We start from the raw sequence: 54,486 nt of genomic DNA, 5'->3' as shown, positions 1-54,486 counted from the left end.
GGCATCGAGCGCGTCGTCTCCGTCGACCTCACCCGCTCCTTCCCGCTCGGCAAGCGCCTGGCGCTGCGGCTCCCCCTGCCGTCGGTGCGCCGGTCACGCGAGAAGCTCACCGCGACCCCCCGCAGCCGCTCCCTGGTGCCCTTCGCGTCGCTGCTGAAGAACCGCCGCATCGCGCGCTCGCACCCCCGCCCGGTCCTCGGCGACACGGCCCTGCTGCAGTACACGAGCGGCACCACCGGGACGCCCAAGGGCGCGATCCTCTCGCACGCGAACCTCCGTGCGAACGCCCTGCAGGGCCGCGCCTGGGTGCCGGGCCTGCGCGAGGGCGACGAGACGTTCTACGCGGTGCTCCCCCTGTTCCACGCCTACGGGCTGACGCTGTGCCTGACCTTCGCGATCAGCATCGGCGCGAAGGTCGTGCTGTTCCCGGCCTTCGACGTCGGCCTCGTGAAGGCGGCCGCGAAGTCGTCGCCGCCCACCTTCCTCCCCGCGGTGCCGCCCGTGTACGACGCGCTGGCCCGCGCCTCCGAGCGCCACGAGCTCGACCTGCGCGGCATCCGCTTCGCGATCTCGGGAGCGATGAGCCTGCCGGTCGCGACGGTGGACCGGTGGGAGCGCGCGAGCCGGGGACTCCTGGTCGAGGGCTACGGCATGACCGAGAGCTCGCCTGTCGCCCTCGGGAACCCGGTCGGCCCGACCCGCCGGCCCGGCACGGTGGGCGTGCCGTTCCCCAGCACGACGATCCGCCTCGTCGACCCCGCCGATCCGTCGGTCGACCGCGGCCCGGGCGAGTCCGGCGAACTCCTGCTCCGGGGGCCGCAGGTGTTCCAGGGGTACTGGAAGCGGCCGGAGGAGACGGCCGAGGCCCTCCTCCCCGGCGGCTGGCTGCGCACGGGTGACATCGCGACCGTCTCGGCCGACGGCTTCGTGACGATCGTCGACCGGGCCAAGGAGCTCATCATCACCGGCGGCTTCAACGTCTCCCCCTCCGAGGTCGAGGGAGTGCTGGAGTCGCACCCGGACGTGACGCGCGCGGCCGTCGTCGGGCTCCCCCGCGAGGACGGCGGCGAGAGCGTCGCGGCGGCCGTGGTCCTGCGGGCCGGGACGGCCGTGGATCCGGAGGCGCTGCGCGACTTCTGCCGGCTGCACCTGACGCCCTACAAGGTGCCCAGGCGGATCGTCCCGGTGGACGAGCTGCCGACCTCGCTGATCGGCAAGGTGCTGCGCCGCCAGGTGCGCGAGAGTCTGCTGGACTGAGGCGACCGGAGCGGGCGGTGGCCCGCGAGGAGGAGGACGACATGGCGAGGATCGTGCAGTACGAGCGGATCGGCGGGCCCGAGGTGCTCGAGACCGTCGAGGCGCCGGAGCCCGAGGCGGGGCCCGGAATCGTGGTGGTCGCCGTCCGCGCGGCCGGTGTGAACCCGATCGAGTGGAAGGTGCGCTCCGGCCTGCGCCCGAGCCCGCCGTTCGACGGTCCGCGGAGGCTCGGGTCGGACGGCTCCGGCGTGGTCTCCGCCGTCGGTCCGGGAGTGACCGGTTGGAGCGTCGGCGACCGGGTCATCGTCAGCGGCGCCACCGGCACCTACGCGACCGCCGTCGCGGTCTCCCCCGACTCCCTCGATCCGCTCCCCGACGGACTCGGCTTCGAGGAGGCGGCCGCGCTCGGCATCCCGGTCTCCACGGCCTACCAGGCGGTGGTCTCGCTCGGCGTCGCGGAGGGATCGACGTTCGTCGTCCACGCGGGCGCCGGAGCGGTCGGCCGGGCGGCGATCCAGTTCGCCGTCGACCGCGGAGCCCGGGTGATCGCCACGGCGAGCCCGGCGAATCACGAGGCGCTGCGCGCGCTCGGAGCGGTGCCGGTCGCCTACGGGCCCGGACTGCTCGAGCGGCTGCGTGCCACGGCGCCCGAGGGCGTCGACCGCGTGCTCGACGCGGCCGGGACGGACGAGGCGCTCGCCGCCTCGCTCGCGCTGGTGGAGGATCCGCAGCACGTCGGAACGGTGGTCGCCGGTCCTCGGGCGGCCGAGCTGGGCATCCGGGCCTGGAGCGGCGGCAGTCCCGTGCCGCTGACCGAGGAGGAGCAGCGCCTCCGCCGCGAGGGGGTGCCGCTGGCCGCCCGGCTGGCGAGCGAGGGGCGCTTCGCGGTCGCGACAGGTCCGCGCCTCCAGCTCGAGCAGGCCGCAGAGGCGCACCGGCTCAGCGAGGACGGCCACGTCCGCGGGAAGATCCTTCTCGTTCCCTGAGCCGGGCCGGCTCCCGGCATCCGTCTCCCCACCGCTTCCCCCGCTCTCACCGTCGAGAAGGAGTCCCCGTGTCCACTGACGACACCACCCCCGTGATCCTGGGGGGCGCCCGCACCCCGTTCGCCCGCTTCTCCGGAGCCTTCGCGCCGCTCTCGGGCGTCGAGCTCGGCGCCGCTGCCATCCGAGGGGCTCTCGAGCGCTCGGGCGCCTCCGCGGCCGACGTCGACGCGGTCGTGCTCGGCCAGGTGATCCAGGCCGGAGCCGGTCAGGGCCCCGCCCGGCAGGCCGCGGTCCTCGCGGGCCTGGGCTGGGACGTCCCGGCGGTCACGATCAACAAGCTCTGCCTGTCGGGTCTCACCGCGGTGATCGACGCGGCGCGGATGATCCGGCTCGGCGAGGCGCAGGTGGTCGTCGCCGGAGGGCAGGAGTCGATGACCAACGCGCCGCACCTCCTGCTCGGATCCCGCTCGGGCCTGGGTGTCGGTCCGCGTCCGCTCGAGGACGCACTCCTCCACGACGGCCTGCTCGATCCGTTCGACCGCCGCCTGATGGGGAGGGTGACCGACGACGGCAACGCCGCACGGGGCATCCGCCGCGAGCGCCAGGACGCCTTCGCCGCGCTCTCGCACCAGCGGGCCGCCGCGGCACGGTCCACCGGCGTGCTCGCCGAGGAGATCGTGCCGGTCGCGGTGCCGCAGCGGCGCGGACCGGACCTCGTCGTGTCCGCCGACGACGGGATCCGGGAGGACAGCACGGTCGAGACGCTCGCCCGGCTGGCCCCCGCGTTCTCGCCCGAGGGCACGATCACGGCGGGCAGCTCGTCCCCGATCACGGACGGCGCCGCCGCGCTGGTCGTCGTGTCCCGCGGCTGGGCCCGCGAGCGCGGACTGCCCTGGCTCGCGACCGTCGCCGAGCACGGGCAGGTCGCCGGACCGGACAACTCCCTGCATTCACAGCCGTCGGCGGCGATCCTCCGGGCGCTCGGCCGCCGCGGTGCAGCGGTGTCCGACCTGGACCTGATCGAGATCAACGAGGCGTTCGCCTCCGTCGTCCTCCAGTCGGCGGACGATCTCGGCGTCGAGCCCGAGGCGGTCAACCCCGACGGCGGGGCGATCGCGCTCGGCCACCCTGTGGGCGCCTCCGGAGCACGGCTGGCCCTGCACCTGGCGCTGGCCCTCCGGCGCCGGGGCGGCGGGCTCGGCGTCGCCGCGCTCTGCGGCGGAGGCGGCCAGGGCGAGGCGCTGATCCTCGAGGGCTGACCGGCGGTCCGCCCCCAGGAGCGCGTCGGCGCCTCCGGCTACGCTCGCGGGATGAGCATCCTGAGCGCCGACGGCCTCGCCTTCGTCACCGAGCGCCACCTGGCCACCCTCTCCACCCCCGGCCGCCAGGGCCGCCTGCATGTGGTCGCCGTGGGCTTCACCTACGAGGACGGCGTCGTCCGCGTCATCACCTCCCGCGAGAGCCAGAAGGTGCTCAACGTCCGGCGGGGCGGCACCGCGACGGTCGGGCAGGTCGACGGCATCCGGTGGCTGAGCCTGGGCGGTCCGGCGACGATCGAGGAGGAGCCGGACGCCGTGCAGCACGCCGTCGAGCTCTACTCCCAGCGCTACCGCACCCCGCGCCCGAACCCCCTCCGCGTCGCCATCCGCATCGACGTCGACTTCGCCCTCGCCTCCTCCGGCCTGCGCGCGGAGTAGCCGGGTGGCCCGCGGCGACGCGCTGGGCGGGGGCGGCGCCGTCTCCTCCCTCCGCACCTACCGCTACGTCCGCCTCTCCCTGGTGGCGGCCGTGGTGCTCCTCACGGCCGGCCTCGTTCACCAGCTCGTCGTCGGAGGCCCGCTGCGCTCGATCAGCGCCTCGTACTACACCCCGGTCCGCTCCCTCTTCACCGGGGCGCTCTTCGCGGTCGGCGTCGCGCTGGTCGTCCTCGCCGGGAGGAGCGTGCGGCGCTTCCTCCTGCTGCTGGCGGGCATGACGGCGCCGGTCATCGCGATCGTGCCGGTGCCCCTCGCCTCGGAGGAGCTGCAGCGCCTCCAGGGAGCGGTGTGCCCGGCGGGAGGGGCGTCGTGCCTTCCCGCGACGGCCGCGGGTGAGGTCGCCGCCTCCCTGCCCGCCTACCTGGTCACGGCCGCGGCCGTCCTCGTCGCCTCCGTGATCCTGCTCGCCCTCGACCGGGTCCTCGACCGCTGGGCACTGGTCCGCACCGCGATCGCCGCCGCCCTCCTGATCTTCCTGGCGGCCTGGAGCACGCTCCCGTCGTTCCTGCGGCTCGGCCACTACGCCGCCGCCGGCGTCTTCTTCCTCCTCATCGCCGTCACCGCCGGTCTGCACGCCGTCGCGGTGCGCGAGGAGGGAGCGAGCGGGCCGGGGACGCCGCGCTTCTACTCCCGCTGCTACGCCGTTCTCGCGGTGCTGATCGCCGCGGTCGATGCGGCGCTGGTGCTCCTGCTGCTCACGGGGCGGGGAGCGGAGCTACTCGGCGAGCAGTGGCTCCTGCTCGGCGAGGCCGTCGCGCTCGCCCTCTTCGGGGTCTTCTGGGTGCTGCAGACCGTCGAGAACTGGGATCGTCCCGACGTGCTGCTCGTCGCGCGGGGCTGAGGGGGCCGGTGGCGGCCCCCTCAGCCGCTCAGCGCTTGAGGGTGATCGACGCGCTCCGCCCGAGGTTTCCTGCGGCGTCGTAGGCGTGCGCGACGATCGCGTACCGCCCGGCCGGGTAGGAGGAGGCCGAGACGGTCAGGCGCCACGTGCCGTCCGACGCCCTCGTCGCGTCGCCCAGCCGCGTGGCTCCGCTCCAGAAGCTCAGCTTCGTCGTGCCGACGTCGTCCTTGGCGGTGGCGACCAGGGTGACAGAGCCGCGCACCGTCGATCCGCTCGTCGGCGCGGTGATGACGGTCTTCGGAGCCGTCGTATCGCGCGACGGCGCGGGCGAGCCCGTGGGTGCCGGAGCAGGAGCCGCGGTGGGCGCCGACGTGGGAGTCGGGGTCGGTTCGTCGCCGAGGCCCCAGGCCGTCCACAGCTCCTCCGCGATCATCGCCTGGCCGGCGACGTTCGGGTGGAAGTAGTCGACGTCCGTCGAGAGCTGATCGAGCGAGATCGGAGCCGCCGTGAGGGCGCCGCCGTCCCACACGCAGTCGTTCGCGGCGGACGCGCAGGCCGATTCCAGTGCCTCGTTGAAGGCGGCCTCCCGGTCCTCCGCCGCCGCGAGCGAGGCGGTGTAGGCCGAGCCGGTCAGCGGGGCTCCGGTCGTGGCGTCGACTCCGCGCTGGGTCCGGCAGACCCCGCCCCAGGCCCAGATCGCGGCGCCCGGCGTCGGCTTCACGGCCTCCCACTCCGACTCGATGTCCGGGACCGAGCCGACGAGCACCGTCGCCTCCGGCCACTCCTCGCCGATCGAGCGCAGGATCCGGGTCGCCGACGCGGCGAAGGAGGCCGCGGGCGTCATCGCGTAGCCGTCGCGGGAGTCGGGCGAGAGGCTCAGCGAGCAGAGGTCGTTGCCGCCGATCAGCAGCGTAACCACGTCCGGCTCCTCCCCGGCCGCGACCGCGGCGTCGATCCGCGACTCGACTCCGCTGATGACCGCGCCCGACTTCGCGTAGTTCACCGCGCGGACCGCCGTCCGCGGATCCGCCGCCGCCATCCGGTTCGCGATCGAGTCGACCGCGGGCGCCGATCCCGTCGCCCAGGAGTTCTCGACGCAGTCGCGGTTCACCCCGCAGGTCGTGGCCGCGCGCGTGATCGAGTCGCCGAGCGCGAGCAGCGTCTGCGTCCCGGACGCCTGCGCCGGCGGTGCCGCCAGGAGCCCCGCCAGGAGCGCGATCGCCCCCGCGCCGACCCCTGCTGCTCTCCGCCGTGCCCTGTGTGCTGTGGTCCCCATGTCGTCCCGTCCCCTGGTCGTCCATCGTTCGAGTGCCTCGCGTGCTGCGAGAGCACGAGGGGCGAGCGTACGTCGCCGCGGCTCCCCCGACGGACCGGAGGAGGGCGGCTCCCGTCAGGCGCGGCCCGGATGGGGGACACGGAGGACGCACGGAGGCGAGCGGCCCACAGCTTCGGGCGCCCGATCGTCAGGACCTGCACGACCGGCCCGCGCGCTCTCCCGCCCGGAGAGCACGTGGACCGACGGCTCCTCCTCGATACTCTGAAGCGATGATCGGCCGTCGCCGTGGAGGGAAGAGGGATCAGCATGGACTACTCGAACGAGGACGATCTCAAGCAGAGGATCGGTATCGACTCTTGGAGGAATCTGTCGAAAGAGAAGTTCATAGCGTTCGCATCCGAGCTGCCGAACATGAGCGAGGAGCTCGCCCTGAAGGTCGTCGAGCAGTTCCCGGATTTCAAGAATCTCGTCCTCGACTCGTTCAGTGAAGTGCGAGATCAGGCGAGTTCAGCCGTTCGAGCCAACTGGAAGAGTCAGAAGAAGGTTCACAGGGCCTTCGCCGAGTACCGCGCCGTCCTGAACCGCGAACTGGATCGTGACACCCTGAGCGCGGCGGACCGCTACTCGGTCCTTCGGCTGTTCAAAGAAGCGATCGACGACGAAGCACTCAAGGATTCGGAGCACAAGGTGTTCGTGCTCCGGGCACTGGGCATCGTCGCGATGGTCGCAGTCGCCGGAGTCTCGACGGGAGTCGCCGTCCTCGGCGGTCGAGCCAGGATCGGCGGAGACGCCTAGTACCGAAGCCGATCCAACGGACCACTCCTCCGCCGACGAGCGCGTCGAGGCCGCGAGGCGGTCGACCCGCCGAACAGGCGAGGTTCCCGATCCGGCCGCCGGGAGAACACAGAAGGCCCGCTCTCTCGAGCGGGCCTTCCGTGGTGGTGGATCCGAGGGGATTCGAACCCCTGACCTCTTCATTGCGAACGAAGCGCGCTACCAACTGCGCCACGGACCCGTGCCTTCCGAGCCGTCACCGGCCCGAACAACTCGTCCACACTAGCACGGACGAGCAGGCGCCTCGCACTCGGGTCAGGCCCCGCGGCGGCGCTGCAGCGCCTGGTCGAGGTCGATCGCGTCGACGCCGTCCACGACGCCCATCGCGGCGAAGCGGGAGGAGGGACGCGGCGCCTCGGGAGCGGGAGCGGCAGCACGCGGGACGCGCAGCGGCGCCACCTCGGGAGCGGTCGCGGCGGCGCGCTGGGCGAGCTCCGCTTCCGCCGCGGCGGTGCGCAGGCGCTCCACGGCGTCGATCGACGCCATCGCGGAGGCGGCGACCGTGCCCCGGGAGAGGTAGAGCGGCTTGGGGAGCGGCTGCGGCGTCCAGCTCGCACGGTCCTCGGCGAGCTCCTCGGAGGCGTCGTCCGCCGCCTCCTCGGCGAGCTCGGCCTCGAAGACCTCGGCGCGCCGGCGCTCGGTCGCGGCGGCCGTCGTCGCTGTTGCGGCCGGAGCGGCCGCGCGCCGGCGACCCGGAGCCAGCAGGATCAGCGTGCCGAGCCCCGCGACGGCGAGGAGCAGGCCGACGAGCGGCACCGCACCCGTGCCGCCGAAGGGCAGCATCATGAGCCCGACCAGCGCGGCGACCGCCCCGACCAGCACGGCCAGCGCGGCGCCCTGGCGCCAGCGCAGGACCGAGGGCCCTGACCGCGTGCTCCGCCGTGCGCTCGCGGTCGCCCGTCGCAGCGCGTCGCGCGCCGCCTTCTCCGCCTGTGCCAGCTCCATCGCCTGTGCCTTCTCTTCGGCTCGTCGTCGTGTCTCGGTCACCCGGAGCCGGCGCTGCTGCAGCGCCACCTCGCGGGCTGTCGCCTCCGCACGCACGTGCTCGGGCACTTCCGCGGTCTCGGCGAGGATCCGCAGCGTCTGCTGCAGCCTCACCGCGTTGCGCTCGGTCGCGTTGTACGACCGCCTGCGCATCCACGTGGGGATCAGGTAGGCGACCCACAGAACGGCGGCGAGCGCCCAGACGACGCCCCCGCCCAGCCAGTCGCTACTCATGCGGACAACGCTAGGAGCACCGGGCACTCCCGTCCGTCATTACGGGTAGGTGTGTCCGTGCGGATCGCGGATCAGTCGGGGCCCCGTCGGAGGGACACCGGCGCCGTCGGAGGGTCCGGAGAGACCCGAGCGGCGCGAGGCGCGGAGATCCGCGTCGGTCGGCACGCCGACCTCCGACGGGACCTGCCCGTCGAGGTAGCGGCGGAGCACGCCGCGGGGCACCTCCTCCGCCACGAGGGCGAAGCAGAAGTGGTCGCGCCAGTCGCCGTTGATGTGGATGAAGCGTCGCCGCAGGCCCTCGTAGCGGAAGCCGAGCTTCTCGACCACGCGCAGGCTCGGCCGGTTCTCCGGGCGGATGCAGATCTCGATCCGGTGCAGCCCCAGGTCGAGGAAGGCGTGGTCGGCCGCGAGGGCCACGGCGATCGGAGTGATCCCCCGCCCGGCGTAGCGCTCGGACACCCAGTAGCCGATCGACCCGGAGGAGAGCGAGCCGTACCCGATGTTCGAGATGTTGAGCTGCCCGGCGAGCTCGCCGTCCCAGTCGATGAGGAACGGCACTCCCCCGCCGGCCCGCGCGTTCTGCTGCAGCGAGCGGATGCTGGCGCGCACGTCGAATGCGGCGCCTCCCCGGGGGTCGGACGCCTCCCACTGGCGCAGCCACGACCGGTTCGCGATCAGCTCCCGCTCGAGAGGGCGGGCGTCGCGCACGCGGATGGGGCGGACGGTGACACGACCCTCGGTGAGCGTCGGGATCGGGAGCGGCATGATGCGACCCTACTGCTCCGCCGCACTGCGGGAGGGGGACTGGACTCCGCGGCGTTCCGTGCTCTCGGGGAACGGACGAACGGACGGGATCCCGTGCCGCAGCAGGGGGTCCCGTCCGTTCCGGAGGAGCGCTCGCCGGGGCTCAGAGGCCGGCGACGAAGTCCTTCAGCCAGGGCTTGAGGTCCTTGCCGAGGTCGTCGCGGTCGGAGGCGAGCTGCACGATGGCCTTGATGTAGTCGAGCTTGTCGCCGGTGTCGTAGCGGCGGCCGCGGAACACGACGCCGTAGACGCCGCCGAACTCGGCCGGGTCCTGCGCCATGCGCTCCAGCGCGTCGGTCAGCTGGATCTCGCCGCCCTTGCCCGGAGCGGTGTGCTCGAGCACGCCGAACACGTCGGGCTTCAGCACGTAGCGGCCGATGATCGCGAGGTTCGAGGGGGCGTCCTCCTTGGAGGGCTTCTCGACCAGCCCGGTGATCCGCACCACGTCGTCCTCGTCGGTCGCCTCGACCGCCGCGCAGCCGTAGAGGTGGATCTGGTCGGGGTCGACCTCGAGCAGCGCGACCACCGTGGTGTCGCGCTGCTCGGCGACGTCGATCATGCGGGAGAGCAGCGGGTCGCGGGCGTCGATCAGGTCGTCGCCGAGGAGCACGGCGAAGGGCTCGTCGCCGACGTGGCGTTGCGCGCGGGAGACCGCGTGGCCGAGGCCCTTCGGCTCGCCCTGACGGACGAAGTGCACGTCGGCGAGGTCGCTGGCGTACTTGACGTGCTCGAGCTTCTTGTCGTCCTTCTTCTGGGACAGGTTCTGCTCGAGCTCGGGCACCGAGTCGAAGTGGTTGGCGAGCGCGTTCTTGTTGCGCCCGATGATCACGAGCACGTCCTGGAGGCCGGCGTCCGCCGCCTCCTCGACCACGTACTGGATCGCCGGCTTGTCGACGACCGGCAGCATCTCCTTGGGGATGGCCTTCGTCGCCGGCAGGAAGCGGGTGCCGAGACCTGCGGCGGGGATGACTGCTTTGCGGATTCGAGTGCCCATGGGGCGCCATCCTAGCGGCGGGGGAAGTCGCGGGAGTTTCGCGCCAGGACCGGCGACGGAAGGCGCCGGACCCCGTTCCGGGGCGGTCCGGGACGAGCGTCCCTCAGGGTCGTCCGCGCGGAGGCCGGCGCGGGGCCCGGTTCTAGACTGAGCGCATGCCAGCCGACATCACGCACGAGAAGCGGGCGCTGCGCGCCGAGCTGCGCGAGCGCCGCCGCACGCAGACCTCGACCGCTCGCGACCAGGCCGCGGAGCAGATCACCGCCCACCTGATCGAGCTCGCCACCCGCGTGGGGGCCCGCTCCCTCGCGTGCTACCTCTCCGCTCCGGACGAGCCGAGCACCCGGCCGTTCCTGGGCTGGGCCGAGAGCCACGGCATCCGCGTCCTCTTCCCCGTCTCGCGCCAGGACGGCCTGCTCGACTGGGCGGTCGGCGACGGCCACACCGAGACCCAGGGCCTGTTCGGCATGCCCGAGCCCGTCGGGCAGCTGCTCGGCCCCATCGCGATCAACGACGTCGACCTCATCGTCGTCCCGGCCGCCACCGTCGACCGGCAGGGGATGCGGATGGGCTGGGGGCGCGGCTACTTCGACAAGACCCTCGGCTCGATGGAGAAGTGCCCGCCGGTCTACGCCGTCGTCTTCGACAGCGAGCTCGTCGAACGGGTGCCCAGCGAGGTCCACGACCAGGCCGTCGACGGAGTCGTCACTCCCTCCGGCATCGTCGACCTGCGCCACTGACCCCGTCCTCCTTCTCCCCCACCCGCCTCCGAGGAGCCCCCTGTGCCCACCTACTCCTACCGCTGCACGCAGTGCGGCAACGCCTTCGACATCCAGCAGAAGTTCACCGACGACACGCTCACCGAGTGCCCGAGCTGCCAGGGGGCGCTGCGCAAGGTGTTCAGCGCGGTCGGCGTGACCTTCAACGGCTCGGGCTTCTACCGCACCGACTCCCGCTCCGGCGGGAAGTCGAGCGAGGGCGGCTCCTCCTCCTCCTCGGGTTCCGGCTCGTCCGGCTCGGGCGCATCCGGCTCCGGCTCATCCGACTCGTCGTCGGGCTCCTCGGGATCGGGCGGCTCCTCCTCCGGATCCTCGGGCTCATCGGGCTCGGGCGGCTCCTCGTCCGGCTCGGGGTCCTCGGGCTCCGGATCGTCCTCCTCCTCGTCGTCCTCGGGCTCCTCCGGGTCCTCCTCCTCGGGTTCCTCCTCAGGGAGCTGACCCGCCACCCACCGCTCACTGCAGAAACGGAACGATCATGATCAACGGCTTCAAGGAGTTCATCCTCCGCGGCAACGTCATCGACCTGGCTGTCGCCGTGGTCATCGGCGCCGCCTTCACGACCATCGTCAACGCGATCGTGACGGGGATCTTCAACCCGCTCATCGGCGTGATCTTCGACGCCTCCTCCCTCGAGGCCCTGGTCTGGCCCATCCGACCGGGAGAGAACGGCGAGGACCCGACCGTCATCGCCTACGGCTCGGTCGTCTCGGCCCTGATCCAGTTCGTGATCGTCGCCTTCGTCCTCTACTTCGCGTTCGTCCTGCCGATCAACCACCTCAAGAACGCTGCCTTCGCCAAGAAGGCCGCCGACGCCCCCGCCGCGGAGGACAAGGCCCCCACCGAGCTCGAGCTCCTCGCCGACATCCGCGACCTGCTCGCCAACAACGGCACCGCAACCACCGCGAACTCCGGCAAGCACGTCGACTGAGTTGCTCTGTCTCCTTCCGCCGGAGGCGGAAGAGGACCGCGGTCGGCTTCCCGATCGGGGAACGCTTCGCAGAGCGTTGTGCGAACGGTGCGTCCGAAACGTCGGCACGCGTTTCGGACGGCACCTGCACCTTCGGGAGGTCGCCGAACGGGACCTTCGGCGTCTCCGACGGGGACTGATCGGCCCTGTCTCCACGCGCTCCTCGGATACCGCCGGGCACCGGGCGGGAAGCGATCGGTCAGCAGGCATTGGACGGAAGCAGTCGGTCACCGGGCGCTGGGCGCACGCGGTCGCCAGCGGGCGCCGGGCCGAAGCAGTCGGTCAGCGAGCACCGGAAGGAAGCGGTCGTCTGCGGGCGCCGGACAGAAGCGGTCGGCCACCGTCGACGGGCCCGACGTGAGCGGTCGGCAGGCGTCGGCGTGACGTGGTCGCTCGTCGAGCAGGGGTGTGCCGGGGTGAGGTCCGAGGTCGCCGACGGGACATGTCTCGACTCGCGGATAACCGACCGGTCCGGCTGACGTCAGTAGTGCGGGGGGACGTCCTGGCGCAGGCGCGCGTCGTTCGGGCCGGTGTCGGGGCGCGCGGGCGGCGCGGAGGGGTCGGCGACCGGAGCATCGTGCGGCGACGGATCGGTGCCGGGCTTCGCGGGGAGCGTCGCCCGCCGGCCGCCGCGGGTGCGCCGCAACGGGCGGTCGGCACCCGCGGGGGCGTCGGGATCCGGCGCCACGATCAGTCGTGCGGCAGCGGCTCGTCGGGCTGCGTCTCCCCCGACGCCGGAGCGGCGGCGGCAGCAGGAGCGGCGGGAGCAGCGGCGGCGGCGGCAGGAGCAGCAGGAGCAGCAGGAGCCTCGCCGGCGGCGGGAGCAGCGGTCTGCTCCTCCCCCGCGGTCGCACCGATCAGCCCGGCCACCCGCGCGGCCACGGCCTCGGGGTCGGCGAACAGCTCGAAGTTGTGCACCCGCAGGTAGTGCCAGCCCAGCCGGCGCAGCAGCTCCGGACGCAGGCGCAGCGACACGCGCAGGCTCTGCGTGCTCACGTCGCGGTCGGTCTCGACCACCACGGCACGGGTCCCGTGCGCGGCGACGAGGGCCAGCTTGCCCTTGTGCCCGATGTTGACCCGGAGTCCGCGGCGCTCGAGGCGCGCGGCGAGATCCACCAGCATCGGCTCCGAGTAGTCGTCGCGGTCGCTCGGCTGGACGCGGTCCTCCGCCTCCTGCAGCACCTGCGCGAGCGCGACCATGCCGTAGCGCATGCGCGACTCGTCGATGTCGCCCGGGCGGAAGCACGAGACGATGTCCATCGAGCGGCGGGCACGGGTCATCCCGACCGCCAGCAGGCGCTCTCCGCCCGGCTCCGCGAGAGCGCCGAAGTTCGACAGCAGGCGGCCGTGGGGCGTCCGGCCGTAGCCGATCGAGAAGATGACGCGGTCGCGGCTCTGCGCGACCGACTGCTCCAGCGTCACGACGGCGAAGGGCTCGGGTCGGTCGCCGAGGATGAAGTCGCTCAGATCGGTGCGCTTGGCGAAGGCCGTCAGCACCGCCTGCTGCACCCGCACGGCGTGGCGAGGACTCGCGGTGATGACCATCAGCGACTCGCGCGGACGGATCACCGCGTGCTCGAGCACCAGCTCGACCACCTTCGCGACCTCGGCGTCGACGGACTCGACGGCTCCGGAGTCGTTCTCGGGCATGCCGTGCCCGCTCGCGATGTAGTGGAAGCGGAGCGAGTCGTGTCCGAGGAACGAGCCGGCCCAGGGCAGCGAGTCGATGCGGCCGCCGTAGAAGCGGCGGTTGACCAGCTCGGCCAGGTCCTCGCCGCCCGCGCGGTAGCTGCGGGTGAGCGTGACGGTGTTGAGCAGCTCGCCGAGTCGGGCGAGCGCCGACTGGGCGTGCAGCGCCTCCACGTCGGTCCGCGAGGCGGTGGAGCCGAACTCCGGCGTCTCGTCGACGCGCAGGCCGAAGGGAGTGGGGGTCTGCGTGACCGGGTCGCCGAACGCGACGACCTGCTTCGCCCGGCGGATCGCTCCGACGTTCTCGGCCAGCGTGGTCGCCCCGGCGTCGACGAGGAACACCGCGTCGAAGGTCGTCTCGGTGCCGATGCGGTGCACCTCGTACGGCGAGGCGAGCCAGGCCGGAGCCAGCACGCGCGAGAGGTGAGGAGCGGCCTTCTGCAGCTCCTGAGGGGTCGTCGCCGCCTCGGTGCGCAGCAGCGCGCGCAGCGCGTCGCGCTCCTGCGGCCAGTCGACGAGCCCGATCTTCCAGGTCTCGGAGAGCTTCCAGGCCAGCAGCTCGGCGCTCGAGGCGGCGTGCGCCTCGTCGACGAGCTTGAAGTCGGCCTCGAGCCGGTCGAGCACGCTCGTGTTGCCGCCGAGCAGCGCACGCTCGTCGGTCAGCATGATCTCGAGCGCCGAGCGCCACCAGGCCAGGTCCAGCTCGCCCGCGACCAGCTCGGCCGGCACGTGGCGGCGCGAGAGATCGGTGAGCAGCGGGTCCAGGCCCCAGTCGCGCAGGGTGGCGAGGAGGGTCGTCCGCTCCTGGAGGTTGGCGAGCACCTCGCTGTCCTCGGCGAGGCCGGACACCATCGAGGCCAGCTCGGCGAGAGGGAGCGAGGCGAGCTGCAGGTTCGTCCCGCGTCGGCCGAGCGGCTCGTCGAGACGGCTCAGCTGGTCGGTCACCTGCTGGTAGGCCACCTGCACGTCGGCGACGCCGACCGGGACCTCGGGGATCGTGCCGGCGACCGCGTAGCGCTGCCACAGCGTCCGCTGCTGCTGCACCCGGCGGAGCGCCGCGTTCAGGTCGGTGACGTGCGCGCCGGGACGCAGGTACTCGCGGGCGAGCTTCTTCAGGCGCCGACGGTTGGTGGACGACATCTCGGCGGCCTCGCGGCGCGGCGAGGTGGCGACGATGAGGTCCTGGATCGAGCGGTCGAAGACGGCCGGCTGGAACTTGTCCAGCGTCTCGCGGACGTCCTGAAGCAGACGCAGGTAGATGCCGAGCTCTGCGACCGACTCGAACGGGCGCATCCGCGTCTGGCCGATGACGTCCTGGGCGCGGTCGAGCAGGCGCGGCAGGTCGCGCAGGTGCAGTCGCTTGGCCAGCTCGTGGGCGATCTCGGCGTCGGCGGTGGAGTCGAACTGGGCCCCGTACCAGGGCGAGTCGCCCGGGCCGTAGCGGAACTCGCCCAGGCGCGCCGACTCGATCAGCATCCGGGTCGCCTCGGGGCGGCTGTGCGCGAGAGCGGTGACGGAGCGGCGGTCGAGGCGGGCGGCGGTCGACGGGGGCGTCCGCAGCTGCGAGAGGCGGGCGAGCTCCTCGAGGGCCTGCAGCGCCGAGACGCCGAAGCTCTCGTCGCGCCGGGAGAGCGCGCCGCGGTAGTCGAGCAGCACCTTCCGCAGCCGGAGCAGGGCGTCGTCGATCTCGCTGACGGAGGGGCGCGCGGCCTTCTCGTTGCGGCCGATCGACTGGATGAGGTCGCGGCGGAGCGTGCGGGGTCCGACCGCGATGCCGCCCAGGCCCGCCGAGAGCAGGCGCTGGTGGATGCTGTCGAGGCTCGACCGGCGGGCGCTGACGACCAGCACGCGCTTGTGCTGGGCGGCCAGGGCGCCGATCGCGTTGACGATGGTCTGGGTGCCGCCCGTGCCGGGAAGGGTCTTCACGACGAGCGAGTTGCCGGCCGCGATGTTCGCGATCACCTGCTCCTGCTCGGCGTCCGCGTCGAGGAGGAGGTTGTCGGTCGCCGGAGGACGCTCGTCCTGCGGGATGATCGACGCCACCTTCTGCGACTGCTGCAGCGCCCGCTTGGCGGCCGGGTTCCCGGCGACGGCGTCGAGGACCGGGTGCTCGAGCATCCGGGCGTCGCGGAGCATGTCGCCCGCCACGTCGGCGAAGCTCGAGACCACGAGGCGCGGGTGCACGGCGAACCACGGCAGGTGCGAGGTCAGGCCGCGCAACTGGTCGATGACCGGCTGCGGCTTGAAGACGCCGTTCTGCACGGCCAGCTCGACGAACTGCTCGGGGTCGATCGTGATGCCGAACTGCTGCTTGAGGGCGCGCGCGAGCTGCGGATTGAAGTAGGGCTGGCCCTTGAGCTTGAGCTCGAAGTCGCGGCCGTAGCGGCGGATGGCGAGCGGGCGCAGGAGCACGGGTGCGGTGAACTCCGTGTCGCCGGCGCGCCACTGGGCGAGGCCGATGGCGAGGTGGACGCCCTCGATGCCGCGGACCGAGCGCAGCTCGATCCCCTTGTCGGTGATCGCACCCGCGGCGTTCTTCGCGGTGCGCAGGGCGAGCTCGTCGCGGATGAGCGAGGAGAGGAGCGTCGTCTTGCCCGAGATGAACGGGGGCAGCCCGCCGGGGTGCGTGGTCGAGAGCTCGATGCGCGTCCGGGGCGAGTCCACGAAGTGGAGCAGGGGCGACGGACCGCCGACCTTGGCGAGCTCGTCGCGCCACGACTGCCACACCGGATCGGCCACGTTGCCGCCCTGGTAGCCGGCCTCGCCGCTCGTCACCTGCACGGGAGAGGTCGCCGTCGGGGAGAGCCGATGCGCGGACGCCTCCCCCTGGTCACCGGATTCGGGTGAGGTCGCCACCGGTCCGGCTCCTGGGAAATCGTCGACTCGTTGCACACGGACACCCTAAACCGGGCACCTCCGAAAGGCCGTAGCGACGCGGGTCGGCGGCACGGCACCTCCGAACGGCTCACCTGCCTGGAGCATCGGAGGCACGCGGAGCGCCGGGTCGGATCGGCGAGCGCGCCCGCCCGATCGGGGCGGGCGGGGGTCAGGAGTGCCAGACGGCCAGGGGCGGCGCCGTCTCGACCCGGCGCTCGTCGCCGACCACGCGGATCCGGCTGCTCACGCGGTCGTGCCCGGCGGCCGCGGCGACCGCGGTCATGACGAGCCGGGCGTGGTCGCGCGTGAGATGCCCGAAGGCGCTCCGCAGATCGACGGGGCGGCCGGTGGCGAGCGACACGGCGATGCGCGCGACCGCCTCCTCCGAGAGGTCGAGGAGGCACGCCTGCTCGACGAGGACGGCGAAGTCGATCCGCGGCGCGGCCTCCGTGGCGGCACCAGCCGCCCACGGGTGCTCGGGGCGGAGGCATCCGGCGCGGACGAGGAGCTGCTCCGCGGCCTCGAGGCCGGGCCCGGCGAGGACGGGGATCATGCCGCGGTCCGCTCGGCGCGGCGCCCGGAGGCGCGGACCCCGACGGACACGACGGCCGACAGCAGGCAGGCGACGCCGGCGATCAGCGGCGCGAGCCAGCCGAGGACGCTCACCTCGTCGACGTCCGTGCCGAAGTACTGCCAGTGCGCGATGGCGTAGACGAAGAGGGAGAAGAAGCTGAGCGCGACGCCCGTGAGCGCCGACACCAGGTCCGCCGGACGGACGAGGGGCTCGTGCTTGGCAGAGGCGGCCTGCTCGATCGCGGGCTCGGAGAGGGCGGCGGCCGGGACCTGCGGGAGGGTCGCGGTGGCGGGGTGCTGCGTCATGTCTCCGAGGGAACCAGCCTCGCGGTGTCACGGTCGTCACTCGCTGGCATGACGTCCTGAGCCGAGCGGATGGTGGCGCAGTCGGCCGGTCAGGGAGCGACGGGGACGTCCGCTCGGGCCGGTCGGCGTCCGAGCGACGACTGGAACCGCAGCAGGTACCCGTCCGGATCGGCCACCACCAGCTGACGGACGCCCGCCTCCTCCGCTCCGACCCGGTACCAGCGGGTCTCGAGCGGCGAGAACAGCGGCGTCCCGGCCTCGGCGAGCGCCGCTGCCGTCCGGTCGGCGTCGTCGACGTGCAGCTGCAGGTTCATCCCCCGGCCGAGCGGGCGCTCCAGCGGTGCCGCGATCCAGTTGCGGCCCCGCCCCGCCTCTTCGAGCATCACGTGCGCGGAGCCGAGGACCAGGTACGCGAAGCCCTCCTCGGGCCGGGCGTAGTGGATCCGGAACCCGCAGGGACCGCACCAGAACCCGAGGCTCCGGTCGAGGTCGGCGACGAGCAGCTCGGGGACGAGATCGGGATCGGCCATCCGCGCGTTCTACGCCTCGGCGCTCTCGGGGCGCTTCGTGCGGCCCGGGAGCAGGAGCAGGCCCGAGACGCCCACGACGATCAGCAGGATGGCCGCGACCGTCACGAAGGAGGCCAGCGCCAGCACGGGCATGATGATCGTCAGGACGCCCGCGATGACCGAGGCGATCCCTGCCGCGATCGGCAGCCACGCGGGGCCGGCGACGGTGCGGCCGCTGGTGATGCTCGAGACGCCGTCGAGGATCCAGCCCGCGCCGATCACGAGGCCCAGGACGCTCAGCGACTCGAACGGGTTCGACAGGCACAGGATGCCCGCGACCAGGATCAGGGCGCCGAGCAGGCCCGCGAGCCAGCGCACCCGGGCATCGAGCCGCGAGGCGGTGAAGGCCAGCAGCAGGCGGAAGACGCCCGCGGCGATCAGGTGGATGCCGAAGACGATGGCGACGGTCAGCAGCGTCGGGCCGGGGATCAGGACGGCGATGACGCCGAGCACGATCGCGATCAGCGAGACGGCGATGATCCACCAGCGCTCGACGGAGGTGCGGGACATCGTGGGCGCGGCGGTCTCGGACATGGCGTTCCTTCGCGTCGGGAAGTGCGGACCCCTCGAACGTTAGGGCACCGGGGCGGGGTGGCGCGGGGCCTTGCGCCCGCCCGCCCGAGGACTCAGGTCAGTGGCGCGATCCGGTGCGCGCCGCGGCACGGTGCCGCCGCACGCGGCGCACCACGAGCGCGAGCAGCAGCACGCCGAACGCGCTGTAGATGATCGCGTCGAGCACGCCCGCGTACTGGTCGACGAGCTCGTACTGCGTGCCGAGGGCCGCGCCGAGGCCGATCAGCAGGCCGTTCCAGACGCCGGAGCCGAGGATCGTCAGTCCCGAGAACAGCAGCAGGTTCATCCGCTCGGCCCCCGCGGGGAGCGAGATGAGGCTGCGCACGCCCGGGATGAGGCGACCGAAGAGGACCGCCCAGGTGCCGTGCCGGCGGAACCAGCCGACCGCCTTCTCGAAGTCCTCGCGGTCGACCAGCGGGAGCTTGGAGAGCAGGCGGATCGAGCGCTCCGTGCCGATGCGGTGGCCGAGCGCGTAGAGGATCAGGCCGCCGAGGTAGGCGCCGAGGGTCGCCGTGATCACGACCAGCACCAGGTTCATCCGGCCCTGCTGGGCGAGGAAGCCGGCCAGCGGCAGCACGAGCTCGCTCGGGATCGGCGGGAACACCGTCTCGATCAGCGTCAGCAGGCCGACGCCCGCCTCTCCGAGCGCGGCGATCACCCGCGCGGCGACGCCGACGAGCCCGGAGAGCTCGTCGATGCTGTCGGAGGAGGAGGCGGTCGCCACGGAGGCGGGGGCGAGGGCGAGGGTCGCGATCGTCATGACTGAGAAGCTACTCAGTCCGCCGAGCGCGCACCTGGGAATCCGGCGGCCCGCTCAGGGGCGGCCGGTGAGCACGACGGTGTCCGATCCCTGCAGCCGCACCTCGACCGAGGCGATCTCGGACAGCGGGAGCCCGGTGGCGAGGCTGGGCTCCATCGTCGTCCCCGGCGCGCTCGTCCACGATCCGACGGCCTCGGTGCCGCCCGAGGTGTCCGTGACGTAGAGGACGTAGCCGGCCGAGCCCGCGTACTGCTCGGCCGTGTCGGCCCAGCTGCAGTCCATGTCGATCCGCGTGCCCCACTGCTGCGGCACGAACCGCACGGAGGCCTCGACGGGGACGCCCGGAGCCGCGGCGAGCGAGACGGTCGAGCCGACGGTCTCGACGGGGGCGAGGGACGGGCCGATCGCGAGCGGCAGGGCGACGGCGGCGGCGGCCGAGACGCCCGCGGCGGCGAGCACCAGGCCCGCGATGCGCAGCCGCGTCCGGCGGCGGACGGAGTCGGTGGCCGCGGCGAGGCGGGTCAGCAGTGCCGCCGGAGCCGGATCGCCGGCCGCCTCCGGCTCCTCGACGAGGCGCATCGCCTCGTCCTGGGGCAGGTGGGCCAGCAGGCCCGGCAGCGGGACGAACTCGGCGAGGGACTCGCGGCAGCCGGGGCAGGCGCGCAGGTGCAGCTCGTACTCGCGGCGGTCGGCAGCGGTCAGGGATCCGAGGAGGTACGCGGCGTCCCAGTCGCGGAAGGGGTCGTCGTGCCGGTCGTCGGAGGAGGGGTCGCGGCTCACAGCTCCGTCACCCCCCGCTCCTGCAGTGCGAGCTTGAGGGCCCGCATCCCGTAGTGCATCCGCGACTTGACGGTGCCCGGGGCGATCCCCAGCAGCGCGGCGATCTCGGTGACCGTGCGGCCGCCGTAGTAGGCGTGCACGATGACGGCGCGGTGGTCGTGGCTCAGTCCGCTGAGCGCGTCCGAGAGCAGCCAGGCGTCGAGCACCTGGTCGGTGCGGTCGGCGGTCGGGCGGTCGGGGACCTCGTCCGTGCCCAGCTCCCGGGCGTAGCGGGCGCTGCGGCGGTCGTCGATGACGAGGTTCCGGGCCACGGTGTAGAGCCAGGAGCGGGCGGCGGCCTCGCCCTGGGCGAGGATCTCGGGGTGCTTCCAGGCGCGCAGCAGCGCCTCCTGCACGACGTCCTCCGCCATCTGGCGGTCGCCGGTCAGGCGCAGCACGAACCGCCAGAGCGCGCTGGCGTGCTCGTCGTGCAGCGCACGCAGCATCTGGGCCTGATCCTCGGACATCTCCACCTCTTCCTGCACCAACGTAACGGGGGCCCGAACGGTTCAGCCGGTTCGCGCGAGCGGCCGCACTCTGGTACTCCGGAGTCGATGACCTTCCCCGATGCCGACGACGCCGCCCGCGTGCGCTCCTTCCTCCGCGACAACCGCTCGCGGATGCTCGACGACGTCCGGCACCTCGTGATGATCGAGAGCCCCAGCGACTCCCTCGAGGCGCTCGGCGAGCTGCACGCCTTCCTGGTGCACTGGGTGGGAGAGCGGCTCGGGCACGACGCCGACGTGCAGCACCGGCGTGCGCAGGACGCGCCGACCGCGACCAGCTGGACCGTCCCGGCGAGCGGCGGCGCGAGACCGCACCGGGGCACGCGTCCGTTCGTGGCGCTGCTCGGCCACTACGACACGGTGTGGCCCCTGGGCACGACCCGCTCCTGGCCCTTCGCCGTCGACGGCGACCGCCTGAGCGGACCGGGCAGCTACGACATGAAGGCCGGGCTGGTGCAGATGGTGTGGCTGGTGGCCGCGCTCCGCCACGCCGGCATCCCGCATCCGGCCGTCCGCCTGGTGATGAGCGGGGACGAGGAGATCGGCAGCGCCGCCTCCCGCCCGTTCCTGGAGCGGCAGTGCGCAGGCGCCGACGCGGTCCTGGTGTTCGAGGGCGCGATCGGCGACGCGGTCAAGACGGCGCGCAAGGGCATCGGGCGCTTCGTGATCGACGTGGTCGGCGTCGAGGCGCACGCCGGGGTCGAACCGGAGAAGGGGGCGAGCGCGATCCACGAGCTCGGCTCGCTGATCCCGCGGGTGCTGGCGATCGCGCGGGAGGAGGAGGGCACCTCGGTCAACATCGGAGTGGTCTCCGGCGGCTCGCGGGTCAACGTGACGACGGCCCGCGTGCGCCTGGAGCTGGAGGCGCGGATCCGCGGATCCGCCGAGGCCGCCCGCGTCGAGGCCGAGCTCGACGCGCTCGCCGCCGCCGACCCGCGCATCCGGCTGGAGGTGCGCGGCTCCTGGGAGCGGCCCGTCTTCGAGCGGACCGCCTCCGTCGCCGCGCTCTACCGCAGGGCCGAGCGGGTCGCGAAGCGGATCGACGTCCCCCTCCGCGAGATCGCGGTCGGCGGGGCGAGCGACGGCAACCTCGTCGCCGCGCTGGGCCTGCCGGTCCTCGACGGGCTCGGCGCCCCGGGCGAGGGTGCGCACGCGCGCAGCGAGGCGATCGGCATCGAGGGCATGCTGGAGCGGACGGCGCTCGCCGCGCTGCTGGTCGCCAGCTTCGGCGACGAGCACTGACCGGCTGCAGAGGAAGGACGAGCGGATGACCCTGTACGAATCGCGCCCCGTGGGCGTCGTGATCGAGGCTCCGGCCGCGGAGGTGTACGCCTTCGTCTCCGACCCGGCGAACCTCCCGCGGTGGGCCGCGGGCCTCGCCTCCGCCGCGCTCGAAGAGGTCGACGGACGCTGGTTCGCCGACTCGCCGATGGGCCGGGTCGAGGTGCGCTTCGCCCCGCAGAACCCGTTCGGCGTCGCGGACCACGAGGTCACGCTCCCCGACGGGACGGTGGTGGACAATCCGCTCGGGGTGCTCGTGAACGGGAACGGCGCCGAGGTGGCCTTCACCGTGCGGCGGCGCCCCGGGATGAGCCTCGACGACTGGGACGAGGACTGCGCGCGGGTCGCGGACGACCTCGAATCGCTCCGGCTGCTGTTCGAGCGCGGGGCGCTGTAGGTTCGTCACAGCTCCGGCGCAGGGCCGGCACCCGTGAGAACGAGGACGCGATGACCTCCCCCGATCGTCCGAGCACCCGCCCCGCAAGCGGCATCGAGCTCAACGGCCTCGACACGATCCAGGAGTCGGAGCGGCACGGCCGCCCTCGCGACCTGTTCTGGCCGTGGTTCGCCGCGAACGTGTCCGTGCTCGGGCTGAGCTACGGCTCCTTCCTCCTCGGCTTCGGCCTCTCCTTCGGGCAGGCGACGCTCGTCAGCGTGATCGGGATCGTCGTCTCGTTCCTCTTCTGTGGTCTGGTCGCCGTCGCCGGCAAGCGCGGCTCCGCCCCCACGATGGTGCTCAGCCGGGCAGCCTTCGGGGTCGACGGCAACCGCCTCGTCTCGGTGATCTCCTGGCTGCTCACGGTGGGTTGGGAGACGGTGCTGGCCTCCCTCGCGGTGCTCGCGACGGCGACGGTGTTCGAGGAGTTCGGCTGGGACGGGGGCGTGCTCACCAAGGTGGTCGCGCTGATCGTGGTCGCCGCGCTCATCGTGATCGCCGGGATCGCGGGCTTCCGCCTGATCATGCGGCTCCAGCTCGCGATCACCGTCGCGACCGCCGTGCTGACCGTGGTCTACGTCGTGCTCGTCCTCGACCGGATCGACCTCGCTGCCGTCGGCGCCCTGCCCGCGGGCTCGGCCGCCGCGGTCATCGGCGGGCTCGTGTTCATGATGACCGGCTTCGGGCTGGGCTGGGTGAACGCCGCGGCAGACTACTCCCGCTACCTCCCCCGCGGGGCCCGCACGAGCGGAGTGATCGCGTGGACGACGATCGGCGGAGCGGTCGCGCCCGTCGTGCTGGTGGTCGTCGGCCTGCTGCTGGCCGGCTCCTCGCAGGAGCTCTCGGACGCGATCGCCGCGGACCCGATCGGAGCGCTCGCCGGGATCCTGCCGACCTGGTTCCTGCTCCCCTTCATCGTCGTCGCGCTGCTCGGCCTGATCGGCGGGGCCGTGATGGACATCTACTCCTCGGGCCTGGCGCTGCTCAGCACGGGGCTCAAGGTCTCGCGGCCGGTGGCCGCCGGGATCGACGGCGTGCTGATGGTCCTCGGAGCGGTCTACGTCGTGTTCGTCGCGGGCGACTTCCTCGGCCCGTTCCAGGGCTTCCTGATCACCCTCGGCGTGCCGATCGCGGCCTGGCTCGGCGTGTTCCTCGCCGACCTCCTCCTCCGCCGGCGCGACTACGACCAGGAAGCCCTGTACAACTCCCGCGGCCGCTACGGCAGCGTCTCGGCGGTCCCCGTGGCCCTCGTGCTGATCGGCGCGATCGTCGGCTGGGGCCTGGTGGTCAACTACTCCCCCGGGTTCGAGTGGGAGGGCTACCTCCTCGGCTCGCTCGGCGGCCGCGACGGCGACTGGGCCGGCGCCAACCTCGGCGTCCTCGTGGCGCTCGTGATCGGCTTCGCGGGAACGCTCGCCCTCTCGCGCGGGGCCGTCCGCCGCCAGGAGGCCTCGGCGTGAGCCTGCTCGTCGCGATCGACCTGCAGCACGTCTTCGCCGACGCCGAGTCGCCGTGGGGATCCGGCGGATTCGAGCGCGCGGCCGAGGGGACCCGCCGGCTCCTCCCGGCGTTCGGCGAGCGGGTCGTGACCACCCGCTTCGTCGCCCCGGATCGGCCCGCCGGCGCGTGGATCCCCTACTACCGCGAGTGGCCGTTCGCGCTCGTCCCCGAGAGCGACCGGCTCTACGAGCTCGTGGCCGGGTTCGAGGGCCACCGCACGATCACCGCCACGACCTTCGGCAAGTGGGGGCCGGAGCTCGAGGCCGAGCTCGACGACTCCCGCGAGCTCGTGCTCACCGGCGTCTCGACCGACTGCTGCGTGCTCTCGACGGCGCTGGCAGCCGCGGACGCCGGAGTGCGGGTCAGGGTCGCCGCGGACGCCTGCGCGGGCGCCTCCGAGGCTGACCACCAGCGCGCGCTCGACGCCATGTCCCTGTACGCGCCGCTGATTGAGATCACGACCGTGGACGCGGTGCTGGCGGACCTGCGCGACCGGGTCTGAGACCGCGGGCGGGACGCGAGCCGCTCGCGCCGGTCGGCCCCGCGCGTCGCGGGGCGACCCCGTCACCCGGCATGATGTCGGCATGTCCTCCACCGACGAGCGCGTCAGCCCGGCTTCCCGCACCCTGGTCATCGGCGAGGCGCTGATCGACATCGTCGAGCGCGACGGCAGCGCCACGGAGCACGTCGGCGGCTCCCCGGCCAACGTCGCCCTCACGCTCGCCCGACTCGGGCGGCCCGCGACCCTCGTCACCGACATCGCCGACGACGAGCGCGGCCGCCGCATCAGCGCCCACCTCGAGGCCTCCGGCGTGGAGGTCCGGCACGGCGACTCGGAGCGCACCAGCACCGCTCGGGCGGTCCTCGCCGCGGACGGGTCGGCCCGCTACGTCTTCGACCTCTCCTGGAACCCGCCGGCGGCGGACCCGGAGGGCGCCTCCCACGTCCACACCGGCTCCATCGCGATCTTCCTCGAGCCGGGCGGATCCGCCGTGCTCGGGCTCCTCGAGGCTCTGCCCGCCGGAGTGACGGCGAGCGTCGACGCGAACATCCGTCCGGCTCTGGTCGGCGCGCACGCCGAGGCGCTCGCGCGCTTCGAGCGGATCGCCGCCGCGTGCGAGGTCGTTAAGCTCAGCGACGAGGACGCGGAGTGGCTCTACCCGACGATGCAGCTCGACGAGATCCTCAGCAGGCTGCTCTCCCTCGGGTCGCAGCTCGCGGTCGTCACCCGCGGCGCGGAGGGACTGCTGCTGGCCTCGGCCGTCACGCGGGTGACCGTGCCCGCCGCCCGGATCGTGGTGGCGGACACGATCGGCGCCGGCGACTCCGCGATGGGCGCGATCCTCGACGAGGCGTTCCGCCAGGGCCTCGGCGCCGCGAACGGGATGCTCCTCGACGGCCCCGCCCTGCACGCGATCGGCCGCCACGCCGCGCACGTCGCCGGCATCACGACCTCCCGCTCCGGCGCGAACCCGCCCACCCGCGACGAGCTCTGAGGGCCGGGGACGGACCTTCTGCAGGACGCCCCTGGTGCTCGCGTCGGGACGCGGAGATACTGGGCGCACCTCGACGGAAAGGGGTGCCGTGCCCACTTCACTGAGCCCCTACATCGGCTTCGACGGCTCCGCGCAGGAGGCGATGGAGTTCTACCGGGACGTCCTCGGCGGCGAGCTCAGCTCCAGCCGTTTCGGCGACTTCGGGATGAGCGCGGATCCGGCCGACCAGGACCGGATCATGCACGCCCAGCTCGTCACGCCGAGCGGGATGATCCTGATGGGCTCCGACTCCCCCTCCTCGAGCCCGGCCGAGAGCGGCGCCCGCATCACGATCGCGCTCTTCGGCGACGACGACGCCGAGCTGAGCGGCTACTGGGACGGCCTGGCCGAGGGCGGCACGGTCGTCGAGCCGCTGGTCGCCTCGCCCTGGGGCGACCGCTTCGGGATGCTGGTCGACCGCTACGGCGTCGGCTGGATGGTGAACATCGCCGCTCCGCCGGCCTGACGCTCCTCCCCAGCGCGGGATCGGGGCACGCCTCCCCCGGGTGCGTCCACCCGTCCCGCCGGGCGCCGCGGCAGGCGCAGAATGGAGGGGCCGCTCCCGCTCCGGGGGCCGTCCCACCTCTCACGAAGGCTGCAGATGACGATCACGCTCGGGTACAAGGCATCGGCGGAGCAGTTCGGCGCCCGGGAGCTCGTCGAGCTCGCGGTCGGCGCCGAGCGGCACGGCTTCGAGACCGCGGTCGTCTCGGACCACTTCCAGCCGTGGCGGCACACGGGCGGGCACGCGCCGTTCTCCCTCGCCTGGCTCGCCGCGGCCGGTGAGCGCACCTCCACCATCACCCTCGGCACCTCCGTGATGACCCCGCACTACCGCTACAACCCCGCCGTCATCGCCCAGGCGTTCGGCACGCTCGGCGTGCTCTACCCCGAGCGGATCATGCTCGGCGTCGGCACCGGCGAGGCGCTGAACGAGGTCGCCACCGGCTACCAGGGCGCGGGCGAGCAGACCTGGCCCGACTTCAAGGAGCGCTTCGCCCGCTTGCGCGAGGCCGTGCGGCTCATGCGCGCGCTCTGGGCGGGCGACCGCGTCACCTTCGACGGCGAGTACTACTCCACGCACGAGGCGTCGATCTACGACAAGCCCGAGAGCGGCGTGCCGGTCTACATCGCGGCGGGCGGCCCCGTCGTCGCCAAGTACGCCGGCCGGGCGGGCGACGGCTTCATCTGCACGTCGGGCAAGGGCATGGAGCTCTACACCGAGAAGCTGCTCCCCGCCGTCGAGGAGGGCGCCGCGGCGGCCGATCGCGACTCCTCGACCATCGACCGCATGATCGAGATCAAGCTCTCCTACGATCCCGATCCGGCGCTCGCGCTCGAGAACACGCGCTTCTGGGCGCCGCTCTCGCTGTCGCCGGAGCAGAAGCACTCGCTGACCGATCCGGTCGACATGGAGCGCGCCGCCGACGAGCTGCCGATCGAGCAGGTCGCGAAGCGCTGGATCGTCGGCTCCGACCCCGAGGAGACGGTCGCGCAGATCAAGCCCTACGTCGACGCGGGCTTCACCCACCTGGTCTTCCACGCCCCGGGCGACGACCAGCAGCGCTTCTTCGACGCCTTCGAGCGCGACCTCGCGCCGCGGCTGCGCGCGCTCTGACCTCCCGCCTCCGCCACGACCCCCTTCGGAAGGGCCGCTCCCGCATGACCACGGCCACCCTGCTCGCCCGGCTCGACCGCGGCGAGGCGCTGACGCGCGAGACCGCCGAGGAGCTCCTCGGCGCGCGCGGCGACGACCTCGACCTGCTGCTGGAGGCCGCCGGCCGCCTGCGCGACGACGGACTCGCCCGCCGCGGACGGCCCGGCGTCGTCACCTACTCGCGGAAGGTCTTCGTCCCGCTGACCAAGCTCTGCCGCGACCGGTGCCACTACTGCGTCTTCGTGGAGACACCGGGCGGGCTCGCGGCCAAGCGCGAGTCGACCTTCATGGAGCCGGAGGAGATCCTCGAGGTCGCCCGCGCCGGTGCCGCGCTCGGCTGCAAGGAGGCCCTGTTCACGCTCGGCGACCGCCCGGAGGACCGGTGGCCGATCGCCCGCGCCTGGCTCGCCGAGCACGGCTACGCCTCAACGCTCGAGTACGTGCGCGCGATGGCCGTCCTGGTGATGAGCGAGACGGGCATGGTCACGCACCTGAACCCCGGCGTGATGTCGTGGGCCGAGCTGCAGCGGCTCCGCCCGGTCGCGCCCTCGATGGGCATGATGCTCGAGACGACCGCCGAGCGCCTCTGGTCCGAGAAGGGCGGTGTGCACTACGGCTCCCCGGACAAGGACCCGGCGCTGCGCCTGCGCGTGCTCGAGGACGCGGGCCGCAGCCGCATCCCCTTCACCACCGGCGTGCTGCTGGGCATCGGCGAGAACGCGGCGGAGCGGGCGGACGCCCTCTTCGCGATCCGCGAGTCCCACGAGCGGTGGCGCCACGTGCAGGAGTGCATCGTCCAGAACTTCCGCGCGAAGCCGCGGACGGCCATGCAGAACGAGGTCGACCTCGAGCTGCAGGAGTACGTGGCCAACGTCGCGGTCGCGCGCCTCGTGCTGGGCGCTGAGGCGACGATCCAGGCGCCGCCGAACCTCACCGACGAGCAGGAGCTCGGGCTGCTGCTGCGCGCCGGGGTCGACGACTGGGGCGGTGTCAGCCCGCTCACGGCGGATCACGTGAATCCGGAGCGCCCCTGGCCGAACATCGACGACCTCGCGCGGCTCACCGCGGCGGCCGGCTACCGGCTGCACGAGCGGCTGACCGCCCACCCGCAGTACCTCCGCGACTCGGCCACCTGGATCGATCCGCGCGTCGCTCCCTACGTCGAGGCGCTCGCCGACCGCGGGACCTGGCTCGCCGACGAGGCGGCGGCGGTCCTCCCCCGGCCCTACCGCGACTCGCTCGACCCCCTGCCCCGACCGGTCGCGCCCGCCCTCGGCGCCGTGCTCGCCCGGGCGGAGACGGACCCCGCCGGTCTCGAGGACGCCGACTACCTCGCCCTGCTCGCAGCCGACGGCGACGACCTCGACGCCCTCTCCGCTCTGGCGGACGACCTGCGGCACGACGCCGCCGGCGACGAGGTCTCGGTCGTCGTGAACCGCAACATCGACACCTCGCTCTGGGGAGTCGGCGATCTGACCGTCGAGCGGCTGGAGGAGCTCGCCGACGAGGCGGTCGCGCTCGGCGCCACCGAGCTCTGCCTCCAGGGCGCGATCGGACCGGAGCACCCGGGCGACGATCTGCTGCTGATCGTCCGCACGCTGAAGCAGCGGCAGCCCTCGCTGCACCTGCACGCCTACCGGCCCGGCGAGATCCTCGAGGTCGCCCGGCGCACGGGCCGAACCCTGCCCGAGATGCTCGACGCTCTGCGCGAGGCCGGCGTGGACTCCGTCCCGGGGACCGCCGCCCGCATCCTCGACGACGACGTCCGCGCCGTCCTGAGCGAGGGGACGGACCCGACCGTGGCCGAGTGGCGGGAGGCGATCACGGCCGCGCACCGCAGCGGCCTCCGCTCCACCTCGACCATGGTCTACGGACACGTCGAGACCCCCAAGCAGCAGCTCGCGCACCTGCGCACGCTCGCGGCGATCCAGGACGAGACGGGCGGCTTCACCGAGTTCATCGCGATGCCCTTCGTCCCGGCGGAGGCGCCTCCTTCCGTGGTGCGCGCGAGCCGGGGCGGGCCGACCCTCCGCGAGACCCGCGCCGTGCACGCCGTCGCACGGCTCGTCCTCCACGGCCGGATCGCCCACGTGCAGACCGCCTGGACCAAGCTCGGACTGCACGCGGCGCAGGTCCTCCTCCGCGGCGGGGCGGACGACCTCGGCGGCCTGCTGCTCGACGGCGCCCTGCGGCCCGAGGCCGGAGCGGAGGCCTACCGCTCGCTCGACATCGCGACCGTCGCCCGGCTGAGCGGCGAGATCGGCCGCGGCTGGCGCCAGCGCACCACGACGTACGGCGTGGTCGCGCCGGAGAGGGCGCTGCGGGCGGAGCCCGTCGCAGCGGCGGGTCCTCAGCGGATGCGCCTCCCGGTCCGCGGGACCCGCCGGGCGTCATGACCCGCTCCGAGTACCTGCGGCGCCAAGCCGAGCTGGTCCGGGAGGAGCGGATCGAGTCGGACAGCGCCACCGTGCGGCTGCTGACCGCGGGCGCCGAGAGCCCGCGCGCGGTCCTGCTGCTGACCGGCGTCGGCCGGGGCGCGCGGAGCGACACCGGGCTGCTGCTGCCGATGCTGGCGCGGCGCCACCGCGTCGCCGCGCTCGAGCTCGCCGATCTCGGCGACCCCTGGCTCGACGGACCCGCCGCGGTCCGCGCCTCCTTGGACGCGCTCGGCGCCGAGGAGGCCGTCCTGATCGGCCACTCGCTCGGAGCCGCCGTGGCCCTCGCCGCGGGCGATCGGCGGGTGCGCGCCCTCGCCCTCGTGGCCGGATGGCTGCGCCCGACTGAGCGCCTCCTCCGCACGGCGCGCCTCTGGCCGATGCTGCCGCCCGACGCGCAGGAGGAGGCCGCTCGGCTCCTCGCCCTCCGCTCGGCCACCGCCTCCTCCCCGTGGGGCGCCGACGCCGCCAGGATGCTCGCCGCCTCCGCCCGGGCCGACGTCGCTGCGGCCGCCTCGGACTGCCGGGTTCCCGCCCTCGTGGTCGGCTGCTCCGCCGACGCCGTCGCCGGCGTTGAGGGCGCCGAGGCCCTGCTCGGCGCGATCGACGACGCCCGCTACGCCGTCCTCGACGCCGGTCACGCGGTGCTCGCCGAGCGGCCCGCCGAGCTCCTCGCCGTCCTCGAGCACTTCCTCGCCGATCCGCACCGCGACCCGGCGGGCAGCGTCCTGGCGAGGACGACGGTCTGATGGACGTCGACGTCGTCGTGATCGGAGCCGGGTTCGCCGGGCTCGGAGCCGCGGTCCGCCTGGAGCGCCGCGGCGGGACCTCGTTCGTCGTGCTGGAGCGCGCCGAGCGGATCGGCGGGACCTGGCGGGACAACGTCTACCCCGGGGTCTCCTGCGACATCCCCTCGCACCTCTACTCCTACTCCTTCGCCCCCGAGGCCGACTGGTCGGCGTTCTACGCCCCCGGGGCCGAGATCCAGGCCTACCTCGAGCGCGTCGTCGAGAAGGAGGGCCTGGCGCCCCGGCTCCGGCTGGGGACCGAGGTGCTCGAGGCGGTCTTCGACGAGGAGGCGCACCGCTGGCGGGTGCGCACCTCCCGGGGCGACTACTCCGCCGCGGTCCTCCTCGTCTGCGCGGGGCGCCTCTCCGAGCCCCGCCTCCCGGCCGTCCCGGGCCTGGATTCGTTCGCGGGTCCCGCCTTCCACTCCGCACGCTGGCGGGACGACGTCGATCTCGACGGGAAGCGCATCGGCATCGTCGGCTCGGGCGCCTCCGCCGTGCAGATCGTGCCGCACCTCGCCGAGCGCGCCGCCGAGGTGGTGCTCTTCCAGCGCTCGGCCCCGTACGTCGTCCCCCGCCGGAACCGCCCGTACCCGCCGGAGGAGCGCCGAGCCCTCTCCCGCGCGCCCGGGGCCCTGGCGAGGCTCCGCGAGGAGCTGTTCTGGCGCGCCGAGCTCGGCTTCGCCGGCCGCGTCGCCGTGCCCGAGGCCATCGATCGGCTGCGGGCGGAGGCGCTCGGCCACCTCGAGGCGCAGATCATCGATCCCGCGCTCCGCGCCGTGCTGACTCCGGACTACGAGATCGGCTGCAAGCGCGTGCTCCTCTCGGACGACTACTACCCCGCTCTCGCGCAGCCGCACGTCCGCGTCGTCCCCGGTCCGCTCCGGCGCATCGAGGAGGGCGCCGCGCTCGGCGACGACGGCGTCCCGCACAGGGTCGACGTGCTCGTCTTCGCGACCGGCTTCCACTCCACGCGGCCGCCCTTCGCCCGGCGCATCCGCGGCCGCGGCGGCGTCCTCCTCGCCGACCGCTGGGCCGACGGCATGGTCGCGTACGAGTCGACCGCGGTCCACGGCTTCCCGAGCCTCTTCGTCGTCAACGGCCCCAACGCGAGCCTCGGCCACAACTCCGCGGTGCACATGATCGAGACGCAGATCGCCTACGTGCTCGCCGCGCTCGACCACCTCGCGGTCTCCGGCGCCGACCGGCTCGAGGTCACCGCCGAGGCCGAGGCCGCCTCCGTCGCCCGCCTCGACGCCCTCAGCGCCGACACCGTCTGGACCAACGGCGGCTGCGAGAGCTGGTACCTGGACGACAACCGGCGACTCACCCTGCTCTGGCCCGACTTCGCCTTCGCCTTCCGCGAGGAGCTCGGCCGGTTCGACCCCTCGGCCTACACGACCTGACCGCGGCTCGCTATCGTGACCGCATGACCGACCGCGTGCTCGCTCCCGAACCGCCCGCCGACGGTGCGAAGCCGAAGGGACCGGCCTCGTACTTCCCGAGCATCGAGAAGACCTACGACCGTCCCGTCCAGGACTGGCTGGACCTCGCCGACGAGCGTCTGCGCTCCGAGCCGCACATGCAGGTCGTCACCTGGCTGAAGACCGAGCACGGCCTGGGCCACGGCCACGCCAACGCGATCGTCGCCTACGTCCGGGCCGCCCGCGCCTGACCGGTCCGCCCGCCGTCCGCACAGGCTAGGCCCGCCGGCCTCCCCGGACCACCCGTCGTCGGCGCCCGCGCCGTCCGGGGATAATCGGGGCATGCGCGAAGACGACGATGTCGATCTGGTGATCGACGCGTGGGCCGGGGCCCTGCCCGACCTCGATTTCGCGCCTCTGGACGTCGTCTCCCGCCTCCGCCGGCTCAGCCCGCGCGTGCAGGAGGTGCGGCGGCAGTCCTTCGCCGTCAGCGATCTCGCCCCGTGGGAGTTCGAGCTCCTCTCGCTGCTGCGGCAGCGCGGGGAGGGCGGGATGACGCCCTCGGCCCTGGCCACGCACCTCGCGCTGTCCAGCGGCAACCTCGCCAGCCGCGTCGACCGCCTCGGGGCCCGCGGGCTCGTGGTCCGCGAGCAGAACGCCGCCGACTCGCGCAGCAAGATCGTCTCGCTCACCCCGCGGGGCACGAAGCGGGTCGACGAGGCGATGCGCAATCTCGTCGCCGCCGAGGGCGAGGTGCTCGCCGACCTGGACGCCGCGCAGGTGTCGGTCCTCATCGAGTGCCTGCGGCGGATCAGCGACACCCTCGACCGACTGCAATGAGGCGCTACGCCCGACGAGCCTGAGAGGTCAAGCCCGTTCGGAGAGACGGGCACCGGACGTAGCGTGAAGCGTGCACGGTCGAGGCGTCAGCCACCCGTGCGGATGATCGCGAAAGCGGAGTGCACCATGACACAGATTTCTTCTATCCAACCCGCGCGATGGAGCCGGAACGGAGTCAGGATCGTCGTCGTTCCCGGGGCGGAGCTGCCCCGGTTCCGACTCGAGATCGACGCCCGACTGACCACCGCGCCCTCCCTCGTCCCCACCGGACCCTTCTCGACCGTCGAGGAGGCCGAGCGGGCCGCCGAGGTCGCCGCCGGCCTGCTGGGGGCGAAGATCCCGGCCTGAGCGCACACCCGTCGAGACGGCCGGATCAGCCCGCGAGCTCCGCGAGCGATCCGGTCGGGACCGCGATCCACCCCTCGGCCTCCGCCGCCTCCTGCAGTTCGGGAGGCACCGGCAGGGTCGCGCCCAGGGCGTGGGCGCGGGCGTTGAGAGCGGCGACGACGGCGTCGAACGCGTCGTCGGAGCGGCTCATCAGCGCGAGCGCGGGCGCCGGCACATCGAGCCAGGGTGCGGCCCGTCGCAGCGACTCCGCGGCGAGCGCCACGGCCTCCGGTCGCGTCTTGTACCCCGTGGTGTCCACTCCCCAGAGCCGCAGCGCCGCCGCCGGGTACGCCTCGACGAGCCGTCCGCGCCCGGAGCGGTCGACGTCCTCCCCGCTCGCGGCGAAGGCGTCGAGCAGCTCCGCGCAGCGCATCGCGGTCATCCCGAGCCGGTCGGTCGAGACGCTGAGCGGCCAGCGGCCGGTGACCTCGCGCGCCACCCGGTCCGTCTCGCGGTACGCGAGGCGGCGGCGCCAGTCGCGTCCCGCGAGCGTCCGCGGCGAGACCTCCCGTCGCGTGTGCGCGGAGACGAACGCCGCGAACTCCACCGGCCAGCCGAACGCGCAGTCGATCCCGATGACCGCCGCGTCCCGTGACGCCTCGACGATCGTCGCGTCCTCGGCGCCGAGTACGAGCGAGCGGACGACGGCCCGGCCGCCGGAGAACTCGAGGGCGGCGAGAGCGGTGCGCACCGGCTCCGCAGCGAGGTCGACACCGATCGTGAGCACGGGGACAGGGTAGGCGCTCCGGCGCTACGCTCGAGCGATGACGCCGCCCGCTCCCTCCTCCCGGGCGGAGTCGGCCCGCGTGCCGGTCGCGCTCCTCCGCCTCCTCGTGGCCGCCGCCGTTCTGGTGGCCGTGATCGCGACGGCCGTCGACACCGCCTCTCGGACGCCGCTGAACCCGTTCAACTTCTTCGGCTTCTTCACCATCCAGAGCAACATCGTGCTGGCCGTCGTGCTCGGAGCCACCGCCGTGCTCGCGCTCCGCCGCCGTCCCGCGCCCGGCGGGCTCCTACTGGTGCGGGGTGCCTTCACCGGGTACATCATCGTCGTCGGCCTCGTCTACAACACCCTCCTCACCGATGTGGCGGGCGGAGTGGCGCTGCCGTGGGCCAACACCGTCATGCACGTGCTGTTCCCCGTCTACGGACTGCTCGACTGGCTGCTGCTCGCGGATCGCCCTCCGCTGCCGTGGCGCAGGCTCTGGCTGGTCGTGGTCTACCCGATCGTCTGGCTCGTCGTGGTGCTGATCCGCGGAGCGACGGACGGCTGGGTGCCCTATCCGTTCCTGGATCCCGCGACCGGGTACGGGCAGGTGTCGGTGTTCGTCGTCGTGATCGCGGTCGCGTTCCTCGCGTCGGGGGCGCTGGTCTGGGCGATGAGCCGGCTGCGGATCGTGCCGGTGGCAGGCGGCTGAGAGGACGCTCGCCTTCCAGACGGTTCCGCCCGCCGGACGACCGGATCCGCTGCAGTCGCGCACATCCGGCCCGTTCTGGGGTCACCCGTTCGGGGTCATCCGGGGCGCCGCTCCCCTAGCGTCAGCACCGACGGTTCCCCCACCGTCCTCCCCCTCGAGAACGGTCCCCCATGAGCCTCTCCCTCTCCCGCCCGCCGACCCCGAGCCGCCGCGTCCGCGCCCTCGCCGTCGGAGCCGCGCTCGCCCTCGCCGCCGCGCTGCTCCCGGCGCAGGCCGCCGCCGCCGCCACTCCCGCCACCCTCTCGGTGCTGAGCCTCGGCGACTCCATCACCCAGGCCTACGGGACCTGCGGCTCCTTCGCGGACTGCCCCCGCAACAACTGGTCCACCGGCACCAGCTCCTCGGTGAACTCCTTCGCCTCGCGCCTGCGGACCGCGCTCCCCGGCACCACCGTCACGACCGCGAACTTCGCCACCACCGGCGACGTCGTCGCGCAGGTCCCCTCGCGGATCGACGCCGCGGTCGCCGCCGGCGTGCGGCCGGACGTCGTCACCCTGCTCATCGGCGGCAACGACCTCTGCTCTCCCGACAACCGCGTCGCCTCCGACGGCTACACGATGACGCCGGCGAGCACGTTCCGCACCGGAGCCTCCGCCGCGATCACGAAGATCCGCACCACGTGGCCCTCCGCCCGCATCGTCCTCTCGTCGATGCCGAACGTGGCCTCCGAGTGGTCGGTCGTGAAGACCGGAGTCGGCGCGCTCGTCTGGGCGGGCGGCGACCTCTGCCGGACCACGCGCGGCGTCAGCTCCACCGGCCGCAGGCTCAGCAGCACCGCCGCGGCCGCCTCCGCCGCTGCCGCGAAGACGCGGACGACGCAGTACAACACCGCGCTGCGGACGGCGTGCAGCGCCGCCGGTCAGCTCTGCGACTGGGACGGCGGAGCGCTCACCGCGACCCCCGTCACCAAGGGCCTGATCGGGACCACCGACTACTTCCACCCGAGCGTCGCGGGTCAGGCGAAGATCGCCTCGATCCAGTGGGCGGCGTCGAACTTCTCGAAGTAGCGGCCTCCGAAGCGGCCGCTCACGCGTCGAGCGGCCGCTCCCCCTCGCGGCGGCGACGCTGCTCCTCGGCGAGCCGCGCGTAGTGCGCCTCCTCGCGCTCGAGGTCGGCGAGCTGCTCCTCGGTGCTCTTCGGAGCGGGCCGCACCACCATCGTCGGCGGCGCCTGCTTCCGGCGGCGGGGCACTCGGCCGCCCGGCACGAAGGATCCGCCGTCGCCGCGCTTCCAGTCGTGCCCGAGCAGGAACCACAGCGAGACGCCGATGAGCGGGAGGAAGAAGATCAGCAGGATCCACACGATCTTGGGCAGGTTCTTGATGACGTTGTCCGGCTGCCGCACGACGTCGACCAGCGCGAGCACGGTCAGGACGATGATCACCAGCGAGAAGACGAACCCCATGCAGTCGAGGGTACGACGCCGCCGCGCGAGCAGAGTGCTACTCGGAGAGTCGCATCACGACTCCGGCGTCGAACACTCCGCGGTCCGCTCCTTTCCTCTCGCGCACCGCTTCGACCTCGCTCCAGGCCACTCCGAGCTCCGACGCGAGCGCATGCAGGACTTCCGCGACGTCCGCCAGCTCTTCGACGGACGGGGCAGCCAGGACCTCGTCGCATTCCTCCTTCAGCTTCGCCAGGAGCCAGGCCCGCCGCTCGCCGGCATCGACGGATCTGAAGCGCGCGTCGACACCGAGACCCCAAAGCAGTGCCGGTACACCGTCTCGGACGAGCTTCTCCCTCGTCATGTCAGCAGCCGGACGAGCTCTGATGCTGACGCGACGGACCCGCCCGCGTCGACGTCGGGGGCCCGGAGAGCGTCGACTGCACCACGGACATCGCTCCACGGAGGACGGTCTCCGGTCACATCGACGGCCGGGCCCCATCGAGTACCCTCCGCTGAAAGTGGACCGAGCACCTTCCCCCACCCCGACAACTCCACCCGATACCCGTTCGAACGCCTCTCCGGATTGTGACCTGGAAGAATGACGGCTGGCACCCCTGATGCCACGCACGTCGTCGCGATTCCATGTCCTCCGTGATGCACGACGGCAGCCAGCTCCGGAAACACTTCTTCGAGATCCCAGAGAGCCGCGACGTGGATGGCGTCCGGGACATGTCGATACGAATCCGCTGACGCCTGGTCTCCGGTCGCCACATAGATTTCTCCTTCCCAGTTCTCGAAAGCGTGCAGGAACTCCGAGTCGATTCCTCCTACCGTCCGATAGAACAGCAACCCGGATCCATGCAGACCCGCTTTGACCGGTCCGAGAACGCCAGTGAAAACCACTTCTCTCATACCGACGCGGCTCTCCATTACGTCAAGACTCGGCGCACTCGGTATTGCGATCAGCCCGCGTTCGAACAGTTCTCGAACATCTCGATCGACCAGGGGAAGCCCTCGCCGCCCAAGAGCCTCGTTGACCGCCATGAGCGGTCCGGTCCAGATCTCGGACACTCCCTCGCCCTGATAGCGGTAGCCGACGAGCTGATTGTCTTGGCATAGCGTGACGATCGGGATGGAGAGCGAAGCGCAAGCTACGATCATCGACAATCGGTTATCGTTGATCACCCGGTCCGGCCTGAACCGCTGGAGCACAGCGACGTCAGCAACGACTGCTTTATCGAACACGCCAGGATCTCCCCATTCTGCCCATGGGTCGATGTCTGCGACACCTTCGCGGTAATAGGCTGTCGTGAAGATTCCCGCCTTCGAGACCAATCGATCGTGCACCGCATTCTGCCGACCGAGTAGAACACAGTCCCAACCCGCGGAGTGAAAAGCCCGACCTATGGCTACCAGGCGCGTGACGTGGCCGTTCCCCCTTCCCCACGAGACATGCAGTACAACGGGGCGCTTCATGTCGCCCTCGCAAACCGAAAATTCTCAACGAGCGCGACGACAGTCGAATGCGATGCAGCGGCGACCAGGCCCACCTCTTCTCCCGCGAGAGCGAGTTCCCAGTCGGCGAGATCTGGAGTTGCGTTCGCTCGCGCGATCACCGTACGCAGGTGATGCGGAGGAAGAGAGCGCGTCAATGGCGCGACGACCTTTTCGTGCGCATTGCCGATGACAACGTAGCCATCGACATCGCTACCAAGGGCTAGGACGTCTCGCCATGATGAGATCTCGATCTCTTGCGCTATTCCTGCATAGCCCCGCAGGTCTAGGGCGCCGGGGATCATGTGGACGTGCATGTGATGACAGAGGCGCTCTCCAGGACGACTTCGAAGACAGCTACCGGTACGCCCGTGCTCGAACAGAACGTAGTCCCCGAACTCTGCACAGATGCGCTTACCGAGGTCGGCCTCCAATGCGTCGAGCCGCTCTGCCGCCTGCGCATCCATGTCTGCGGCCGATGGATAGTGCTCGGTTGTGTAGATGAGGAGGTGACCCTGCCGAAGGGGAGCTGGATCAGAACAGACCGCGAGTCCGTCTTCCTCCCACACTCGACGCGGATTCGACCTGCAGAAGACGCATTCGGGGTCCCAGGTGACCGACATTCTTCATCATTTCCTTTCGCTCGAACTCGATGAGATGGACTGGACTGCGGCAAGTGCTAGATCGACCTCATTTGTCGTAGTTCTCGGCCCGAAACTCACCCGGACAGTCCCGCCATCGCCTGTGCCGAGAGTCTCGTGGGCCAGAGGAGAGCAATGCAGTCCGGCGCGAACGAGAATGTCGAAGCGTTCTTCGAGGAGCGAAGCAGCAACACTCGGGGTCACACGGTTCATCCGGAACGACACCACTCCGACAGGTTCTTCGGCGCTGGGCGATTCGATGAGGGTGACCGCGCCACCACCACTGAGACCAGTAACGAATCGTTCTCGCAAATCGGTTGCTCGACGCCGCCTTCTGGCGATCTCGGCCCCGTCCAACAGCCTCAGAGCCGCGCCTAACCCGGCGATTCCGATCCCATTCTGTGTTCCCGCCTCTTGCGACCAGGGCAGCCAGCAGGGATGATCCCGACTTTCAGAACGTCCACCCGATCCGCCGGTGACGAAAGGCGACAACCGGACACCTTCTCCGACAACAGCGCCACCAACACCCAAAGGTCCCCCCAAACCCTTGTGCCCAGCGAACACCAGCACGTCCGCAAGACCCGCGTCGACATCAAGGTACCCAAGCGCCTGCGCCCCATCCACGGCGATGAAAACACCGGCCTCTCTGCAGATTTCAGAGATTTCACGGATCGGAAGCACTGAACCGGAGACGTTGGAGGCCCAGGTGACAATGACCCCGGCGACTCCGCCGGCAAGCAGTTGCTCCTGCAGTCGATCGAGATCGAACGGTCCGCTGGTCGAGGGCGGAATGATCTCATGCCTGACCGAACCCTCCTGCGCCGCTGCATGAAGTGGCCGAACCACTGAATTGTGTTCGAAAGCGGACGTCAGGACGCGGCCCCCGATCGAGCCCAGGTGGTGCACAACCGCATTGAGAGACATCGTTGCATTCAGCGAGAAGGTCACCCGCTCCGGATCGATGCATTTGACCAGATCTGCTAGCGACTCACGAGCTGCCCAGACTTGGCCCTCAGCCCAAGTGGATAGCCGGTGCCCCGACCTGCCTGGGCTTGTTCCACGTTCAGCATAGGATTTCATGGCGTCCACTACATGATGCTCCTTGGGAAAAGACGTGGCCGCAGAATCGAGATAAATCACTCCGCACCTCTTCGTGTGGGTCTTCGTCGGTTCGATGTGATGATGAACATATATCCCACAGCCATCCACGCCGACGACTGGCACGAAATGAAACTCGCCGCGCCTGGCTCTGTGAGAGCTGGACAGCGGGCGAGCCTTGGCGCCACGTCTGCGCGTGCGCACGGTGTTCACGACCCGAGGGGTGCCACGCGCGCCACACTCTGGTCGCCGAAGGGCACAGCCTGCTACGGTCTCGCACATCGAATTGCGAAGTCACAAGCGAACTGACGTGAAGCGATCACTCCTTTACCGCGACATCGCGGAGTGCAGTCCGCAACGTACAATGAGGGCCGGCTCTGCGATGCCTCCAGGTACGCGAGAAAGGATGAAGGCATGTCAGGACCGTTGATCTTCCCGCAGAAAGCAGACGGTGTTTCTCCGGAGGTTTCAGTCGTCGTTCCGACCTATGACCGCCCTGACGAGTTGAGAAGAACTCTGACGACATTAGCGCAACAAGAGGCGTCGTTCACCTATGAGGTCATCGTCGCAGACGACGGCTCTTCGAGCGATACCGTTGCGGTCGTCAAGGCCTTCGAACACGCGATTGACATCTCATACACTCGCCAACGAGACGACGGGTTCCGCCTGAGCGCGGTAAGGAATCTCGGCGCGCGAGCATCTCGGGGCAGAACACTGATCTTCCTCGATTGCGGCACTCTCGCGGGCGAGAACCTGATTCAGTCCCATGCGGCGAACGTGGAAGTCGGTAAACGCAGTACAGCAGGGCCGACCTACGGCTGGGACTTCTCTGGCGAAGATGCCCATGCATTCCGTTCTCTTGTCAGCGGCCCGGACTGGCGCACAAAACGCATGGAGATGGCTACGCGGCCCGGCTACGCTGATTACAGATCGGACAAGTGGTTGGATGTCGATGTCCGGCGGGTTCCGCTGGCGGTCCCCTGGCGTTTCTACTGGGGACGGAACATTGCAGTGGCGCGATCGGATTTCTTCTCCGCGGGCGGTTTCGACGAGCGCTTCTCAACTTATGGAGTCGAAGATGTGGAGTTCGGCTACAGGCTATGCCGGATGGGCCTTTCTCTTCACTGGATAGAGGACGCGTGGGGCGTAGAACTGCCGAGCATCTCCGAAAATACAGCCGAACAAGCAAGAAGCAATCGAGCTAACCTGGAACAGTGGGCCGATCGATGTGTCGATATGGAAATCGAGTTCTTCATCTGCAACAGGCCCCTGGCGCAATTGGAGCAGCCCGAGTGGGAGCGCGTCGCGAGGTGGGCTCGAGATTCAACGAACAGCCGAGCTGACCTGCAGATCCTTCGTCAGCATCCGAACGACACATCGATGCTTTTCGTCGGACTGATGTCTGAAGTAGCTCATTCACGGTCCGTCGTCGCGCTCGGGCCGGGTTTTCCCATTGCGTCCGAACATCCGAGCGGCTGGTCGACTGCACGGCGACCGGTCAATCTCAACGCGATCGGGATCCGATGCGGTTTCGCCGAACGCGAATTCGACATGGTGTACCTGAGCGATGCGATGGCGCCCTTGGCTGCAGTGTGGGGTGAGCATCTTCTGGCCACGGCCCGGAGGTGCGGGAAGGACCTGTTGCTGGGGCGCGGTCTCGCCGCGGCATTTCAATCAACGGGGATAGGGTCGGACGGCTTTTAGGTGAGAGATATTCAGTGGCGCGCATCAGTTTCGGATCGCAACGACCCGGGCGACATCGAGGATCCACCTTCGTCCGCCCGCGCCAACTAGACCGGTCAGCGACTAAGGAGGAACCACTGTCTGGCGCTCGCGTCCCACAATCCGTCGCCCTGACCCTGCTGAGCAACGCGACCATCGGAGGCCTCACGAGCGTAGCCGTTCCCGTCTCCCTCGACTCGGCCGGTCACTCAAAGGGCGAGATCGCCGTGTTCTTTCTCGTCAACGCGGCCGCCGCCATCGTCTACAACACCCTGCTCGTCCCTACAGTTCGCCATCACGGGTACCCGCGCAGCGCATTGGTCCTGACCTGCGCAGCCGTCCCGGTCGCCCTCCTTGCACTCCGCGCGACCGCAGGTACATTCGTGCTCGTCATGCTGAGCGGCGTTCTCCTGCTCCTCGTCAGCACGATCGTCCCGCAGATCTTCGGCCGCGTCGCCGCGCAGCTGAGTGACGACGAACAGGTCGCCGCGGTCACGCGTCTTCGGCTGATGACGGTCGGCGGATACATCCTCGGCCTCGTCATCTACTCGGCCGTGTCCGCGCTCGGGCTCGATCCTCTCTTGATCGCCTCCGTGTTCGGCGGCATCACGATGATCGGTGCGACCTGCAGACCATTCGCTGGACGCGCGTTCCCGCGCGAGCACGATGGCGGAGAAGTCGGAACGCCTCGAGCGAGAAGCGGAGCGTTCTTCACTGCGCTTGTCCTCGTGGCGCTTCTCAAGTCGGCCGACACCCTTCGGGGGATCTATCTGCCGCTGTTCGCTGTCTCGTCCGGGCTCCGCCCTGCCGAGGTGCCTCCTTTGTTCCTGATATCGGCTCTACTGGAGTTGGCCGCGCTGCCTCTGCTCGGTCGGCTCAGCGCGGCCCGCGGCAGCGCCGTCACCCTCGTCGTGATCGCCCTCTTCGGGGTCGGATCGTTCTCGCTCCTGCTCCTCGCGACCACCTATCCGGTGCTGCTGCTGGCCCAGGTGCTCTACGCCGTAGTGGGCGTCGGCTTTCAGAGCACCGGCCTGGTCCTGCTCGGTCGAACGAGCAGGGGCGGAGTCGGCGCGGGCGCCAGCGCATACACGGCCGTGACGCAGGTCGGGACCGTCCTCGGAGCAGTGCTGCCGCTGATGGTCGAGGGCTACTCGTCCGGGATCTTCGTCATCGCGACCGTCCTGGTGGCGCTGGCCGGGATGCTGGCCGTCGCGCTGCGGGCGGTCGGCGGACGCTGGTGACGGCATCCGATCGCGCCAGCACACCGGCGACTCTTGCGCACCGGATGCTGACTTTCTCGCGAAGCGCTGAATCAGACCGATGCACGCGTCTCAGCCGTAGTTGCGCACCCCCGCCCGGCCCTTCCGCGCTCATGACACCATCGGATGATGACCGAGACGCCGCCCGCCCCCGCCTCGACACCGGTGAAGAAGCGCCTCACGGCCGCCCGTCTCGCCCTGATCGCCGGCCTCGTCCTCGCCGTCGCCGGCCTGGCCGCGCTCGCACTCGTGCCTCTGCAGTACGCGAACATCGACCGTCAGGGCTTCGACTACGTCTGCAGCGTCAGCCTCGGCGGTGTCCCGCCCGAAGCGGGAGAGCTCGTCCGCGGCTTCTGGTCGTGGTGGCCGCTCGGCGCAGCCTGTGAATGGAAGCTCCTCAACGGCACGACGGTCGTCGACCTCCCCGACTGGTCGACGACCGCCGTCGCGATCGTGGGCGCCGTCCTGCTCGTCGTCGGAGCGGCGCTCGCGATCGCGTCGCCGTTCCTCCGCCGCCGGAGCGCTCCGGCCGGGACCGCCTAGCGGTCGAAGAGGTTCCCGAGGTCGCCGAGACCCGGCAGCTGGAAGTCCGAGCCGAACTCGGACACCTGCTCCCCCAGCCCGGACACGTGCTCGCCCGCGCCGGAGACGAACTCGCCCGCGCCGCCCGTGATGTCGCCGAAGTCACCCAGGTCCCCGAATCCGCCGGCCAGGTTCTCGAAGTCCACGCCGAGACCGGACGCCTGCGCGAGCAGAGGACCGGCGACGCTGCTGATCACGGCACCGCCTGCGACCGCCGCGAGCAGTCCGCCCGCCGCGCCGAGCCCGATGCCCGCCGCCGCTCCGACGCCCGCGCCCGCGAGCGTACCGCGCGTCCCCGGCTTCGAGAACATCTTCCTGAGGAATCCCGGGTTGTTCGCCTCTCCCCGCGTCGCCGCACGCGCCAGGTCGTCGGGGGCGGAGGACCGCGGCTGCTCGTTCGCGGGCAGCTCGTCGCGGAGCCGGGCCTCGACCTGGGTGCGCTGCGCCGGCGTCAGCTTCGCGAACGCGTCGCGGTGGACCTGCTCGAGCTGCTCCGGGTCGGCGGTGCGGAGGAGGTAGTCGTAGCGCGCGATCGCCGCGCGGTCCTCCTGCGTGACCACAGGCTGCTGCCCGGGCCGGGCGTCCTGGGGTCGCGCGGAGGGGCGCTGCGGCGAGCCGTACTGCTGGGGCGGCTGAGCCTGCCCGCTCCGCGAGTCGCCCGTCACCTTGTCGGCGGCGGTGCGCACCAGGTCGCGCCAATCGGTCGTCCCGCTCGAGGACGACCCCGAGCCGCTCTTCGAATCGAGCGCCTTCGACGCCATGCCGAGAACGCGCTTGAACATGCTCACAGAGAACCTTCCGTCGAGTACCAGCCTCGATCATGTCGAGTCAGCCTGAACGAAGGCCCGCGGGACGCCCTCAGAAGGCCGTGAGCGGTCGGGCGGTGGGCGTCGCTCCAATATGTCCTCTCCGGCCTCGCCTGATCGAGGAGCTCGCGCACGCACCGCGGGCGGAGGACGGCCCGCCACATCCAGCCGAGGAAGGGGGTCTCGAATTCCGACAGCGACCGCCTGCGGACGGCCGCCATGCGACCGGCTATCGCGAGCAGCGCGCTGAATCCCGCGAGTCGGCTTTTCGCGAACGCGTTCCGCTGAACGGAGAGGCTCAGGACGAGGACGGCCGAGAACCCGCGAAGGAGCTCCTCGGTCGTGCGTCCCTGCCGCCGAGGAGTCCCCACCCGGGCAGGACCATCGAGGGCTCGGACCGTCGTCGCCTCGACGAGCAGAGCTCGGAGTGCTGGGCGGGGGGGGCAGACCCTGGCGTCAGACGGAGCGACGGCGGCGGTCGTCCGATGGACTGATCCCGATTGCGGATCCTGGTGCCCCTGGAGGGACTCGAACCCCCAACCTGCTCCTTAGGACGGAGTCGCTCTTCCATTGAGCTACAGAGGCTGGCCGAGCCAGTGTACCCGCCGGGCCCCGCCGCCCGCGAAGCGCCGACCGGCCCCCACCACAGCGCTCGCGAAGCGCGCCTCGGCCCTCCCCGCGCCGACCGAGCGGCACCCGCCTCTTGACACAGCCTCGCGGAGCCTCCATGGTTAGTTACAACACCAACCAACCACCCAACCCAGCACCGAAGGAGCCCGCGTGGACGACTCCCGCCCGCTCTTCCTGCAGATCGCCGAGCAGATCGAGAACGACATCATCGACGGCGCGCTGCCGGAGGAGTCGCAGGTCCCGTCGACCAACGAGTTCGCCGCGTTCCACCGCATCAATCCGGCCACCGCCGGCAAGGGCGTGAACCTGCTCGTCGACGACGGGGTGCTCTACAAGAAGAGGGGGATCGGCATGTTCGTCGCCGAGGGGGCGCGCGACCGGCTGGTCGAGAAGCGCCGCACGCAGTTCCGCGACCAGTTCGTCGCTCCGCTGCTCGCCGAGGCCGCCAAGCTCGGCCTCAGCACCGAGCAGCTCGCCGACATGATCACAGAAGGGGGATCGCGATGAGCGCGGTCATCGAGGTCCACGACCTCACCAAGCACTACGGACGCATGCGCGCCGTCGACGGCATCGGCTTCGCGCTGGAGGAGAACCGCATCCACGGCCTCCTCGGCCGCAACGGCGCGGGCAAGACGACGCTGATGTCGCTGCTCACCGGCCAGGAGTTCGCCAGCTCGGGCGAGATCCGCGTCTTCGGGCAGTCGCCGGTGGAGAACGCCGCCGTCCTCTCCCGCACCTGCTTCATCAAGGAGAGCCAGAAGTACCCGGACGACTTCAAGGTGAAGCACGTCCTGCGCAGCGCCCCCTGGTTCTTCGACGGCTGGGACGAGGCGTTCGCCCGCGAGCTCGTCGAGGACTTCCGCCTCCCGGTCGACCGCAAGATCAAGAAGCTCTCCCGCGGACAGCTCTCGGCGATCGGAGTGATCGTCGGCCTGGCCTCCCGCGCCCCGCTCACGTTCTTCGACGAGCCGTACCTGGGGCTGGACGCCGTCGCCCGGCAGCTGTTCTACGACCGCCTCCTCCAGGACTTCGCCGAGCACCCGCGCACGGTCGTCCTCTCCACCCACCTCATCGACGAGGTCAGCAGTCTGCTCGAGCACGTCCTCGTCATCGATCAGGGCCGCCTCGTCGTGGACAGCGACGCGGAGGAGCTGCGGGGTGCCGCGGCGACGGTCATCGGACCCCGGCAGGCCGTCGAGTCGTTCACCGCCGGCCGCGAGGTCATCGCCCGCTCCGCTCTCGGCAGCCGCGCCTCGGCCACGCTCCCCCGGCTCGACGACGCGGGCCGCGCCTCCGCCGCCCGCCACGGGCTCGAGCTCGAGTCCGTCCCCCTCCAGCAGCTCGTCGTCCAGCTCACCACCGGGAAGGCCTCGGAATGACCGCCCTCACCGGCGCCCCCGCGCGCCACGACACCGCCGCCGGCCGCCTCGGCAGCATCGTCCGCCTGCACTTCGCGAACCCCGCCACCATCCTCTACACGCCGCTGATCATCACGGCCGTCATCCTGGCGGGCAACCTGGTCGTCTGGTGGCTGATCCTCCGCGGGCTCGACTCCGGCGAGCGCCTCGAGGCGCAGGAGGGGATGACCTACTCCGGCGCGTCCTTCTTCCTCTTCGTCTACATGATGGTCGTGGCCGTCCAGTCGGTGAACGTCACCTTCGGCCTCGCCCTCGGCTACGGCGCCACCCGCCGCGACTTCTCCCTCGGCACGGCCCTCACCTTCGTCGCCCTCTCGGTCTTCTACACCGGCGTCTTCGTGGTCCTCGGGATCGTGGAGCGGGCTACCGACGGCTGGGGCTTCGGCGGCAGCTTCTTCCGCTCGATCTACTTCGGCGGGGACTCCGTGGGCGAGCAGGCCGTCGCGGTGCTCTGCGCCCTGCTCTTCTTCTTCTTCATCGGAGCGGCGACGGCGGCGGTCTACGTGCGCTGGCGCCAGCGCGGGATGCTGCTCTTCTTCGGGATCCTCGGCGCCCTCCTGCTGGCCGTGATCACCCTCCTCACCCTCACCGAGAACTGGCCCGCCGTCGGCTCCTTCTTCGGCAGCGTCGGATACGCGGGCGGCTACGCCCTCTCGCTCATCCCGACCGCGATCGCCGGAGTCGCGGGCTGGGCGATCCTCCGCCGCGCCACCCCGCGCAGCAGCTGACACCACCGCCACCGATCCGAGAGGACCGACCATGACCGCCCCCGCCCGCCGCTCCGCCTCCCCGCGGAGGATCCTCTCCGTCCTGAGGCTCCACCTCGCCCACCCCGGGACGGTCCTCGGCTGGCCGCTGCTCGTCCTGCTCGCCGTCCTCGCCGGCAACCTCGTGATCTGGTGGCTCGTCCTCCGCGGGATCGGGGCCGAGCGGGGCGGCGGCGACTCGGGCATCCTGCTCGTGGTGCCGGGGATGCTGATCGTCGTCTTCCTCTTCATCGGCTCCATCCAGGCCACGACCGCCACCTTCGGGCTGGCGCTGAGCTACGGAGCGACCCGGCGCGACCACGTCCTCGGCAGCGCCCTCGCCTTCGCGGCACTGTCCGTGCTCTGGTCCGCGATCGTCGTGGCCCTCGGGGCGATCGAGGAGGCGACCAGGGGCTGGTGGCTGGGCGGCGCGCTCTTCCTCGCCTCTCCCCTCGACGGCCCGTGGCTCGAGCGCTTCGTCGTCCTGCTCTGCTCGCTCCTCGCCGCCTTCGCCCTCGGCGGAGCAGCGGGCGCGGTCTTCCTCCGCTGGCGGGAGCGCGGAGTGACGGCCTTCCTCCTCGTCCTCGGAGCGGCGGCACTCGCGGTGGTCGTCGTCGTCGCTCTCGCCGGCGGCCGGCCGGTCGTGGTGGACGTCCTCGAGAGCGCGGGCACCGCCGGAGCCGCCGCTCTGCTCCTCGTCCCCGCCGCGCTCCTGACGGCGGTCGGCTCGCTGGTCCTCCGCCGGGCGACGCCGCGCGCCTGACCCCCTCCGGAGCCGGGCCTGCAAGGCCCTTCCGCCCCGGGCGTCCGGATGCCAGCGTGGGCACATGGCCGACTCCCCCGCTCCGTCCCTCCTGCCCGTCCCCGAGCACAGCTGGATCGCCCGACCCGCCGACGCCGAGCTGACGCAGGACACTCTCGACACCGTCGACGCCTGGTGGCGCGCCGCGAACTACCTCGCGGTCGGGCAGATCTACCTGCTCGCGAACCCGCTCCTGAAGACCCCGCTGAGCCGGGAGGACATCAAGCCCCGCCTGCTCGGCCACTGGGGCACCACCCCCGGCCTCAACCTGATCTACGCGCACCTGAACCGCGCGATCCGCGAGCGCCGCCAGCCGACCCTCTACATCACCGGTCCCGGCCACGGCGGACCGGGCGTGGTCGCCAACGCCTACCTCGACGGCACCTACAGCGAGATCTACTCCCACATCGACGAGTCGGAGGAGGGGCTGCGCCGCCTCTTCCGCCAGTTCAGCTTCCCCGGGGGCATCCCCAGCCACGCCGCCCCCGAGACTCCGGGCAGCATCCACGAGGGCGGAGAGCTCGGGTACGCGCTGAGCCACGCGTACGGAGCGGCCTTCGACAACCCGGACCTCCTGGTCGCGGCGGTCGTCGGCGACGGCGAGGCTGAAACCGGCCCGCTCGCCACCAGCTGGCACTCCAACAAGTTCGTGAACCCGCTCACCGACGGCGTCGTCCTGCCGATCCTGCACCTCAACGGCTGGAAGATCGCGAACCCGACCGTCCTCGCCCGCATCCCGCAGGAGGAGCTCGACAGCCTCCTCCGCGGGTACGGCCACGAGCCGTTCCTCGTCGAGGGCGGCTTCGACGGCGAGGACCCGATGCGCGTGCACGAGCGGTTCGCCGACGTCCTGGACACGGTGCTCGACCGCATCGCGGCGATCAAGGAGCGCGCCGCCGCCGGCGACCTCTCACGCCCGGCCTGGCCGATGATCGTGCTGAAGACCCCGAAGGGCTGGACCTGCCCGACCGAGATCGACGGCGTCCAGGTGGAGGGCACCTACCGCTCGCACCAGGTCCCGCTGCCCAACGCCCGCGACACCGAGGCGCACACCCGCCTCCTCGAGGACTGGCTCCGCTCCTACCGGCCCGAGGAGCTCTTCACCGAGGAGGGCGGCGTGGTCGACCGCGTCCGCTCGCTGGCCCCCGAGGGCGAGCTGCGGATGAGCGCGACCCCGCACGCGAACGGCGGGCTGCTGCGGCAGACTCTCGACCTGCCCGACTTCCGCCGCTACGAGGTCGTCGTGGAGCAGCCGGGTGGCACCGTCGCGGAGGCGACGAAGGTGCTCGGCGAATGGCTCGCCGACGTCATCCGCGCCAACCCGACCAACTTCCGCCTCTTCGGGCCGGACGAGGTCGCGAGCAACCGGCTGCAGTCCGTCTACGCCGCCACCGACAAGCAGTGGGACGCCGAGCTCAGCCCCCTCGACGACCACCTGGCTCGCGCCGGGCGGGTCATGGAGGTGCTCTCGGAGCACCAGTGCCAGGGCTGGCTGGAGGGCTACCTGCTCACCGGCCGCCACGGGCTCTTCACCTGCTATGAGGCGTTCATCCACATCATCGACTCGATGTTCAACCAGCACGCGAAGTGGCTGGACGGCACCCGCGACATCGAGTGGCGCCGCCCGATCGCGAGCCTCAACTACCTGCTCTCGAGCCACGTCTGGCGCCAGGACCACAACGGCTTCAGCCACCAGGACCCGGGCTTCATCGACCACGTCGTCAACAAGAAGCCCGAGGTCGTGCGCGTCTACCTGCCCTTCGACGCGAACACGCTCCTCTCGACCTACGACCACTGCCTCCGGAGCGTCGACTACGTCAACGTGGTCGTCGCCGGGAAGCAGCCCTCGCCCCAGTGGCTCACGATGGCGGAGGCGGTCGCCCACTGCACGCGCGGACTCGGCATCCTGGAGTGGGCGAGCAGCGAGCGGCAGGGCGAGTCCCCGGACGTCGTGCTCGCCTGCGCGGGCGACGTGCCGACCCTCGAGACCCTCGCGGCGGTGAGCATCCTCCGCGAGACGCTGCCGGACCTCGCGATCCGCACGGTCAACGTGGTCGATCTGATGCGCCTGATGTCGGAGTCGGAGCACCCGCACGGCCTCTCCGACCGCGAGTTCGATGCGGTCTTCACCCCCGACCGCCCGATCGTGTTCGCGTACCACGGCTATCCGTGGCTCATCCACCGACTGACCTACAAGCGGACCGGCCACGGCAACCTGCACGTGCGCGGGTACAAGGAGAACGGCACCACCACCACTCCGTTCGACATGGTGATGCTCAACGACCTCGACCGCTACTCGCTGGTGATCGACGTCATCGACCGGACCCCCGGCCTCGGCGCCCGCGCCGCCGGTCTCCGCCAGGAGATGCAGGACGCCCGCATCCGCGCCCGCGCCTACACCCGCGAGCACGGCGAGGACATCCCCGAGGTCGCGAACTGGACCTGGGCCGGCGAGCGCTCCGGCAACGCCAGCCAGAGCACCGGCAACGACAACGAATAGCGCCGGGTCGCGCACCACGCCCTCCACTGACGGGTCGCGGTCGTGTCGCTGGCAAGGCGGAGGAGGAAGCGATACCGGCGGTATCGCGCCCGACGACAACGCCGCCAGCGGCGCGACCGCGGCCCGTCAGGCGGCGGGAGCCAGGTAGTCGTCCCAGTCGGGCTGCATCCGCTCCGCGCCGCGCACGAGCCAGGAGCCGGCGCGCGGCATCCGGGGGACGGTGCGCAGACGCCATCCCATCTCGTGCGGGGTGCGGTCGCTCTTGACGTTGTTGCAGCGCTGGCAGCAGGCGACGAGGTTCTCCCACGTGTCCCGGCCCCCGCGCGACTTGGGCTGGATGTGGTCGATCGTCGCCGCGTGCTGACCGCAGTAGCCGCAGCGGTGGTTGTCCCGGCGGAGCACGCCCCGGCGCGACACCGGCACGCTCCGGCCGCTCGGGATGCGCACGTAGCGTGTCAGCACGATCACCGAGGGCCGCACGTGGTCACCGTGCGCGCTGTGCACCGGATTGCCCTCGTCCGCGGCGATCACGGTCGCCTTCTCCGTCATCAGCAGGACCAGGGCCCGCTTGAAAGACACCACCGCGAGCGGCTCGTAGCCGGCGTTGAGAACCAGAGTGCGCATCAGTGACCTCCGTGCTGTCGCACGCCGTCGCGCGAAGGCGCCGCGACCACGAGCAAGGGCGCCGTCGTGATGACGGCGCCCTGCGAGGCCGCGGCGGAGTACCGCGCGATGACGTGGAGTCGTATCCGCGTGTCGGAGGAGTGCACCGCCGCGGTGAGGACCCGCGCGCGTATCGAATCGGCCGGCCGCACGCGCGAGCGCAGCCCCACGCTGTGGCGCCCGCTCCGCTCGGCCATCCCGGCACTCCGTCCCTCGACGAATCGATCCGCTCGCCACGCGAGCGGACTGGGGTTCAGGTTAACCCTTCACGCCCGGAACACCAGGGGTCGGTCCGGATTCGTCACGCGGCGTTCACACGGCGGGACGACGAGAGCCCGCCCCCTCCAGGAGGGGACGGGGTCTCGAGCGGATCGACCGGATCAGCCGTTGATTCGCACGATCCGGTAGTCGGAGGTCCACAGCGGCTGCACGCGGACGCTCGCACCCTCGTAGGGTGCGTGCAGGATGTTGCCGTTGCCGGCGTAGAAGCCGTCGTGGCCGTCCATGATGACGAGGTCGCCGGGCTGCGCGTCGGCGAGCGAGACGGGGGTGCCCATGGCGCCCTGGCCCGCGGCCGAGTGCGGCATCGAGATGCCGTACTGCGCGAAGACGTACATCACGAAGCCGGAGCAGTCGAAGCCGCTCGGGTCGGCTCCGCCGAAGACGTAGGGCACGCCCTGGTACTGCATCGCCGTGTCGAACACCGCCGAGAGGCTGTAGCTGGTGGTCGGGGCGGCGGCCGCGATCTCGCTGGCCGAGGCGCCGGCGTAGGAGTTGAACTCCTCGGCGGTCTCGGCGCGCGCCTCCGCGACGTCGCTCGTGTCGACAACGGGCTCGGCGACCACGACGGGCTCGGGCTCCGGTGCGGGCGGCGGGGGCGCTGCCTCGGCCGAGAAGCCGTCTCGGGCGATCGCGGCCTGCACCACTCCGCCGTCGACGGCGACGGTCTGCGCGGAGCCCTGGCGGAGGAGGTCGGCTCGCGATGCCGCGAACAGGCCGTCGTCCTGGCTGCCCGGAGTGAAGGCGTAGGCGGGGAGCGCCATGGTCGCGACCAGCGCGCCGGCGAAGCCGACCATCGCGACCTTGCCGACGACACGGCCCCGGCGCTTGCGCGGGGTCCCGGCCGGCGACGGCACGAAGTCGGTGATGTCCGCGCGGCGGGCAGGAGCTGCGGGAACGGCGCGACGGGAGACGGGTGCGTCCCCGTGGATCCGGGCGCGGATGACCGGGGGCCGGTTCTCGAAGTTCGCGTCGCCGGAGCGGTCGGGGTGGTTGGAGCGGAACCGGTCGGGTGAGCCGGCGTCCTCGTTCGGGGTGAGGGGGTTCTGGGGCAAGGGGGAGATCCTCCGACGTCCCCTCAGCCCAGGCAGCTGTCCCGTCTCATGCACGAAGCATCGGTGTGCACAGGATCCGAGACGGGTGTGGGGGCGTCGGATCCCGCGCCCTGAGACCGAGGCTCGGCCGCAGGGCTCCACAGAGCGTAAGCGACCGTTACCGATTTGTCACCTTCTCGGCGGGAAGAGACCGCTCTCCCGTTCGCCTCCGGTCACCGGATGCGGTAAGGGACCGTACGGGCCACTCCCAGGGAGGCGGGGGTCAGACGACGAGGAAGATGTGCGCCGCGACCTCGTTGGGCAGCTCGATGCCCGCCTCGGCTCCGTCGATGCGCGCGAGCACGTAGCCGTTGAGGGCCGAGAACTCGCCCTCGGCACCGGGCACGACCCCGGCCTGCTTGAGCTGGAGGAGGAGCTCCGGATCGACCTGCGCCGGCTCGCCGAGGCGACGGACGACGCCGCGGCGGGGCTCGCTCGACCCGGCGACGAAGCGCGGCAGGCTGATGACGCCGTCGGCGAAGCGGGAGGCGGGGGTGTCGCCGAGCTCGTCCAGGCCCGGGATCGGGTTGCCGTAGGGCGACTCCGTCGGGTGGTCGAGCATCTCGAGAAGGCGGCGCTCGACCTGCTCGCTCATCACGTGCTCCCAGCGGCAGGCCTCCTCGTGCACGAACTCCCAGTCGAGCTTGATGACGTCGTGGAGGAGCCGCTCGGCGAGGCGGTGCTTGCGCATGACGTGGATCGCCTTGCGGCGGCCGTCGGAGGTGAGCTCGAGGTGGCGGTCGCCCGAGACGACGACGAGGCCGTCGCGCTCCATGCGACCGACGGTCTGCGACACGGTCGGCCCGGAGTGGCTGAGCCGCTCCGAGATGCGCGCGCGCAGCGGGATGATGTTCTCCTCCTCGAGCTCGAGGATGGTGCGCAGGTACATCTCGGTGGTGTCGATCAGATCCGTCATCTCAGCCTTCCCGTCTCGGCGCGCTCCACCCTAGTGGTCGCCACGACGCAGCATCGGCGCTGCGGCGCGACGCAGGCCTCCGTCGCTCGGAGGAGGGGTGCGGGCCGGGAACCCTAGTATTAACGCATGCCGGACCTCACCATTCCTCGCGAGCTGCTCCCCCACGACGGACGGTTCGGCTGCGGCCCGTCCAAGGTGCGGCACGACCAGCTCGCCCACCTCGCGACACAGGGCGCGCACCTCCTCGGGACCTCGCACCGCCAGGCGCCCGTCAAGGACCTCGTCGGGCGCGTGCGGGAGCACCTCGCCACGCTGTTCCGCATCCCCGAGGGCTACGAGGTCCTGCTGGGCAACGGCGGCTCGACCGCCTTCTGGGACGCCGCGGCCTTCTCCCTCATCGAGCGCCGCGCCGAGAACCTCACGTTCGGCGAGTTCGGCCAGAAGTTCGCGGCCGCCGCCTCCGCGCCGTTCCTCGAGCCGGCCCACGTCGTCTCCGCCCCCGCGGGGTCCCGGAGCGAGGTCGAGATCGTCGAGGGGATCGACGTGTACGCGTGGCCCCACAACGAGACGAGCACCGGAGTGATGGCCTCCGTCCGCCGGGTCCGCGGCGACGAGGGCGCGCTCACCGTCATCGACGCCACCAGCGCGGCGGGCGGCATCGACGTCGACATCGCCGAGGCCGACGTCTACTACTTCGCCCCGCAGAAGAACTTCGCCTCCGACGGCGGACTCTGGTTCGGCCTCTTCTCCCCCGCCGCGATCGAGCGGATCGAGCGCATCGCGGCGAGCGGCCGCTACATCCCCGAGTTCCTCAGCCTCAAGAATGCCGTCGACAACTCGCGCCTGAACCAGACGCTGAACACTCCGGCGCTCTCGACCCTCCTGCTGATGGAGTCGCAGCTCGAGTGGATGAACGCCTCGGGCGGCCTGGCCTGGGCGTCGGCGCGCACGGCCGAGTCCTCCTCCGCGATCTACGACTGGGCCGAGGCCTCGAGCCTCGCCACCCCGTTCGTCGAGGTGCCCGAGCACCGCTCCCAGGTCGTCGCGACCGTCGACTTCGACGCCTCCGTCGATGCCGCTCTCGTCGCGAAGATCCTCCGCGCGAACGGGATCGTCGACACGGAGCCGTACCGCAAGCTCGGCCGCAACCAGCTGCGCGTGGCGACGTTCGTCGCGATCGAGCCGGACGACGTCCGCTCGCTGCTCGGCTGCATCGACCACGTCCTCGAGCGCCTGGCGGTCTGAGGCACGCCATGCGGCTTTGGCTGCGCGAGGAGGAGCGGCGGCCCGCGCCGCCGCCCTACGCGAGCGACGACGCGACGGCTCTGCTGGTCGGGTGCGTCGTCTGGGCGGTCGCGCTCGTGGCCGTGCTCGTGGCGACGGCCGTCGGAGCCGTCATCGAGCCGGTCGTCCTGTCGACCGTCGTGATCGGACTGGTCCTCGGCACGATCGGGCTGTTCTACAGCCGCAACCGACGCTAGACCGCGTCGGTCTCCATCCGGAGTCCGGTGCCGTCGGCCTCGGGCTCGAGACGGACGCGCAGGCCGGTGAACTCGCCGAGGCGCTCGACGTGGGTGCCGCCGCACGCGATCGCGGCGTCCCCCGCGGGGAGGGTGCAGCGCCATGTCCGCCGCGTGCTGAGGAGGTCGTCATCGCGCTCGATGAACACTTCCGCGTCCGAGGCGATCCACTCGGCGAGGAGGGCGTTCACCCGCTCCTGCACCTCGAGGATCTCCGCCAGCAGGCGGGCGGTGTCCATCCCGCTGCGTCGGAGGGACTTGCCGAGGCGGTAGACGTCGGTGGAGCCGGACTCGCGGATCCGCGAGGTCTGGATCGCCGCCTGGTCGAAGTCCGGGTTGCCCAGGGCGTCGGTGCGCGCCGGCTTCGACCAGAACGAGGCCAGAGCGGCGTTGAGGGCGAGGGAGGCGAGGTGGCAGGCGGTGTGCCCGCGGGAGAACTCGTGCCGGTGGTCCGCGTCGACCTCGACGTCGACCTCGTCGTCCACGTGGAGTGAGGAGGCGTCGTCGACGATGTGGACGACGACGAAGCTCCACTCCGGAGTGCCGAGCCGCGCCGGGAGCCGCTCGCCGACGTGCAGCTCGCCGCCCTGCCACGCCCCGATGCGGCAGTCGATGAGGGGATGCCGCTCCCCCGCCACGGCCAGCGCGCCGCGGTCGGGCCCCTGGTCGGGCCAGGTCGGGTCGACGGGGTGAGCGGAGGTCGCATCGAGGACGACCGCCCAGCGGCCGTCCTCCAGCCGGCCCACGTGCTGCACGCGCCCGGAGGAGCGCACGGCGCCGCCGG

At 71.7% G+C, this 54,486-nt stretch carries 58 protein-coding genes and 2 tRNA genes (2 of these 60 cut by a window edge); 34 read left to right on the top strand and 26 right to left on the bottom strand.

Translation table 11 applies throughout. From position 1 onward, the window contains the following. The 5 genes from C5D09_RS00595 to C5D09_RS00575 form a co-directional block, all read left to right on the top strand. Nucleotides 1-1,257: the 3' portion of a long-chain-fatty-acid--CoA ligase gene (locus C5D09_RS00595; RefSeq protein WP_104268390.1), read on the top strand. Its footprint begins 444 nt before the window's first position; the window shows 1,257 of its 1,701 coding nt (coding positions 445-1,701); its start codon lies beyond the left edge, outside the window; the stop codon is at nt 1,255-1,257. Between the two features lie 41 nt (nt 1,258-1,298). Then, entirely contained in the window at nt 1,299-2,243 is a 945-nt protein-coding gene (locus C5D09_RS00590; protein ID WP_104268518.1) for an NADP-dependent oxidoreductase, read from the top strand. Between the two features lie 68 nt (nt 2,244-2,311). After that, nucleotides 2,312-3,502: an acetyl-CoA C-acyltransferase gene (locus C5D09_RS00585; protein ID WP_104232853.1), complete on the top strand. Its 1,191-nt coding sequence runs from the start codon at nt 2,312-2,314 to the stop codon at nt 3,500-3,502. Between the two features lie 51 nt (nt 3,503-3,553). Beyond that, complete coding sequence (locus tag C5D09_RS00580) at nt 3,554-3,940, top strand: pyridoxamine 5'-phosphate oxidase family protein (protein ID WP_104223212.1); 387 nt, start codon at nt 3,554-3,556, stop codon at nt 3,938-3,940. Nucleotides 3,941-3,944: 4 nt separating this feature from the next. After that, nucleotides 3,945-4,841: a hypothetical protein gene (locus C5D09_RS00575; protein ID WP_104268389.1), complete on the top strand. Its 897-nt coding sequence runs from the start codon at nt 3,945-3,947 to the stop codon at nt 4,839-4,841. 28 nt (nt 4,842-4,869) lie between these two features. Here the strand turns inward: C5D09_RS00575 and C5D09_RS00570 are convergent, their stop codons facing one another. After that, nucleotides 4,870-6,117 (bottom strand): GDSL-type esterase/lipase family protein, encoded by a 1,248-nt coding sequence (locus C5D09_RS00570; protein ID WP_104268388.1) that lies wholly within the window; start codon nt 6,115-6,117, stop codon nt 4,870-4,872. A 306-nt stretch (nt 6,118-6,423) separates the two neighbouring features. On the opposite strand from C5D09_RS00570, the gene C5D09_RS00565 reads away from it, so the two are divergent. Next, the gene (locus tag C5D09_RS00565; RefSeq protein ID WP_104268387.1) at nt 6,424-6,912 is read left to right on the top strand and encodes a hypothetical protein; all 489 of its coding nucleotides are present in this window, start codon (nt 6,424-6,426) and stop codon (nt 6,910-6,912) included. Nucleotides 6,913-7,056: 144 nt separating this feature from the next. Here C5D09_RS00565 and C5D09_RS00560 read toward each other — a convergent pair. From C5D09_RS00560 to galU, 4 genes are all read right to left on the bottom strand, one after another. Next, nucleotides 7,057-7,132, bottom strand: a tRNA-Ala gene (locus C5D09_RS00560). Nucleotides 7,133-7,206: 74 nt separating this feature from the next. Further along, a complete protein-coding gene (locus C5D09_RS00555; RefSeq protein WP_104266858.1) occupies nt 7,207-8,169 on the bottom strand; it encodes a hypothetical protein in 963 nt (320 codons plus the stop codon). Nucleotides 8,170-8,208: 39 nt separating this feature from the next. Then, on the bottom strand, nt 8,209-8,934 hold the full coding sequence (locus tag C5D09_RS00550; RefSeq protein WP_104223217.1) for a GNAT family N-acetyltransferase: 726 nt from the start codon (nt 8,932-8,934) through the stop codon (nt 8,209-8,211). Between the two features lie 142 nt (nt 8,935-9,076). Then, nucleotides 9,077-9,967 carry a UTP--glucose-1-phosphate uridylyltransferase GalU gene (galU, locus tag C5D09_RS00545; RefSeq protein WP_104223218.1) on the bottom strand — a complete coding sequence of 297 codons (891 nt, stop codon included), beginning with the start codon at nt 9,965-9,967 and terminating at the stop codon, nt 9,077-9,079. Nucleotides 9,968-10,122: 155 nt separating this feature from the next. Between galU and C5D09_RS00540 the strand changes: the two genes are divergently transcribed. The 3 genes from C5D09_RS00540 to mscL are packed head-to-tail and all read left to right on the top strand — an operon-like array spanning nt 10,123 to nt 11,674. Beyond that, the gene (locus tag C5D09_RS00540) at nt 10,123-10,707 is read left to right on the top strand and encodes a 5-formyltetrahydrofolate cyclo-ligase (protein ID WP_104268386.1); all 585 of its coding nucleotides are present in this window, start codon (nt 10,123-10,125) and stop codon (nt 10,705-10,707) included. Nucleotides 10,708-10,749: 42 nt separating this feature from the next. After that, nucleotides 10,750-11,184 carry an FmdB family zinc ribbon protein gene (locus C5D09_RS00535; protein ID WP_104268385.1) on the top strand — a complete coding sequence of 145 codons (435 nt, stop codon included), beginning with the start codon at nt 10,750-10,752 and terminating at the stop codon, nt 11,182-11,184. A 37-nt stretch (nt 11,185-11,221) separates the two neighbouring features. Then, the gene (gene mscL, locus C5D09_RS00530) at nt 11,222-11,674 is read left to right on the top strand and encodes a large conductance mechanosensitive channel protein MscL (RefSeq protein ID WP_181027096.1); all 453 of its coding nucleotides are present in this window, start codon (nt 11,222-11,224) and stop codon (nt 11,672-11,674) included. A 520-nt stretch (nt 11,675-12,194) separates the two neighbouring features. On the opposite strand, the gene C5D09_RS17320 is transcribed toward mscL, so the two are convergent. The 9 genes from C5D09_RS17320 to C5D09_RS00490 all read right to left on the bottom strand — a co-directional run bounded on the left by C5D09_RS17320 (nt 12,195) and on the right by C5D09_RS00490 (nt 20,346). After that, nucleotides 12,195-12,401, bottom strand: a complete 207-nt coding sequence (locus C5D09_RS17320; RefSeq protein ID WP_104232858.1) for a hypothetical protein — start codon at nt 12,399-12,401, stop codon at nt 12,195-12,197. Nucleotides 12,402-12,403: 2 nt separating this feature from the next. Continuing rightward, nucleotides 12,404-16,258 (bottom strand): DEAD/DEAH box helicase, encoded by a 3,855-nt coding sequence (locus tag C5D09_RS00525; RefSeq protein ID WP_374953042.1) that lies wholly within the window; start codon nt 16,256-16,258, stop codon nt 12,404-12,406. A 190-nt stretch (nt 16,259-16,448) separates the two neighbouring features. Further along, nucleotides 16,449-16,832 (bottom strand): hypothetical protein, encoded by a 384-nt coding sequence (locus C5D09_RS00520; RefSeq protein WP_104268384.1) that lies wholly within the window; start codon nt 16,830-16,832, stop codon nt 16,449-16,451. Further along, nucleotides 16,829-17,158 (bottom strand): hypothetical protein, encoded by a 330-nt coding sequence (locus C5D09_RS00515; RefSeq protein ID WP_104268383.1) that lies wholly within the window; start codon nt 17,156-17,158, stop codon nt 16,829-16,831. Before C5D09_RS00515 ends, C5D09_RS00520 begins: the two co-directional genes overlap by 4 nt. A gap of 89 nt (nt 17,159-17,247) precedes the next feature. Further along, entirely contained in the window at nt 17,248-17,688 is a 441-nt protein-coding gene (locus C5D09_RS00510) for a VOC family protein (protein WP_104225074.1), read from the bottom strand. Nucleotides 17,689-17,697: 9 nt separating this feature from the next. Continuing rightward, nucleotides 17,698-18,261 carry an HdeD family acid-resistance protein gene (locus C5D09_RS00505; RefSeq protein WP_104225073.1) on the bottom strand — a complete coding sequence of 188 codons (564 nt, stop codon included), beginning with the start codon at nt 18,259-18,261 and terminating at the stop codon, nt 17,698-17,700. Nucleotides 18,262-18,358: 97 nt separating this feature from the next. Then, nucleotides 18,359-19,060 carry a DedA family protein gene (locus C5D09_RS00500; protein WP_104225072.1) on the bottom strand — a complete coding sequence of 234 codons (702 nt, stop codon included), beginning with the start codon at nt 19,058-19,060 and terminating at the stop codon, nt 18,359-18,361. A 54-nt stretch (nt 19,061-19,114) separates the two neighbouring features. Next, on the bottom strand, nt 19,115-19,840 hold the full coding sequence (locus tag C5D09_RS00495; RefSeq protein ID WP_104225071.1) for an anti-sigma factor: 726 nt from the start codon (nt 19,838-19,840) through the stop codon (nt 19,115-19,117). Next, on the bottom strand, nt 19,837-20,346 hold the full coding sequence (locus C5D09_RS00490; RefSeq protein WP_104268382.1) for a sigma-70 family RNA polymerase sigma factor: 510 nt from the start codon (nt 20,344-20,346) through the stop codon (nt 19,837-19,839). The genes C5D09_RS00495 and C5D09_RS00490 overlap by 4 nt, the downstream gene beginning before the upstream one ends. A gap of 87 nt (nt 20,347-20,433) precedes the next feature. Here C5D09_RS00490 and C5D09_RS00485 point away from each other — a divergent pair, with 87 nt between their 5' ends. The 13 genes from C5D09_RS00485 to C5D09_RS00425 all read left to right on the top strand — a co-directional run bounded on the left by C5D09_RS00485 (nt 20,434) and on the right by C5D09_RS00425 (nt 32,629). Beyond that, nucleotides 20,434-21,627, top strand: coding sequence for a M20/M25/M40 family metallo-hydrolase (locus tag C5D09_RS00485; protein ID WP_104268381.1), 1,194 nt, complete (start codon nt 20,434-20,436; stop codon nt 21,625-21,627). A gap of 25 nt (nt 21,628-21,652) precedes the next feature. Further along, complete coding sequence (locus C5D09_RS00480; protein ID WP_104268380.1) at nt 21,653-22,063, top strand: SRPBCC family protein; 411 nt, start codon at nt 21,653-21,655, stop codon at nt 22,061-22,063. A 50-nt stretch (nt 22,064-22,113) separates the two neighbouring features. Next, on the top strand, nt 22,114-23,562 hold the full coding sequence (locus C5D09_RS00475; protein WP_104268379.1) for a cytosine permease: 1,449 nt from the start codon (nt 22,114-22,116) through the stop codon (nt 23,560-23,562). Beyond that, entirely contained in the window at nt 23,559-24,104 is a 546-nt protein-coding gene (locus tag C5D09_RS00470) for a cysteine hydrolase family protein (protein WP_104246716.1), read from the top strand. Before C5D09_RS00475 ends, C5D09_RS00470 begins: the two co-directional genes overlap by 4 nt. A gap of 82 nt (nt 24,105-24,186) precedes the next feature. Next, on the top strand, nt 24,187-25,098 hold the full coding sequence (locus C5D09_RS00465) for a carbohydrate kinase (protein ID WP_104246717.1): 912 nt from the start codon (nt 24,187-24,189) through the stop codon (nt 25,096-25,098). 88 nt (nt 25,099-25,186) lie between these two features. Further along, nucleotides 25,187-25,603: a VOC family protein gene (locus tag C5D09_RS00460; RefSeq protein ID WP_104246718.1), complete on the top strand. Its 417-nt coding sequence runs from the start codon at nt 25,187-25,189 to the stop codon at nt 25,601-25,603. Nucleotides 25,604-25,738: 135 nt separating this feature from the next. Continuing rightward, nucleotides 25,739-26,755 carry a glucose-6-phosphate dehydrogenase (coenzyme-F420) gene (gene fgd, locus C5D09_RS00455; RefSeq protein ID WP_181067747.1) on the top strand — a complete coding sequence of 339 codons (1,017 nt, stop codon included), beginning with the start codon at nt 25,739-25,741 and terminating at the stop codon, nt 26,753-26,755. 44 nt (nt 26,756-26,799) lie between these two features. Next, the gene (gene cofG, locus C5D09_RS00450; protein WP_104268378.1) at nt 26,800-29,190 is read left to right on the top strand and encodes a 7,8-didemethyl-8-hydroxy-5-deazariboflavin synthase CofG; all 2,391 of its coding nucleotides are present in this window, start codon (nt 26,800-26,802) and stop codon (nt 29,188-29,190) included. Next, nucleotides 29,187-29,978 (top strand): alpha/beta fold hydrolase, encoded by a 792-nt coding sequence (locus C5D09_RS00445; protein WP_104268377.1) that lies wholly within the window; start codon nt 29,187-29,189, stop codon nt 29,976-29,978. Before cofG ends, C5D09_RS00445 begins: the two co-directional genes overlap by 4 nt. Further along, the gene (locus C5D09_RS00440) at nt 29,978-31,423 is read left to right on the top strand and encodes an NAD(P)/FAD-dependent oxidoreductase (RefSeq protein WP_104268376.1); all 1,446 of its coding nucleotides are present in this window, start codon (nt 29,978-29,980) and stop codon (nt 31,421-31,423) included. The genes C5D09_RS00445 and C5D09_RS00440 overlap by 1 nt, the downstream gene beginning before the upstream one ends. A gap of 23 nt (nt 31,424-31,446) precedes the next feature. Further along, entirely contained in the window at nt 31,447-31,692 is a 246-nt protein-coding gene (locus C5D09_RS00435) for a DUF4287 domain-containing protein (RefSeq protein WP_104232872.1), read from the top strand. Between the two features lie 91 nt (nt 31,693-31,783). Then, the gene (locus C5D09_RS00430) at nt 31,784-32,281 is read left to right on the top strand and encodes a MarR family winged helix-turn-helix transcriptional regulator (protein WP_104225059.1); all 498 of its coding nucleotides are present in this window, start codon (nt 31,784-31,786) and stop codon (nt 32,279-32,281) included. Between the two features lie 126 nt (nt 32,282-32,407). Beyond that, a complete protein-coding gene (locus C5D09_RS00425) occupies nt 32,408-32,629 on the top strand; it encodes a hypothetical protein (RefSeq protein WP_146076606.1) in 222 nt (73 codons plus the stop codon). A 25-nt stretch (nt 32,630-32,654) separates the two neighbouring features. Here the strand turns inward: C5D09_RS00425 and C5D09_RS00420 are convergent, their stop codons facing one another. Further along, nucleotides 32,655-33,395 (bottom strand): DUF429 domain-containing protein, encoded by a 741-nt coding sequence (locus C5D09_RS00420; protein WP_104246722.1) that lies wholly within the window; start codon nt 33,393-33,395, stop codon nt 32,655-32,657. 37 nt (nt 33,396-33,432) lie between these two features. Here C5D09_RS00420 and C5D09_RS00415 point away from each other — a divergent pair, with 37 nt between their 5' ends. Further along, on the top strand, nt 33,433-34,086 hold the full coding sequence (locus C5D09_RS00415; protein ID WP_104246723.1) for a Pr6Pr family membrane protein: 654 nt from the start codon (nt 33,433-33,435) through the stop codon (nt 34,084-34,086). Between the two features lie 170 nt (nt 34,087-34,256). Beyond that, nucleotides 34,257-35,153, top strand: a complete 897-nt coding sequence (locus C5D09_RS00410) for a GDSL-type esterase/lipase family protein (protein ID WP_104268374.1) — start codon at nt 34,257-34,259, stop codon at nt 35,151-35,153. Between the two features lie 19 nt (nt 35,154-35,172). Here C5D09_RS00410 and C5D09_RS00405 read toward each other — a convergent pair whose 3' ends face one another. The 5 genes from C5D09_RS00405 to C5D09_RS00385 all read right to left on the bottom strand — a co-directional run bounded on the left by C5D09_RS00405 (nt 35,173) and on the right by C5D09_RS00385 (nt 38,807). Next, the gene (locus tag C5D09_RS00405; protein WP_104249441.1) at nt 35,173-35,550 is read right to left on the bottom strand and encodes a PLD nuclease N-terminal domain-containing protein; all 378 of its coding nucleotides are present in this window, start codon (nt 35,548-35,550) and stop codon (nt 35,173-35,175) included. 37 nt (nt 35,551-35,587) lie between these two features. Further along, nucleotides 35,588-35,893, bottom strand: coding sequence for a nucleoside triphosphate pyrophosphohydrolase (locus C5D09_RS00400; protein WP_104226465.1), 306 nt, complete (start codon nt 35,891-35,893; stop codon nt 35,588-35,590). After that, nucleotides 35,890-36,777, bottom strand: coding sequence for a glycosyltransferase (locus C5D09_RS17050; RefSeq protein WP_146078964.1), 888 nt, complete (start codon nt 36,775-36,777; stop codon nt 35,890-35,892). Before C5D09_RS17050 ends, C5D09_RS00400 begins: the two co-directional genes overlap by 4 nt. A gap of 227 nt (nt 36,778-37,004) precedes the next feature. After that, nucleotides 37,005-37,649 carry a hypothetical protein gene (locus tag C5D09_RS17045; protein WP_146085591.1) on the bottom strand — a complete coding sequence of 215 codons (645 nt, stop codon included), beginning with the start codon at nt 37,647-37,649 and terminating at the stop codon, nt 37,005-37,007. 6 nt (nt 37,650-37,655) lie between these two features. Next, nucleotides 37,656-38,807 carry an aminotransferase class V-fold PLP-dependent enzyme gene (locus C5D09_RS00385; RefSeq protein ID WP_181134990.1) on the bottom strand — a complete coding sequence of 384 codons (1,152 nt, stop codon included), beginning with the start codon at nt 38,805-38,807 and terminating at the stop codon, nt 37,656-37,658. A 372-nt stretch (nt 38,808-39,179) separates the two neighbouring features. On the opposite strand from C5D09_RS00385, the gene C5D09_RS00380 reads away from it, so the two are divergent. From C5D09_RS00380 to C5D09_RS17315, 3 genes are all read left to right on the top strand, one after another. Next, nucleotides 39,180-40,469 carry a glycosyltransferase gene (locus C5D09_RS00380; protein WP_104268372.1) on the top strand — a complete coding sequence of 430 codons (1,290 nt, stop codon included), beginning with the start codon at nt 39,180-39,182 and terminating at the stop codon, nt 40,467-40,469. Nucleotides 40,470-40,714: 245 nt separating this feature from the next. Beyond that, nucleotides 40,715-41,728, top strand: coding sequence for a hypothetical protein (locus C5D09_RS00375; RefSeq protein WP_104226470.1), 1,014 nt, complete (start codon nt 40,715-40,717; stop codon nt 41,726-41,728). Nucleotides 41,729-41,875: 147 nt separating this feature from the next. Continuing rightward, complete coding sequence (locus C5D09_RS17315; RefSeq protein WP_104339898.1) at nt 41,876-42,289, top strand: hypothetical protein; 414 nt, start codon at nt 41,876-41,878, stop codon at nt 42,287-42,289. Here the strand turns inward: C5D09_RS17315 and C5D09_RS00365 are convergent. Continuing rightward, nucleotides 42,286-43,110: a hypothetical protein gene (locus C5D09_RS00365; RefSeq protein WP_258066863.1), complete on the bottom strand. Its 825-nt coding sequence runs from the start codon at nt 43,108-43,110 to the stop codon at nt 42,286-42,288. The genes C5D09_RS17315 and C5D09_RS00365 overlap by 4 nt on opposite strands. Before the next feature lie 534 nt (nt 43,111-43,644). Next, nucleotides 43,645-43,719: transfer RNA gene (locus tag C5D09_RS00355), tRNA-Arg, on the bottom strand. 195 nt (nt 43,720-43,914) lie between these two features. Between C5D09_RS00355 and C5D09_RS00350 the strand changes: the two genes are divergently transcribed. The 5 genes from C5D09_RS00350 (at nt 43,915) to C5D09_RS00330 (ending at nt 49,230) form a co-directional block, all read left to right on the top strand. Beyond that, a complete protein-coding gene (locus tag C5D09_RS00350) occupies nt 43,915-44,271 on the top strand; it encodes a GntR family transcriptional regulator (protein ID WP_104224613.1) in 357 nt (118 codons plus the stop codon). After that, entirely contained in the window at nt 44,268-45,143 is an 876-nt protein-coding gene (locus C5D09_RS00345) for an ABC transporter ATP-binding protein (RefSeq protein WP_104224612.1), read from the top strand. Before C5D09_RS00350 ends, C5D09_RS00345 begins: the two co-directional genes overlap by 4 nt. Then, complete coding sequence (locus tag C5D09_RS00340) at nt 45,140-45,910, top strand: ABC transporter permease (protein WP_104233881.1); 771 nt, start codon at nt 45,140-45,142, stop codon at nt 45,908-45,910. Before C5D09_RS00345 ends, C5D09_RS00340 begins: the two co-directional genes overlap by 4 nt. Before the next feature lie 31 nt (nt 45,911-45,941). Beyond that, nucleotides 45,942-46,691: a hypothetical protein gene (locus tag C5D09_RS00335; RefSeq protein ID WP_104268369.1), complete on the top strand. Its 750-nt coding sequence runs from the start codon at nt 45,942-45,944 to the stop codon at nt 46,689-46,691. A 64-nt stretch (nt 46,692-46,755) separates the two neighbouring features. Beyond that, nucleotides 46,756-49,230: a phosphoketolase gene (locus C5D09_RS00330; protein WP_104268368.1), complete on the top strand. Its 2,475-nt coding sequence runs from the start codon at nt 46,756-46,758 to the stop codon at nt 49,228-49,230. Between the two features lie 126 nt (nt 49,231-49,356). Here C5D09_RS00330 and C5D09_RS00325 read toward each other — a convergent pair whose 3' ends face one another. The 3 genes from C5D09_RS00325 to C5D09_RS00310 form a co-directional block, all read right to left on the bottom strand. Beyond that, entirely contained in the window at nt 49,357-49,854 is a 498-nt protein-coding gene (locus C5D09_RS00325) for an HNH endonuclease (RefSeq protein WP_104268367.1), read from the bottom strand. Between the two features lie 419 nt (nt 49,855-50,273). Next, complete coding sequence (locus tag C5D09_RS17670) at nt 50,274-51,227, bottom strand: C40 family peptidase (protein ID WP_258066862.1); 954 nt, start codon at nt 51,225-51,227, stop codon at nt 50,274-50,276. A 262-nt stretch (nt 51,228-51,489) separates the two neighbouring features. Then, a complete protein-coding gene (locus C5D09_RS00310) occupies nt 51,490-52,182 on the bottom strand; it encodes a metal-dependent transcriptional regulator (RefSeq protein ID WP_104224606.1) in 693 nt (230 codons plus the stop codon). Between the two features lie 126 nt (nt 52,183-52,308). Between C5D09_RS00310 and serC the strand changes: the two genes are divergently transcribed. Next, nucleotides 52,309-53,427 carry a phosphoserine transaminase gene (gene serC, locus C5D09_RS00305; RefSeq protein ID WP_104268365.1) on the top strand — a complete coding sequence of 373 codons (1,119 nt, stop codon included), beginning with the start codon at nt 52,309-52,311 and terminating at the stop codon, nt 53,425-53,427. 8 nt (nt 53,428-53,435) lie between these two features. Then, the gene (locus C5D09_RS00300; protein ID WP_104224604.1) at nt 53,436-53,663 is read left to right on the top strand and encodes a DUF2530 domain-containing protein; all 228 of its coding nucleotides are present in this window, start codon (nt 53,436-53,438) and stop codon (nt 53,661-53,663) included. Here C5D09_RS00300 and C5D09_RS00295 read toward each other — a convergent pair. Continuing rightward, on the bottom strand, nt 53,660-54,486 hold the 3' portion of the coding sequence (locus C5D09_RS00295; RefSeq protein WP_104268364.1) for a metal-dependent hydrolase. The gene runs 34 nt beyond the window's last position; only the last 827 of its 861 coding nucleotides appear in the window; its start codon lies off the right edge, out of view — the gene reads right to left on this strand; it ends in the stop codon at nt 53,660-53,662. The genes C5D09_RS00300 and C5D09_RS00295 overlap by 4 nt on opposite strands.

Source organism: Rathayibacter sp. AY1C9 (assembly GCF_002932315.1).
Lineage (GTDB): Bacteria > Actinomycetota > Actinomycetes > Actinomycetales > Microbacteriaceae > Rathayibacter.
The sequence above is the reverse complement of the archived record's forward strand: the minus strand, read 5'-3'. Positions and strand labels throughout refer to the sequence as shown.

What these genes read in the sequence shown, in the direction of transcription:
- C5D09_RS00590 (WP_104268518.1), top strand. Translation starts at nt 1,299, where the DNA reads ATGGCGAGGATCGTGCAGTACGAGCGGATCGGCGGGCCCGAGGTGCTC.
- C5D09_RS00580 (WP_104223212.1), top strand. Translation starts at nt 3,554, where the DNA reads ATGAGCATCCTGAGCGCCGACGGCCTCGCCTTCGTCACCGAGCGCCAC.
- C5D09_RS00570 (WP_104268388.1), bottom strand. Translation starts at nt 6,117, where the DNA reads ATGGGGACCACAGCACACAGGGCACGGCGGAGAGCAGCAGGGGTCGGC.
- C5D09_RS00565 (WP_104268387.1), top strand. Translation starts at nt 6,424, where the DNA reads ATGGACTACTCGAACGAGGACGATCTCAAGCAGAGGATCGGTATCGAC.
- C5D09_RS00555 (WP_104266858.1), bottom strand. Translation starts at nt 8,169, where the DNA reads ATGAGTAGCGACTGGCTGGGCGGGGGCGTCGTCTGGGCGCTCGCCGCC.
- C5D09_RS00550 (WP_104223217.1), bottom strand. Translation starts at nt 8,934, where the DNA reads ATGCCGCTCCCGATCCCGACGCTCACCGAGGGTCGTGTCACCGTCCGC.
- galU (WP_104223218.1), bottom strand. Translation starts at nt 9,967, where the DNA reads ATGGGCACTCGAATCCGCAAAGCAGTCATCCCCGCCGCAGGTCTCGGC.
- C5D09_RS00540 (WP_104268386.1), top strand. Translation starts at nt 10,123, where the DNA reads ATGCCAGCCGACATCACGCACGAGAAGCGGGCGCTGCGCGCCGAGCTG.
- mscL (WP_181027096.1), top strand. Translation starts at nt 11,222, where the DNA reads ATGATCAACGGCTTCAAGGAGTTCATCCTCCGCGGCAACGTCATCGAC.
- C5D09_RS00520 (WP_104268384.1), bottom strand. Translation starts at nt 16,832, where the DNA reads ATGATCCCCGTCCTCGCCGGGCCCGGCCTCGAGGCCGCGGAGCAGCTC.
- C5D09_RS00515 (WP_104268383.1), bottom strand. Translation starts at nt 17,158, where the DNA reads ATGACGCAGCACCCCGCCACCGCGACCCTCCCGCAGGTCCCGGCCGCC.
- C5D09_RS00510 (WP_104225074.1), bottom strand. Translation starts at nt 17,688, where the DNA reads ATGGCCGATCCCGATCTCGTCCCCGAGCTGCTCGTCGCCGACCTCGAC.
- C5D09_RS00505 (WP_104225073.1), bottom strand. Translation starts at nt 18,261, where the DNA reads ATGTCCGAGACCGCCGCGCCCACGATGTCCCGCACCTCCGTCGAGCGC.
- C5D09_RS00500 (WP_104225072.1), bottom strand. Translation starts at nt 19,060, where the DNA reads ATGACGATCGCGACCCTCGCCCTCGCCCCCGCCTCCGTGGCGACCGCC.
- C5D09_RS00490 (WP_104268382.1), bottom strand. Translation starts at nt 20,346, where the DNA reads ATGTCCGAGGATCAGGCCCAGATGCTGCGTGCGCTGCACGACGAGCAC.
- C5D09_RS00485 (WP_104268381.1), top strand. Translation starts at nt 20,434, where the DNA reads ATGACCTTCCCCGATGCCGACGACGCCGCCCGCGTGCGCTCCTTCCTC.
- C5D09_RS00480 (WP_104268380.1), top strand. Translation starts at nt 21,653, where the DNA reads ATGACCCTGTACGAATCGCGCCCCGTGGGCGTCGTGATCGAGGCTCCG.
- C5D09_RS00475 (WP_104268379.1), top strand. Translation starts at nt 22,114, where the DNA reads ATGACCTCCCCCGATCGTCCGAGCACCCGCCCCGCAAGCGGCATCGAG.
- C5D09_RS00465 (WP_104246717.1), top strand. Translation starts at nt 24,187, where the DNA reads ATGTCCTCCACCGACGAGCGCGTCAGCCCGGCTTCCCGCACCCTGGTC.
- fgd (WP_181067747.1), top strand. Translation starts at nt 25,739, where the DNA reads ATGACGATCACGCTCGGGTACAAGGCATCGGCGGAGCAGTTCGGCGCC.
- cofG (WP_104268378.1), top strand. Translation starts at nt 26,800, where the DNA reads ATGACCACGGCCACCCTGCTCGCCCGGCTCGACCGCGGCGAGGCGCTG.
- C5D09_RS00445 (WP_104268377.1), top strand. Translation starts at nt 29,187, where the DNA reads ATGACCCGCTCCGAGTACCTGCGGCGCCAAGCCGAGCTGGTCCGGGAG.
- C5D09_RS00440 (WP_104268376.1), top strand. Translation starts at nt 29,978, where the DNA reads ATGGACGTCGACGTCGTCGTGATCGGAGCCGGGTTCGCCGGGCTCGGA.
- C5D09_RS00435 (WP_104232872.1), top strand. Translation starts at nt 31,447, where the DNA reads ATGACCGACCGCGTGCTCGCTCCCGAACCGCCCGCCGACGGTGCGAAG.
- C5D09_RS00430 (WP_104225059.1), top strand. Translation starts at nt 31,784, where the DNA reads ATGCGCGAAGACGACGATGTCGATCTGGTGATCGACGCGTGGGCCGGG.
- C5D09_RS00425 (WP_146076606.1), top strand. Translation starts at nt 32,408, where the DNA reads ATGACACAGATTTCTTCTATCCAACCCGCGCGATGGAGCCGGAACGGA.
- C5D09_RS00415 (WP_104246723.1), top strand. Translation starts at nt 33,433, where the DNA reads ATGACGCCGCCCGCTCCCTCCTCCCGGGCGGAGTCGGCCCGCGTGCCG.
- C5D09_RS00410 (WP_104268374.1), top strand. Translation starts at nt 34,257, where the DNA reads ATGAGCCTCTCCCTCTCCCGCCCGCCGACCCCGAGCCGCCGCGTCCGC.
- C5D09_RS00405 (WP_104249441.1), bottom strand. Translation starts at nt 35,550, where the DNA reads ATGGGGTTCGTCTTCTCGCTGGTGATCATCGTCCTGACCGTGCTCGCG.
- C5D09_RS00400 (WP_104226465.1), bottom strand. Translation starts at nt 35,893, where the DNA reads ATGACGAGGGAGAAGCTCGTCCGAGACGGTGTACCGGCACTGCTTTGG.
- C5D09_RS17045 (WP_146085591.1), bottom strand. Translation starts at nt 37,649, where the DNA reads ATGTCGGTCACCTGGGACCCCGAATGCGTCTTCTGCAGGTCGAATCCG.
- C5D09_RS00380 (WP_104268372.1), top strand. Translation starts at nt 39,180, where the DNA reads ATGTCAGGACCGTTGATCTTCCCGCAGAAAGCAGACGGTGTTTCTCCG.
- C5D09_RS17315 (WP_104339898.1), top strand. Translation starts at nt 41,876, where the DNA reads ATGACCGAGACGCCGCCCGCCCCCGCCTCGACACCGGTGAAGAAGCGC.
- C5D09_RS00365 (WP_258066863.1), bottom strand. Translation starts at nt 43,110, where the DNA reads ATGTTCAAGCGCGTTCTCGGCATGGCGTCGAAGGCGCTCGATTCGAAG.
- C5D09_RS00345 (WP_104224612.1), top strand. Translation starts at nt 44,268, where the DNA reads ATGAGCGCGGTCATCGAGGTCCACGACCTCACCAAGCACTACGGACGC.
- C5D09_RS00340 (WP_104233881.1), top strand. Translation starts at nt 45,140, where the DNA reads ATGACCGCCCTCACCGGCGCCCCCGCGCGCCACGACACCGCCGCCGGC.
- C5D09_RS00335 (WP_104268369.1), top strand. Translation starts at nt 45,942, where the DNA reads ATGACCGCCCCCGCCCGCCGCTCCGCCTCCCCGCGGAGGATCCTCTCC.
- C5D09_RS00330 (WP_104268368.1), top strand. Translation starts at nt 46,756, where the DNA reads ATGGCCGACTCCCCCGCTCCGTCCCTCCTGCCCGTCCCCGAGCACAGC.
- C5D09_RS00325 (WP_104268367.1), bottom strand. Translation starts at nt 49,854, where the DNA reads ATGCGCACTCTGGTTCTCAACGCCGGCTACGAGCCGCTCGCGGTGGTG.
- C5D09_RS00310 (WP_104224606.1), bottom strand. Translation starts at nt 52,182, where the DNA reads ATGACGGATCTGATCGACACCACCGAGATGTACCTGCGCACCATCCTC.
- serC (WP_104268365.1), top strand. Translation starts at nt 52,309, where the DNA reads ATGCCGGACCTCACCATTCCTCGCGAGCTGCTCCCCCACGACGGACGG.
- C5D09_RS00300 (WP_104224604.1), top strand. Translation starts at nt 53,436, where the DNA reads ATGCGGCTTTGGCTGCGCGAGGAGGAGCGGCGGCCCGCGCCGCCGCCC.